The sequence below is a fragment of the Vibrio sp. FE10 genome, from assembly GCF_030297155.1.
Lineage (GTDB): Bacteria > Pseudomonadota > Gammaproteobacteria > Enterobacterales > Vibrionaceae > Vibrio > Vibrio apostichopi.
Genome location: NZ_AP028067.1, coordinates 922,744 through 980,414 on the forward strand (window position 1 = coordinate 922,744; position 57,671 = coordinate 980,414).

At 45.3% G+C, this 57,671-nt stretch carries 54 protein-coding genes (2 of these 54 only partly in view); 48 read left to right on the forward strand and 6 right to left on the reverse strand.

Annotated features, from left to right (window positions below; translation table 11 throughout):
- From QUF19_RS04220 to QUF19_RS04415, 40 genes are all read left to right on the forward strand, one after another.
- Nucleotides 1–1,114: the 3' portion of a sigma-54 dependent transcriptional regulator gene (locus tag QUF19_RS04220; protein WP_286296366.1), read on the forward strand. It extends 353 nt beyond the left edge of the window; the window shows 1,114 of its 1,467 coding nt (coding positions 354–1,467); the start codon falls outside the window, past its left edge; the stop codon is at nt 1,112–1,114.
- A 185-nt stretch (nt 1,115–1,299) separates the two neighbouring features.
- The gene (locus tag QUF19_RS04225) at nt 1,300–2,343 is read left to right on the forward strand and encodes a sensor histidine kinase (RefSeq protein ID WP_102436943.1); all 1,044 of its coding nucleotides are present in this window, start codon (nt 1,300–1,302) and stop codon (nt 2,341–2,343) included.
- A 30-nt stretch (nt 2,344–2,373) separates the two neighbouring features.
- Nucleotides 2,374–3,783 carry a sigma-54-dependent transcriptional regulator gene (locus QUF19_RS04230; RefSeq protein ID WP_286296367.1) on the forward strand — a complete coding sequence of 470 codons (1,410 nt, stop codon included), beginning with the start codon at nt 2,374–2,376 and terminating at the stop codon, nt 3,781–3,783.
- Between the two features lie 132 nt (nt 3,784–3,915).
- Nucleotides 3,916–4,227, forward strand: coding sequence for a flagellar hook-basal body complex protein FliE (fliE, locus tag QUF19_RS04235; RefSeq protein WP_010439327.1), 312 nt, complete (start codon nt 3,916–3,918; stop codon nt 4,225–4,227).
- 16 nt (nt 4,228–4,243) lie between these two features.
- Nucleotides 4,244–5,986, forward strand: coding sequence for a flagellar basal-body MS-ring/collar protein FliF (gene fliF / locus QUF19_RS04240; protein ID WP_286296377.1), 1,743 nt, complete (start codon nt 4,244–4,246; stop codon nt 5,984–5,986).
- Nucleotides 5,979–7,040 carry a flagellar motor switch protein FliG gene (gene fliG, locus QUF19_RS04245; RefSeq protein WP_102436949.1) on the forward strand — a complete coding sequence of 354 codons (1,062 nt, stop codon included), beginning with the start codon at nt 5,979–5,981 and terminating at the stop codon, nt 7,038–7,040. Before fliF ends, fliG begins: the two co-directional genes overlap by 8 nt.
- Before the next feature lie 123 nt (nt 7,041–7,163).
- Nucleotides 7,164–7,964: a flagellar assembly protein FliH gene (gene fliH, locus QUF19_RS04250; RefSeq protein ID WP_286296379.1), complete on the forward strand. Its 801-nt coding sequence runs from the start codon at nt 7,164–7,166 to the stop codon at nt 7,962–7,964.
- Nucleotides 7,964–9,283: a flagellar protein export ATPase FliI gene (gene fliI / locus QUF19_RS04255; protein ID WP_286296417.1), complete on the forward strand. Its 1,320-nt coding sequence runs from the start codon at nt 7,964–7,966 to the stop codon at nt 9,281–9,283. Before fliH ends, fliI begins: the two co-directional genes overlap by 1 nt.
- 22 nt (nt 9,284–9,305) lie before the next feature.
- Nucleotides 9,306–9,743: a flagellar export protein FliJ gene (gene fliJ / locus QUF19_RS04260; RefSeq protein ID WP_192853199.1), complete on the forward strand. Its 438-nt coding sequence runs from the start codon at nt 9,306–9,308 to the stop codon at nt 9,741–9,743.
- A gap of 182 nt (nt 9,744–9,925) precedes the next feature.
- Nucleotides 9,926–12,058 carry a flagellar hook-length control protein FliK gene (locus tag QUF19_RS04265; RefSeq protein ID WP_286296423.1) on the forward strand — a complete coding sequence of 711 codons (2,133 nt, stop codon included), beginning with the start codon at nt 9,926–9,928 and terminating at the stop codon, nt 12,056–12,058.
- 53 nt (nt 12,059–12,111) lie between these two features.
- On the forward strand, nt 12,112–12,600 hold the full coding sequence (fliL, locus tag QUF19_RS04270; RefSeq protein WP_065104900.1) for a flagellar basal body-associated protein FliL: 489 nt from the start codon (nt 12,112–12,114) through the stop codon (nt 12,598–12,600).
- A gap of 7 nt (nt 12,601–12,607) precedes the next feature.
- The gene (gene fliM, locus QUF19_RS04275) at nt 12,608–13,651 is read left to right on the forward strand and encodes a flagellar motor switch protein FliM (RefSeq protein ID WP_017110130.1); all 1,044 of its coding nucleotides are present in this window, start codon (nt 12,608–12,610) and stop codon (nt 13,649–13,651) included.
- Nucleotides 13,652–13,678: 27 nt separating this feature from the next.
- Entirely contained in the window at nt 13,679–14,089 is a 411-nt protein-coding gene (gene fliN, locus QUF19_RS04280; protein WP_004739851.1) for a flagellar motor switch protein FliN, read from the forward strand.
- The gene (gene fliO / locus QUF19_RS04285) at nt 14,089–14,547 is read left to right on the forward strand and encodes a flagellar biosynthetic protein FliO (protein WP_286296473.1); all 459 of its coding nucleotides are present in this window, start codon (nt 14,089–14,091) and stop codon (nt 14,545–14,547) included. The genes fliN and fliO overlap by 1 nt, the downstream gene beginning before the upstream one ends.
- Nucleotides 14,534–15,463 (forward strand): flagellar type III secretion system pore protein FliP, encoded by a 930-nt coding sequence (gene fliP / locus QUF19_RS04290; RefSeq protein WP_286296475.1) that lies wholly within the window; start codon nt 14,534–14,536, stop codon nt 15,461–15,463. The genes fliO and fliP overlap by 14 nt, the downstream gene beginning before the upstream one ends.
- 11 nt (nt 15,464–15,474) lie before the next feature.
- Nucleotides 15,475–15,744 carry a flagellar biosynthesis protein FliQ gene (gene fliQ, locus QUF19_RS04295; protein ID WP_029235191.1) on the forward strand — a complete coding sequence of 90 codons (270 nt, stop codon included), beginning with the start codon at nt 15,475–15,477 and terminating at the stop codon, nt 15,742–15,744.
- A 6-nt stretch (nt 15,745–15,750) separates the two neighbouring features.
- The gene (gene fliR, locus QUF19_RS04300; protein WP_286296481.1) at nt 15,751–16,533 is read left to right on the forward strand and encodes a flagellar biosynthetic protein FliR; all 783 of its coding nucleotides are present in this window, start codon (nt 15,751–15,753) and stop codon (nt 16,531–16,533) included.
- A gap of 9 nt (nt 16,534–16,542) precedes the next feature.
- The gene (flhB, locus tag QUF19_RS04305; protein ID WP_017110125.1) at nt 16,543–17,673 is read left to right on the forward strand and encodes a flagellar biosynthesis protein FlhB; all 1,131 of its coding nucleotides are present in this window, start codon (nt 16,543–16,545) and stop codon (nt 17,671–17,673) included.
- Between the two features lie 258 nt (nt 17,674–17,931).
- The gene (flhA, locus tag QUF19_RS04310) at nt 17,932–20,031 is read left to right on the forward strand and encodes a flagellar biosynthesis protein FlhA (protein WP_122053836.1); all 2,100 of its coding nucleotides are present in this window, start codon (nt 17,932–17,934) and stop codon (nt 20,029–20,031) included.
- A 27-nt stretch (nt 20,032–20,058) separates the two neighbouring features.
- Complete coding sequence (gene flhF / locus QUF19_RS04315; RefSeq protein WP_286296492.1) at nt 20,059–21,630, forward strand: flagellar biosynthesis GTPase FlhF; 1,572 nt, start codon at nt 20,059–20,061, stop codon at nt 21,628–21,630.
- Between the two features lie 13 nt (nt 21,631–21,643).
- Nucleotides 21,644–22,531, forward strand: a complete 888-nt coding sequence (locus QUF19_RS04320; RefSeq protein ID WP_102436967.1) for a MinD/ParA family protein — start codon at nt 21,644–21,646, stop codon at nt 22,529–22,531.
- Nucleotides 22,524–23,258 (forward strand): RNA polymerase sigma factor FliA, encoded by a 735-nt coding sequence (locus QUF19_RS04325; protein ID WP_017104840.1) that lies wholly within the window; start codon nt 22,524–22,526, stop codon nt 23,256–23,258. The genes QUF19_RS04320 and QUF19_RS04325 overlap by 8 nt, the downstream gene beginning before the upstream one ends.
- Before the next feature lie 42 nt (nt 23,259–23,300).
- Entirely contained in the window at nt 23,301–23,669 is a 369-nt protein-coding gene (gene cheY / locus QUF19_RS04330) for a chemotaxis response regulator CheY (RefSeq protein ID WP_017104841.1), read from the forward strand.
- Nucleotides 23,670–23,783: 114 nt separating this feature from the next.
- Nucleotides 23,784–24,515: a protein phosphatase CheZ gene (locus QUF19_RS04335; RefSeq protein ID WP_017104842.1), complete on the forward strand. Its 732-nt coding sequence runs from the start codon at nt 23,784–23,786 to the stop codon at nt 24,513–24,515.
- Nucleotides 24,516–24,524: 9 nt separating this feature from the next.
- Nucleotides 24,525–26,711, forward strand: a complete 2,187-nt coding sequence (locus QUF19_RS04340) for a chemotaxis protein CheA (RefSeq protein WP_286296505.1) — start codon at nt 24,525–24,527, stop codon at nt 26,709–26,711.
- Between the two features lie 13 nt (nt 26,712–26,724).
- Nucleotides 26,725–27,849, forward strand: a complete 1,125-nt coding sequence (locus QUF19_RS04345; RefSeq protein ID WP_286296508.1) for a protein-glutamate methylesterase/protein-glutamine glutaminase — start codon at nt 26,725–26,727, stop codon at nt 27,847–27,849.
- A 10-nt stretch (nt 27,850–27,859) separates the two neighbouring features.
- Entirely contained in the window at nt 27,860–28,642 is a 783-nt protein-coding gene (locus tag QUF19_RS04350; RefSeq protein ID WP_286296510.1) for a ParA family protein, read from the forward strand.
- Nucleotides 28,629–29,768 carry a chemotaxis protein CheW gene (locus QUF19_RS04355; protein ID WP_286296513.1) on the forward strand — a complete coding sequence of 380 codons (1,140 nt, stop codon included), beginning with the start codon at nt 28,629–28,631 and terminating at the stop codon, nt 29,766–29,768. Before QUF19_RS04350 ends, QUF19_RS04355 begins: the two co-directional genes overlap by 14 nt.
- Before the next feature lie 72 nt (nt 29,769–29,840).
- Complete coding sequence (locus tag QUF19_RS04360) at nt 29,841–30,335, forward strand: chemotaxis protein CheW (protein WP_004736225.1); 495 nt, start codon at nt 29,841–29,843, stop codon at nt 30,333–30,335.
- The gene (locus tag QUF19_RS04365; protein WP_286296529.1) at nt 30,335–30,844 is read left to right on the forward strand and encodes a DUF2802 domain-containing protein; all 510 of its coding nucleotides are present in this window, start codon (nt 30,335–30,337) and stop codon (nt 30,842–30,844) included. The genes QUF19_RS04360 and QUF19_RS04365 overlap by 1 nt, the downstream gene beginning before the upstream one ends.
- 280 nt (nt 30,845–31,124) lie before the next feature.
- Nucleotides 31,125–31,742, forward strand: a complete 618-nt coding sequence (gene ccmA / locus QUF19_RS04370; RefSeq protein WP_286296532.1) for a cytochrome c biogenesis heme-transporting ATPase CcmA — start codon at nt 31,125–31,127, stop codon at nt 31,740–31,742.
- Between the two features lies 1 nt (nt 31,743).
- On the forward strand, nt 31,744–32,412 hold the full coding sequence (gene ccmB, locus QUF19_RS04375; RefSeq protein WP_102435296.1) for a heme exporter protein CcmB: 669 nt from the start codon (nt 31,744–31,746) through the stop codon (nt 32,410–32,412).
- Between the two features lie 148 nt (nt 32,413–32,560).
- The gene (locus tag QUF19_RS04380; RefSeq protein ID WP_017104850.1) at nt 32,561–33,301 is read left to right on the forward strand and encodes a heme ABC transporter permease; all 741 of its coding nucleotides are present in this window, start codon (nt 32,561–32,563) and stop codon (nt 33,299–33,301) included.
- Nucleotides 33,302–33,315: 14 nt separating this feature from the next.
- Nucleotides 33,316–33,522 (forward strand): heme exporter protein CcmD, encoded by a 207-nt coding sequence (gene ccmD, locus QUF19_RS04385; RefSeq protein ID WP_102435298.1) that lies wholly within the window; start codon nt 33,316–33,318, stop codon nt 33,520–33,522.
- Nucleotides 33,519–34,001 (forward strand): cytochrome c maturation protein CcmE, encoded by a 483-nt coding sequence (ccmE, locus tag QUF19_RS04390; RefSeq protein WP_017076805.1) that lies wholly within the window; start codon nt 33,519–33,521, stop codon nt 33,999–34,001. The genes ccmD and ccmE overlap by 4 nt, the downstream gene beginning before the upstream one ends.
- Nucleotides 33,998–35,968: a heme lyase CcmF/NrfE family subunit gene (locus QUF19_RS04395; RefSeq protein WP_102435299.1), complete on the forward strand. Its 1,971-nt coding sequence runs from the start codon at nt 33,998–34,000 to the stop codon at nt 35,966–35,968. Before ccmE ends, QUF19_RS04395 begins: the two co-directional genes overlap by 4 nt.
- A 5-nt stretch (nt 35,969–35,973) precedes the next feature.
- On the forward strand, nt 35,974–36,525 hold the full coding sequence (locus QUF19_RS04400; RefSeq protein ID WP_286296549.1) for a DsbE family thiol:disulfide interchange protein: 552 nt from the start codon (nt 35,974–35,976) through the stop codon (nt 36,523–36,525).
- Nucleotides 36,522–37,010, forward strand: coding sequence for a cytochrome c-type biogenesis protein (locus QUF19_RS04405; RefSeq protein ID WP_065104891.1), 489 nt, complete (start codon nt 36,522–36,524; stop codon nt 37,008–37,010). Before QUF19_RS04400 ends, QUF19_RS04405 begins: the two co-directional genes overlap by 4 nt.
- Nucleotides 37,010–38,230, forward strand: coding sequence for a c-type cytochrome biogenesis protein CcmI (ccmI, locus tag QUF19_RS04410; RefSeq protein ID WP_286296556.1), 1,221 nt, complete (start codon nt 37,010–37,012; stop codon nt 38,228–38,230). The genes QUF19_RS04405 and ccmI overlap by 1 nt, the downstream gene beginning before the upstream one ends.
- 203 nt (nt 38,231–38,433) lie before the next feature.
- On the forward strand, nt 38,434–39,219 hold the full coding sequence (locus tag QUF19_RS04415; RefSeq protein WP_286296559.1) for an MlaA family lipoprotein: 786 nt from the start codon (nt 38,434–38,436) through the stop codon (nt 39,217–39,219).
- A gap of 91 nt (nt 39,220–39,310) precedes the next feature.
- Here QUF19_RS04415 and QUF19_RS04420 read toward each other — a convergent pair whose 3' ends face one another.
- From QUF19_RS04420 to QUF19_RS04435, 4 genes are all read right to left on the reverse strand, one after another.
- A complete protein-coding gene (locus QUF19_RS04420; RefSeq protein WP_286296560.1) occupies nt 39,311–40,606 on the reverse strand; it encodes an outer membrane protein transport protein in 1,296 nt (431 codons plus the stop codon).
- Nucleotides 40,607–40,902: 296 nt separating this feature from the next.
- Nucleotides 40,903–42,165, reverse strand: coding sequence for an outer membrane protein transport protein (locus QUF19_RS04425; protein ID WP_286296562.1), 1,263 nt, complete (start codon nt 42,163–42,165; stop codon nt 40,903–40,905).
- A 297-nt stretch (nt 42,166–42,462) separates the two neighbouring features.
- The gene (locus QUF19_RS04430; RefSeq protein ID WP_286296564.1) at nt 42,463–43,191 is read right to left on the reverse strand and encodes a DUF3379 domain-containing protein; all 729 of its coding nucleotides are present in this window, start codon (nt 43,189–43,191) and stop codon (nt 42,463–42,465) included.
- Nucleotides 43,184–43,732 (reverse strand): sigma-70 family RNA polymerase sigma factor, encoded by a 549-nt coding sequence (locus QUF19_RS04435; protein WP_004736042.1) that lies wholly within the window; start codon nt 43,730–43,732, stop codon nt 43,184–43,186. Before QUF19_RS04435 ends, QUF19_RS04430 begins: the two co-directional genes overlap by 8 nt.
- Nucleotides 43,733–44,303: 571 nt before the next feature.
- On the opposite strand from QUF19_RS04435, the gene fadI reads away from it, so the two are divergent.
- Both fadI and fadJ read left to right on the forward strand, forming a co-directional pair.
- The gene (fadI, locus tag QUF19_RS04440) at nt 44,304–45,611 is read left to right on the forward strand and encodes an acetyl-CoA C-acyltransferase FadI (protein ID WP_286296565.1); all 1,308 of its coding nucleotides are present in this window, start codon (nt 44,304–44,306) and stop codon (nt 45,609–45,611) included.
- A complete protein-coding gene (gene fadJ / locus QUF19_RS04445) occupies nt 45,611–47,857 on the forward strand; it encodes a fatty acid oxidation complex subunit alpha FadJ (RefSeq protein ID WP_286296568.1) in 2,247 nt (748 codons plus the stop codon). Before fadI ends, fadJ begins: the two co-directional genes overlap by 1 nt.
- 401 nt (nt 47,858–48,258) lie before the next feature.
- Here fadJ and QUF19_RS04450 read toward each other — a convergent pair whose 3' ends face one another.
- Nucleotides 48,259–51,036, reverse strand: coding sequence for an insulinase family protein (locus QUF19_RS04450; RefSeq protein ID WP_286296570.1), 2,778 nt, complete (start codon nt 51,034–51,036; stop codon nt 48,259–48,261).
- A gap of 315 nt (nt 51,037–51,351) precedes the next feature.
- Here QUF19_RS04450 and sixA point away from each other — a divergent pair, with 315 nt between their 5' ends.
- A complete protein-coding gene (gene sixA, locus QUF19_RS04455; RefSeq protein ID WP_017073606.1) occupies nt 51,352–51,816 on the forward strand; it encodes a phosphohistidine phosphatase SixA in 465 nt (154 codons plus the stop codon).
- Between the two features lie 135 nt (nt 51,817–51,951).
- Here the strand turns inward: sixA and smrB are convergent, their stop codons facing one another.
- Nucleotides 51,952–52,482 (reverse strand): endonuclease SmrB, encoded by a 531-nt coding sequence (gene smrB / locus QUF19_RS04460; RefSeq protein WP_076671161.1) that lies wholly within the window; start codon nt 52,480–52,482, stop codon nt 51,952–51,954.
- A gap of 63 nt (nt 52,483–52,545) precedes the next feature.
- Between smrB and prmB the strand changes: the two genes are divergently transcribed.
- The 5 genes from prmB to QUF19_RS04485 all read left to right on the forward strand — a co-directional run.
- Nucleotides 52,546–53,478, forward strand: a complete 933-nt coding sequence (gene prmB / locus QUF19_RS04465) for a 50S ribosomal protein L3 N(5)-glutamine methyltransferase (protein ID WP_017104863.1) — start codon at nt 52,546–52,548, stop codon at nt 53,476–53,478.
- A 261-nt stretch (nt 53,479–53,739) separates the two neighbouring features.
- Nucleotides 53,740–54,381: a LysE family translocator gene (locus tag QUF19_RS04470; protein ID WP_065104880.1), complete on the forward strand. Its 642-nt coding sequence runs from the start codon at nt 53,740–53,742 to the stop codon at nt 54,379–54,381.
- A 519-nt stretch (nt 54,382–54,900) separates the two neighbouring features.
- Nucleotides 54,901–56,358, forward strand: coding sequence for a protein adenylyltransferase SelO (locus tag QUF19_RS04475; protein ID WP_286296584.1), 1,458 nt, complete (start codon nt 54,901–54,903; stop codon nt 56,356–56,358).
- 157 nt (nt 56,359–56,515) lie between these two features.
- Nucleotides 56,516–57,244, forward strand: coding sequence for a response regulator (locus QUF19_RS04480; RefSeq protein WP_017110102.1), 729 nt, complete (start codon nt 56,516–56,518; stop codon nt 57,242–57,244).
- A gap of 71 nt (nt 57,245–57,315) precedes the next feature.
- Nucleotides 57,316–57,671 carry the 5' end (the start) of an ATP-binding protein gene (locus QUF19_RS04485; RefSeq protein WP_017110101.1) on the forward strand. The gene runs 1,090 nt beyond the window's last position, so the window shows 356 of its 1,446 coding nt (coding positions 1–356); it begins with the start codon at nt 57,316–57,318; the stop codon falls past the right edge of the window.

Sequence of the window (57,671 nt, forward strand, 5' to 3'; positions counted from 1 at the left end):
TCGTAAAGGTGTTCAAGTCGTCTCTTCAGCACGTAAGAACACTCTGTTTCGTAGCCTCGTTGGGCAAAGTGCTGGCATTCAAGAAGTTCGCCACTTAATTGAACAAGTTTCTTCAACGGACGCGAACGTACTGATTCTTGGTGAATCGGGCACGGGCAAAGAAGTGGTTGCGCGTAATATTCACTACCATTCTAAGCGTCGTAGCGGGCCTTTCGTGCCTGTAAACTGTGGCGCGATTCCGCCAGACTTATTGGAAAGTGAATTGTTTGGTCATGAGAAAGGCGCGTTTACCGGTGCGATTACCGCACGTAAAGGCCGCTTTGAATTGGCTGAAGGTGGTACGCTGTTTCTTGATGAAATTGGCGACATGCCAATGGCGATGCAAGTTAAGCTACTACGTGTATTACAAGAGCGATGCTTTGAACGCGTAGGCGGCAACAACACGATTCAAGTTGATGTTCGCGTGATCGCGGCAACACACCGCAATCTTGAAGACATGATCGACGACGATTCTTTCCGTGAAGATCTGTATTACCGATTGAATGTGTTTCCGATTGAAATGCCGGCTCTACAAGACCGTAAAGAGGATGTGCCTCTTTTACTGCAAGAGCTGATGACGAGAATGGAAGCGGAAGGCAGCATGCCTATTTGTTTCACGCCTCGTGCGATTAACTCATTAATGGAGCATGAATGGCCTGGCAACGTTCGTGAGCTAGCAAACTTAGTTGAGCGTATGGTTATCCTCTATCCAAACAGTTTGGTTGACGTTAATCATCTGCCAACAAAATATCGATACAGTGATATTCCTGAATTCCAACCAGAATTTAATAGTTTTGTATCAGAAGAAGAGCAAGAGCGTGATGCATTAGCTGACCTGTTCTCAGAAGATTTCAGTTTTGACCAACAAGACGAACTTGCTGATAACGCCAATGCGCCTCAAGAGTTGCCTCCTGAAGGGGTAAACTTGAAAGAGCTTCTCGCTGATATGGAAGTGAACATGATCAATCAAGCCTTGGAAGCTCAGGGTGGAATCGTTGCTCGTGCTGCCGATATGCTTGGAATGCGCAGAACCACTCTGGTTGAAAAAATGCGTAAGTATAATCTACAGCGCTAGAGCTCAGATTCGCGTTCAGCGATATCAAATTAAAACGGGTGTTGAGTTAAAACGTCGTTTTGATTGAGAGAATAGAGAGGACATAGTCGAGTTGTTGCTTGCTTAACTATGTGATAAATATAGCAAATAGCCTGACGCGTGTTTTACGTGTCAGGCTGTTTTAGTATTTGAGGCAAATTTTTGACATGCACGGATCTAACGAATCAGAAAATCAGTCACACCTAGATTCAGTTGAACAGCAGGTTGAGCGCTATAAGCAAGTGCTTGATGTGATGCCAGCAGGTGTCATCTTGTTAGATACTCATGGTGAAGTAAGAGAAGCGAACCCAGAAGCGCACCGAATTTTAGGTGTGGAACTGGTGGGCGAGAAGTGGTTTTCGGTTATTCAAAGTGCCTTCGACCCTAAAGACGATGATGGGCATGAGATCTCACTAAAGAACGGGCGTAAGGTTCGTCTGGCGATTTCAGCTTCTACCACAGGTCAGCTTATCTTGATTACCGACCTGACGGAAACTCGTCTTCTACAGTCTCGCGTGAGTGACCTTCAGCGTTTGTCGTCGTTAGGTCGAATGGTGGCCTCGTTAGCGCATCAGGTGCGTACACCGCTTTCTAGCGCGATGCTGTATGCATCAAACCTTGCCGCGCCAAACTTACCGCCGGCAACAAAGACACGTTTTCAATCTAAGCTTATGGATAGATTGCATGACTTAGAGAAGCAAGTGAATGACATGCTGTTGTTTGCCAAAGGTGGCGACAACAAGGTTGTGAAGCCATTTACCGTCGCTGAACTGATTACTGAATTTCACCCAATGGTGGAAGCGGCATTAAAATCGAACCAGATTGATTATTGCCAGGAAGTGGAAGGCGAAGAGACTCAGATGTTTGGCAATGCTAATGCGATAGCTTCTGCTCTGAGCAACCTCGTTTTGAACGCAGTGCAAATTGCTGGCAAGGAATCGCAGATTGATGTGTTCTTTAGGCCTGTAAACGGCGAACTTAAGATATCAGTACAAGACAGTGGCCCCGGCGTACCGAAAGAGCTTCAAGGTAAAATTATGGAACCCTTCTTTACCACTCGCTCGCAAGGTACGGGTTTGGGGCTAGCGGTTGTGCAAATGGTCTGTCGAGCACATGAAGGCCGATTGGAATTAATATCAGAAGAAGGGGACGGCGCCTGTTTTACAATGTGTTTGCCGTTAGAAAGAAGCACTTCTTCTGAAAATGAATAAGTTTTAACTGAATTTACACTGGAGAATTCTATGGCTCAAAGCAAAGTGTTAATCGTCGAAGATGATGAAGGTCTACGCGAAGCCCTTGTCGATACACTCGCGCTTGCTGGCTATGAATGGCTAGAAGCGGATTGTGCGGAAGATGCTCTGGTAAAATTGAAATCGAACTCCGTTGATATCGTTGTCTCTGATGTACAGATGGCAGGTATGGGCGGTTTAGCTCTGCTAAGAAACATCAAGCAGCATTGGCCAAATCTTCCGGTTTTATTGATGACGGCTTACGCCAACATTGAAGACGCGGTAGCGGCAATGAAAGAAGGCGCCATTGATTACATGGCAAAGCCATTTGCGCCTGAAGTTTTACTTAATATGGTGAGCCGTTACGCTCCCGTGAAATCGGATGATAATGGCGATGCCATTGTTGCCGATGAGAAAAGCATCAAGCTAATGATGTTGGCCGACAAGGTGGCTAAAACCGATGCCAACGTGATGGTGCTAGGGCCAAGTGGTTCAGGTAAAGAAGTTATGTCTCGCTATATTCACAACGCTTCGAGCCGCAAAGACGGTCCGTTCGTTGCGATTAACTGTGCCGCGATTCCAGATAACATGTTGGAAGCGACCCTGTTTGGCTACGACAAAGGCGCATTTACTGGCGCTATTCAAGCTTGCCCGGGTAAATTTGAGCAAGCGCAGGGCGGTACTATTTTGTTGGATGAGATCAGTGAAATGGATCTTAGCTTACAAGCGAAACTGCTGCGTGTGTTGCAAGAGCGCGAAGTGGAACGCCTTGGCAGTCGCAAGAGCATCAAACTGGATGTCCGTGTTTTGGCAACCAGTAACCGCGATCTAAAACAGTATGTTTCTGAAGGGAATTTCCGTGAAGATTTATACTACCGACTGAATGTATTCCCAATTACTTGGCCAGCTTTGTGTGAACGTAAAGGCGATATTGAGCCGCTTGCGAAGCATTTGGTTGAGCGTCATTGCACCAAACTTGGAATGCCTGTTCCTGTTCTGTCTGAGCAAGCCATCAGTAAACTCGTCAATTATCCGTGGCCGGGTAATGTGCGTGAGTTGGATAATGTCGTGCAGCGCGCCCTAATTCTGAGTGAGCAAGAAAATATTTCTGGTGAGCATATCTTACTTGAAGGCGTCGATTGGCAAGACGCTACTGGCCTACAACAAATTGTTGAAGGAAACAGTGTTGCAGCGCCTGAAATTAAGCCGATTGCTGAAGCGAATCCTGTCAGTAAAGTTGTGGCAAGCAGCGAAGGGCTTGGAAATGAGCTTCGAGATCAAGAGTATGCGATTATTCTTGAAACACTGATTGCTTGTAATGGCCGACGTAAAGATATGGCCGAAAAGTTAGGGATTAGTCCACGTACGCTGCGTTATAAGTTGGCAAAAATGCGTGATGCTGGAATAGATATCCCAAACTGAGGTTAGATTAGTGGTGCCAGCTTTCTGACTGTTGTAGTACGATGTCTAGTCAAATTAATGTGTGGCACGCTAATTGCTCTGTCAATAATACAGCTAAATAGATAGTCATAATTTTGACTCCTGAGGTAGTAGATGAGAATAGATGGTTTACAAGGCGAAATGCAGGCAATGATGGTTGAAGCTGCTAGCGCGCGTCCTGCTGCAACGGGGCAGGCGGTTGGTGCAGACTTTGGCAACATGTTGACGCAAGCCATCAATAATGTGAACTCACTACAAAAGACCTCTGGCGATCTTCAAGCTCGCTTTGATAGCGGCGACCAGAGTGTGTCTCTATCCGATGTGATGATCGCTCGGAATAAATCTAGTGTGGCCTTTGAGGCGACGATCCAAATTAGAAATAAATTGGTCGAGTCGTACAAAGAGCTTATGAATATGCCGGTATAAGTTAGGTAGTTGAATAGTGGCAGAAAATAGTCAAACAACAGATTTAGCCGTAAGCGATAGCAACGACCACGCACTTATTGCCGGTTCAGAGCTAGACGGAGAAGGGCAAAATCCCGATCTAGGTGAACGCAGTTCATCGAAGTTCGATATGGCCGTAGGTGATCTCGATTTACTTCGTCAGGTCGTCTTAGTCCTTTCTATCTCTATCTGTGTTGCGCTTATTGTGATGCTGTTTTTCTGGGTAAAAGAGCCAGAAATGCGTCCATTAGGGGCTTATGAAACAGAAGAGTTGATCCCAGTTCTTGATTACTTAGATCTACAGAAGATCGAGTATTCTCTTGATGGCAACACCATTTCAGTACCTGCTAGTGAGTACAACTCGCTGAAGCTTAATATGGTACGAGCAGGATTGAATCAAGAGAGAAACGCAGGCGATGACATCCTCATGCAAGACATGGGCTTTGGTGTATCACAACGTTTAGAACAAGAACGCCTCAAATTAAGTCGTGAAAGACAACTTGCGAAAGCCATTGAGCAGATGAAACAAGTGCGTAAAGCGCAGGTTTTACTGGCCTTGCCAAAGCAAAGTGTGTTTGTTCGACACAATCAAGAAGCGTCCGCTTCTGTATTCCTAACGGTGAAAACCGGCGCTAACCTAAAACAGCAAGAAGTGGATTCTGTTGTCGACATGGTGGCCAGTGCCGTGCCGGGAATGAAGACCTCGCGTATTACTGTGACCGATCAGCACGGTCGACTTCTGAGTTCAGGCTCTCAAGACCCGATGTCTACGGCTCGTCGTAAAGAGCACGAATTAGAACGTAACCAAGAACAAGCGTTGCGTGAGAAAATTGACTCTATTCTTATCCCTATTCTTGGTTTTGGTAACTACACCGCTCAGGTTGATATTCAACTCGACTTTAGCGCGGTAGAGCAAACAAGAAAGCGTTTTGACCCGAATACTCCAGCAACACGAAGTGAATACACGCTAGAAGATTACAACAACGGCAATACCGTGGCAGGTATTCCGGGTGCTTTGAGCAATCAACCACCTGCCGATGCTTCTATCCCTCAAGATGTTGCCCAGATGAAAGACGGTGCAATGACAGGGCAGGGCTCAGTTCACAAAGAAGCGACTCGAAACTTCGAGCTGGATACCACCATCAGCCATGAGCGTAAGCAGAGCGGCACGGTGAATCGCCAAACCGTTTCTGTCGCAATCAAAGATCGCCAGTCATTGAATCCAGATACAGGTGAAGTGGTACACACGCCAATCCCTGTTAGTGAAATTAATGCTATTCGTCAGGTTCTTATCGGTACCGTAGGTTTTGATGAAACTCGTGGTGACCTACTGAATGTATTGAGTATGCAGTTTGCGCCTCAAGTGACCGATATCGTTGCTGATGTGCCTATTTGGGAGCATCCAAACTTCAACGATTGGGTTCGTTGGTTTGCAAGTGCGTTGGTTATTATTGTGGTGGTGTTGGTTCTGGTTCGCCCAGCAATGAAGAAATTGCTTAACCCAGCTGCAGACAATGATGATCAGATGTACGGCCCTGATGGTATGCCAATCGGCGCCGACGGCGAAACCAGCCTAATTGGTGGCGATATTGAAGGTGGTGAGTTGTTCGAATTCGGTTCGAGTATTGATTTACCTAACCTTCATAAAGACGAAGATGTTCTGAAAGCAGTACGTGCTCTTGTAGCGAATGAACCAGAGCTAGCAGCTCAAGTAGTTAAGAATTGGATGGCAGATGGCTAACGAAATTGTTCCACAACAAGCTGAAGGCGGTGAAGTTCTTGATGTCGCTAATGTGGACATTGACTCTATATCGGGTGATGAACGCGCAGCGATCTTGTTATTGAGTCTCAATGAAGAAGATGCGGCCGGTATTATTCGTCACTTAGAGCCTAAGCAGGTACAACGTGTGGGTAGTGCGATGGCGCGTGCCACGGACTTGTCACAAGAGAAAGTCGGCGCAGTGCACCGTGCTTTCTTAGATGATATTCAGAAGTACACCAATATCGGTATGGGCAGTGAAGACTTCATGCGTAACGCATTGGTGGCTGCTCTGGGTGAAGATAAGGCGAATAACCTTGTTGACCAGATCCTTCTGGGTACCGGTTCGAAAGGCTTGGATTCTCTTAAATGGATGGATCCTCGTCAGGTGGCAAGTATCATCATCAACGAGCACCCTCAGATTCAAACGATTGTATTGTCTTACCTAGAAGCCGATCAGTCAGCCGAGATCTTGTCTCAGTTCCCTGAACGTGTACGTCTAGACTTAATGATGCGTATTGCTAACCTTGAAGAAGTTCAACCTTCGGCGCTTGCTGAACTGAACGAAATCATGGAGAAACAGTTTGCGGGTCAAGCTGGTGCTCAAGCAGCCAAAATTGGTGGCCTGAAAGCTGCGGCTGAAATCATGAACTACATGGATAACAACGTCGAAGGTGTCTTGATGGATCAAATCCGAGATCAAGACGAAGACATGGCAACGCAGATTCAAGATCTTATGTTTGTCTTTGAAAACCTTATCGAAGTTGATGATCAAGGCGTTCAACGATTACTACGTGATGTTCCACAAGATATTCTTCAGAAAGCACTTAAGGGTGCCGATGAAGGTCTACGTGAGAAGATCTTCAAGAACATGTCTAAACGTGCTGCAGATATGATGAGAGACGATATTGAGGCGATGCCGCCAGTGAAAGTCTCTGAAGTGGAAGCGGCTCAGAAAGAGATCTTGGGTATTGCGAGGAAAATGGCAGACAGTGGCGAGATTATGCTATCTGGCGGTGCCGACGAGTTCCTCTAAGACGAAATCTCAAAGCCCCACAGTGTTGGGGCTTTTCTTTATCCAATCTCGAAATCCCGATTATTTAAGTCTAACTCTCTGAATTTAAATAGCAGTTTGACTCACACATAGATAGGTACTGATATGTCAGGTGATAGAAAACGCGGCTTCCTTCGTCCCGATGAAGATAATACGGTTGCCCAGCCTCAAAAATGGGGGCTGCCTGATTACACTTCTGACGTGAGCAAAAATGCTAAAGAAACGGCGTTTAATTACGACCCTAGCTGGATGCCTACGGTTGAAGAAGCCATTGAAGATGAAGAGCTTGTTCTGACTGAAGAGCAGATTGAACTGATCAAGCAAGGCGCTTATCAGGAAGGCCTTCATCAAGGGCAAGAAGCCGGTTTTAAACAGGGCTACGAAAAAGGCAAAGAAGAAGGACTTGTTGCAGGTCATGCAGAGGGCAATGAAGCTGGTAAGCTTGAAGGTGTTACTGCTGGACAAGAATACATTCAACAACAAGTCGCGGTTTTCATGGGGCTTGCTAACCAATTCGCACAGCCGTTAGAGTTAATGAATGCTCAGGTAGAGAAGCAATTGGTCGACATGGTGTTAACCATGGTTAAAGAAGTCGTTCATGTTGAAGTTCAAACCAACCCGCAAATCATATTAGATACCGTGAAAGAATCGGTCGAGTCATTGCCGATCTCTGGTCACGCAATCACTTTAAAACTTAACCCTGAAGATGTCGCAATCATCCGTTCTGCACATGGCGAATCTGAGCTGGAATGTCGGAACTGGACTTTGGTTTCGGAGCCTGCACTCAACCGTGGTGATGTGCAAATCGAAGCCGGTGAGTCGAGTGTTAACTATCGCATGGAAGATCGCGTCAAAAACGTGATTCAAAACTTCTGTGGTGCTAATCGTCATCAAGGTCATGAGTAATGCTTGAACTCGCGAATCGCCTAAGCCAATACAAAGTCGAAGGGCTGAAATCACGACCAATTGCCTCCGGTAAGTTGGTGCGTGTGGTTGGCTTAACGCTTGAGGCGACTGGCTGTAAAGCACCCATCGGCAGCTTGTGTTTGGTTGAAACCATGTCTGGTCAGATGGAAGCTGAAGTGGTTGGCTTCTCCGGTGATAATCTATTTTTGATGCCGAGTGAGCAAATCACGGGGATCTTACCGGGCGCACGAGTTACTCCGGTGACCTCTGAAAGCGGCATTCCTGTCGGGATGGAACTGCTTGGCCGTGTGATTGATGGTGTGGGTAACCCGCTTGATGGGCTAGGTCCAATCTATACTGAGCAACGCGCTTCATTTAACGCGGAACCCATTAACCCTTTAGCTCGTAAACCTATCTCTGAGCCGCTTGATGTCGGCTTAAAGGCCATCAATGGTTTGCTCACGGTGGGTAAAGGCCAACGTATTGGCCTGTTTGCGGGTTCTGGTGTTGGTAAGTCGGTCACGCTTGGCATGATGACTCGAGGTACAACGGCACAAGTGGTTGTAGTGGGTTTGATTGGTGAACGTGGACGAGAAGTAAAAGAATTTATTGAAGAGATTCTTGGCGAAGATGGCCGTAAACGTTCGGTTGTTGTCGCTGCTCCTGCGGATTCATCGCCATTAATGCGTTTGAAAGGCTGCCAGACTGCGTTGGCTGTTGCCGAGTATTTCCGAGACCAAGGCTTAGATGTTCTGCTGTTGATGGATTCACTGACCCGTTTTGCTCAAGCACAACGTGAGATCGCTCTGTCGGTCGGTGAGCCGCCAGCTACTAAAGGTTATCCGCCATCGGTATTTGCCAAGCTTCCTGCGCTGGTGGAAAGAGCGGGTAACGGTAACGATGAACAAGGTTCGATCACCGCTTTCTTTACGGTTCTAACTGAAGGTGATGACTTACAAGATCCGATTGCTGATGCGTCGCGAGCCATTTTGGATGGACACATTGTATTGTCCCGCGAGATGGCCGATGCGGGTCATTACCCTGCAATTGATGTAGAGAAGTCGGTCAGTCGTGTTATGCCTCAAATCACCACTGAAGAACATGTTTTGATGTCGAAAGCGGTGCGTCAAGTGCTGTCTATCTGTCGTAAGAACCAAGACTTGGTGTCGATTGGTGCCTATAAACCTGGGACTGAGCCTGCCATTGATAGTGCCTTCACCTTGAAACCGAGATTGGACGAGTACTTACAACAGAAAATGAAAGAAACGGTTCCTTATGACATGTGCGTCAACATGTTGAAGCATGTGTTAGGGGGCTAGGTCGTGTTGAAAAAGGTCAATCATGGATAACGCGTTAGAATTTCTTCTCGATCAAGCGAAAGACCAAGAGAACCAAGCCGTATTGGCGCTAAACAAAGCGAATTCTGAGTTGCAAGGTTACTACGATCAGGTCTCGCAGATCGAAAAGTACCGACTGGATTATTGCCAGCAATTGGTCGACCGAGGTAAAGCGGGGCTTACAGCCAGCCAATATGGTCACTTGAATCGCTTTCTGACTCAGCTTGACGAAACGCTTTCCAAGCAAAGAGAAGCGGAACACCACTTCAAAAATCAGGTCGATAACTGCCAAGACTATTGGATGGAACTACGTAAAAAGCGTAAATCCTACGAGTGGTTGATGGAGAAAAAGCAGAAAGAGAAAGCCAAACTGCAAGACCAAAGAGAACAAAAACAAATGGATGAGTTCTCGACTCTGATGTATGGCCGAAAGAAGATGTGATCCTAAGCCACGAACGATACAGGTATTGTTCAGCAGATTGTAAAATCGAAACGTATAGGCATGTTTCTTGCTCCGTTTTATATAAAATTGCGTGTTATGCCCTACAACGGTATGAAAAACGCCCGACTTTCTTTTTGTTGCCTAGTTTGTGGCAGCAAAGCTAGTAGATAGAGCTTGTATATATGAATGTTAGTCTTTCCTCAAATTCAGCGACCAACAAAACGTCATCATTGTTGGACACCGGTTCTGCCTCTCCAAAGGTAGAAGAAACCGGCGACTCAAAAGGTTTCTTTGAGTCTTTCAAAGAAGCGCTAGGCTTTGAAGAAAGTGGCAGCAAAGCAACAACAAAAGATGCTGACAGCGCCTCTAAATCTGACGCTAAGCAAGCCTCTACTTCGGGTGATGACAGTGCATCGGTTAAATCGAGTTCAGCTGAAGGTGAAGCGTCTTCTGAGGTGACTAAAGGTGACAGTAGTGAGCCTAAGAGCACAGACGCTGTAAGTGAAGCTCAAACCAAGCAAGCTTCTGCAAAGTTGGAGTCTGAAAAAGTTTCTAATGAAAAAGCAGTCACTGAGAAAATGGCGTCTGAACAAGAATCGACACTGAAAGGCGCAAGCCCATCGAATCCAAGCGATGACAATACACTCACCGAGAAGTCACTATCCAAAGGGGAGCAACCTCAAGGTGCATCTCAAGCGAATGCTGCGATGAGTGAGGGTAATAAGTTACTTGGTCAGTTGGATGAGGCAAACAAAACGCTTAATCAGACACCGAACGGCAAAGGCTTGCCTCAGCAAGCACAGATAGACCAAGCTCAAGGTCATATCGCGGGTGCTTCTGCTGCAGGGGTTTCTGCTACAGGCGAAATGGACAAGGCAGGCGAAGCGGTACAACAAGCCAATGTCGCAAATCAAGAGAGTGGCTTGGACGTCGATTCTGAAATCGCAGTGCTTACCGGTGGTAAAGGCGTTTCTCAACTGACAGATGATGAAATTCGTCAATTGATGGACAAAGGCGTTACCTCCGAGCAAATCGAAGCGAGTATGAGCAGAGAGCTGAGCCAAAAAAATGCGGCCAATGATGTTGCGGCTATTCAAGGTCAAGCCATCTCGCCTGCAGATATTGAGCTCGCAAAGCAGGTTGAAGCTCATACCAAAGCGTTGAACCAATTGAATGGGCAAATCGACTCAGAACAGTCAATTGTCGATGGTCTGCTTCAAAAGCAACAAAGCGGCGCTAAGTTGTCGGTTGATGAGCAAACCGCTTTGGCGAAAGCAACGTCTAACCTCGAAATATTGAACCAGCAACTGACTAATGTTCAACAGCAAGCAAACGCTCTGTTAAGCCAAGCTCCGGACTTGAACGGTACATCAGGTCAACCAGCAGCGATTGATTGGGATAATACGGATTCTGCTGAAGCCAAAGCGTTAGCTGCAGTAGCATCGACAGCGGCTGTCGCGACGGCAGCGCAACAAGCGACATCACAGATGTCATCTCAAGCTGCAACTAATGCTGTGGCAGACAAGGCAACAATGTTACATGCCAATAATGCACACGCGGCTCAACAGGCTGCAGCTCAACAGTTAGCAGCTCAGCAGGGTAATGCCGCTTCTGCACAACAAGCCGCCTTGGACCCGAGTTTAACGGCGCAAAGCCTGGCAATGAATGCACCAGTAGCAGCAACGAAAGCGGGCTCAACGGATATGTTGCTCAAAGCTGGCGCTGGCACGGCCGCATTGTCTGGTCTTGGAAAAGCGGGTGCTAAAGAAGATTCCAAAGAGTCGACATTGGCTCAGCAGATAGCGTCTGCCGCGGGTGTTCAGGGTACTGCAACGACAGGTTCGGCTCCAACACGCGCTGAAATTCAAGCGGCTCAACAGGCTCCTTTGCAGCTCACTAAAGAACTGGCCAACGAGCAAGTTGCAGAAAAAGTACAAATGATGATGTCTAAGAATCTTAAGAACTTGGACATTCGTCTCGACCCGCCAGAATTGGGTCAGATGAAAATTCGCATGACCATGAATAATGACGTGGCGAACGTGCACTTTACAGTGAGCAATCAACAAGCCAGAGATATGATAGAGCAGACTTTGCCTCGCTTGAGAGAGATGCTTGCTCAACAAGGTATGCAACTGGCCGATTCGTCCGTTCAACAACAGAATTCTGGGCAAAGCCAAGATAGCTATAACAATGGTGAACAACAATCAGGCTCTAACCGCACAAATGATGGGCAAGGTGATGAAAACCTTGATAACGGCAGCAATCTTGAATTGAATGTCGCATCAAAGCGTGATGGAATTAGTTATTATGCCTAGTATCAGGTTTAGATCCGTTAGTCCGTGGAAATAACAGGAAGTTAGAGAAGAATATGTTTGCAGAACAAGCCCCAGGTCAAAAGAAAAGTAAGCTACTTATAATCATAATTGCTGTCGTTGTTTTACTGCTTGCTATCGGTGCTGCTGTGTTCTTTTTTATGGGCTCTAGTGACGATGCCTCTGAATCGAAATCTCAGTCTGCTACCGCTGTAGTCGCGGTTGAACCTGTGATGTATGTTAATATTCCACAACCTTTTTTGTTCAATGTCACCGGTGACAAAAAAGATCGTCTGGTACAGATCAAAGCGCAGCTTATGGTGCGAGGCAGCAAGAATGAAGACCTTGCTCGATACCACTCTCCACTCGTTGAAAGTACGTTATTGGCGACATTTGCCTCTGCAACGGTAGACCAATTGCGCTCTCCGATAGGGCGAGTAGAACTTCGTGACAAGGCAACAGAAGATATTAAAGCAAGTCTGGCTCAAGCAGTGGGTCAGCCTGTTATTGAAAAAGTGTTATTCACTGACTTCGTAATTCAATAGGTAATTTGTGACCGATTTATTAAGCCAAGACGAAATTGATGCGCTATTACATGGTGTCGACGATGTTGAAGAAGTTGAAGATGTCTTAGAGTCCGAAAACGAGAATGCGGTTAATTTCGACTTCTCATCTCAAGACCGAATCGTTCGTGGTCGAATGCCGACCCTTGAACTTATCAATGAGCGTTTCGCGCGTCATATGCGGATCAGTTTGTTTAATATGTTGCGAAAAACGGCTGAAGTGTCGATCAACGGCGTACAAATGATGAAATTTGGTGAGTACCAAAACACATTGTATGTACCCACCAGTTTAAACATGGTGCGTTTCCGTCCGCTAAAAGGTACGGCGCTGATCACCATGGAAGCTCGTCTTGTTTTCATCTTGGTAGAGAACTTCTTTGGTGGCGATGGACGTTTTCACGCCAAGATTGAAGGTCGTGAATTTACGCCAACGGAAAGACGAATTATTCAGCTACTGCTTAAAATTGTATTCGAAGACTACAAAGAAGCTTGGTCTCCCGTGATGGGCGTTGAGTTTGAATACTTGGATTCAGAAGTGAACCCGAGTATGGCGAATATTGTCAGCCCAACAGAAGTGATTGTTGTGAGTTCATTCCATATTGAGGTTGATGGCGGCGGCGGTGATTTCCACGTGGTTATGCCTTACTCAATGGTGGAGCCGATTCGTGAATTGCTTGATGCGGGTGTGCAATCAGACAAGATGGAAACCGACGTTCGTTGGAGTTCAGCATTGCGTGATGAAATCATGGATGTGCCAGTCAACTTCCGTGTCAATTTGCTCGAGCAAGATATCTCGCTGCGTGATTTGATGGAACTTCGTCCTGGGGATGTTATCCCGATGAATATGCCAGAACATGCCACGATGTTTGTTGAAGAACTACCAACCTATCGTGTGAAAATGGGCCGTTCAGGTGAAAAGCTGGCCGTACAGATTTCTGAAAAAATTCAAAGACCGCACGTGGTTAAAACCGATCTCGCTTTCCTAGGTAAAGATTTGATGTCTGAACTAGAAAATAGCGATGATAACGATTAGCAAAATATAAATGTATAGGAATTGGTAATGGAACCTAGTGAAGATCAAAAGCTAGCAGACGAATGGGCTGCAGCACTTGGTGAAGACCCTTCAGCACCGTCAATTGATGTTGATGATGTTCTCGCGGCACCACTGGACGAGCTAACGGATTCGTCATCGCCGATTTCTGAAGATGAGCGTCGTAAACTGGATACCATCATGGATATCCCAGTGACCATTTCAATGGAAGTGGGCCGCTCTCAGATCAGTATCCGTAACTTACTTCAATTGAACCAAGGTTCGGTTGTTGAGCTAGACAGAATTGCTGGTGAATCACTGGATGTGATGGTAAACGGCACTTTGATCGCTCACGGCGAAGTGGTTGTCGTGAATGACAAGTTTGGTATTCGTTTGACTGACGTGATTAGCCAAACAGAACGTATTAAGAAGCTACGTTAATGAGCTTTTCGTCTCAATGGCTGAAAGCTTTTTCTCAACGAGTGACAGGCATGTATCGAGGAATAGCGGGTTCTCGTGGAATATTAGGCATAGGCTTGTTCTCTATGCCTTCCATTGCCTTTGCTGCAACGCCGCCTTCTCTTGATTTAGCGACCACTTTTGGGTCGCTAATTTTCGTTATAGCCTTCATCTTGTTTATCGCTTGGCTGCTTAAGAGAATGCAAGTGCCAACAATGTCCAACCAACAAGGCTTGTCCATTGTGAGACAGATAGCGGTTGGGACAAAAGAACGTATTGCTATCGTTCAAGCGGGTGAGGATCAGTATCTAGTGGGTATCACTACCCAATCGATTCAGTTGATCTCTAAGCTTGATAAACCTCTTACTCAGGAGATGCTGGAAAAAAGCACATTCTCAAGTCAGCTTTCCCAGCTAATAAAAAAAGATGCAAACAAGTAACGGACTTTTGAACTCATCTTACTTTTACCAAAGCGGAGTTTTCCGAATGGTGAAAGTGTGGTTGGTTCCGCTCATTCTCCTCTGCTCTCTAGTCTTCAGTGTGTCGGTATTTGCACAAGCTGAAAATGGCACCGTAATTCCTGCGAATACGGCTGGTTCAGAGTCGGTCACCATCAGTACGATGGAGCAAGACCAAGCCAAATCGCAAACCATGACTACTGGTAGTCTAACGGGCAATGGTGGCGGGATTCCTGCCTTTACCATGACCACCAATGCTAACGGTGGCGAAGACTACTCGATTAATTTACAAATCTTAGCCTTAATGACCATGCTTGGCTTCTTGCCAGCGATGGTGATTTTGATGACGTCGTTCACCCGTATTGTGGTGGTGATGTCTATCTTGCGTCAGGCGATGGGTTTGCAACAAACACCTTCAAACCAAGTCATCATTGGTATCGCGATATTTTTGACCTTCTTCATCATGTCTCCGGTGATCAATCAGGTCAATGAGCAAGCGGTTCAACCTTATCTGAATGAACAGATATCGGCACGACAGGCATTTGATGTCGCCCAAGGCCCGATTAAGTCGTTTATGCTTAAACAGACTCGAATTAAAGATCTGGAAACCTTTGTTGAGATCTCGGGCGCGGAAGTGACCAACCCTGAAGATGTTTCAATGGCGGTTTTAATTCCTGCGTTTATCACGTCAGAGCTAAAAACGGCATTCCAAATCGGCTTTATGCTGTTCTTGCCGTTCCTAATTATTGATTTAGTCGTTGCCTCGGTGCTGATGGCCATGGGTATGATGATGCTGTCACCGATGATTGTATCCTTGCCATTTAAGTTGATGCTGTTTGTTCTGGTTGATGGTTGGAACTTGATACTCTCCACACTCGCCGGCAGTTTTGCCTTGTAGCTGGGGGAATAATGAATCCTGAAATATTCGTAGAGTTGTTCCGAGATGCATTGTGGATGGTACTGATAATGGTGTGCGCCATTATCATTCCTAGCCTGCTGATTGGTTTGGTCGTGGCGGTATTCCAAGCTGCAACCTCAATCAATGAACAAACCCTCAGCTTCTTGCCTCGTTTGATCGTAACTTTGTTGGCGTTAATGTTGTTTGCTCACTGGATGACGCAGATGATGATGGAGTTCTTTTTTGAACTCATTGAACGCTTACCACAAGTGTTGTATTAAACCGCAATGGAATACCCAACAAGCCTAGTACTCGAGTGGTTAGCCAATTACTTTTGGCCATACACTCGCATCTCAGCTATGTTAATGGTGATGACGGTAACCGGGGCGCGCTTTGTGTCGCCACGTATTCGTCTGTATCTAGGCTTAGCGATTACACTTGCCGTTATGCCAGCCATTCCTGCTGTCCCTAAAGACATTGAACTGTTGTCGTTTCAAGGCTTTCTCACGGTTTTTGAACAGATCGTGATTGGTGTTGCGATGGGGTTTGTCACTCAGTTTTTGATTCAAACCTTTGTTATGCTCGGTCAGATTCTGGGTATGCAATCGAGCTTGGGCTTCGCCTCAATGGTTGACCCAGCAAACGGTCAGAATACGCCAGTACTGGGTCAGCTGTTTATGTTGCTTGCGACCATGTTCTTTCTGGCGACAGACGGCCACTTAAAAATGCTGCAGCTGGTGGTGTTTAGCTTTACAACATTACCTATAGGTAGCGGTTCTTTAACCGCTGTTGATTTCAGAGAGTTAGCCTTGTGGTTGAGCATCATGTTCAAAACAGCGCTGGCGATGTCTTTATCTGGCATTATTGCGCTGCTCACGATTAACCTCTCTTTTGGTGTAATGACACGTGCTGCACCTCAGTTAAATATATTCTCTTTGGGTTTTGCGTTTGCGTTACTCGTGGGTCTGTTGCTTTGTTGGTACATCCTTGGCGGCTTATATAGCCACTATGAGCTGTATTGGTTACAAGGAGAGCAGCAGATATGTCGTCTCATCAGATTGGATTGCTAGGAGACTGAAATGGCAGAGTCAGACGGTCAAGAACGCACAGAAGACGCCACGCCCAAACGCTTGCAACAGGCCAAAGAGAAAGGGCAGGTTGCAAGGTCAAAAGAGTTAGCGTCAGCGTCGGTACTGATAGTCGGTGCGATTTCCTTAATGTGGTTTGGCGAATCGATGGCGAAAGCTCTATTCGAGGCCATGCAACGCCTATTTTCGCTCAGTCGTGACGAAATCTTTGATACCAATAAGCTGTTGGAAATCGCTGGTGGTGCCTTGGTCAACTTGTTGTTTCCACTGTTCTTGATTCTCATCACTTTGTTCGTGGCGGCTGTGATTGGCGCAGCTGGTGTCGGTGGTGTTAACTTCTCGATGCAAGCCGCTATGCCTAAAGCCTCTAAGCTCAATCCTTTAAGCGGTATTAAGCGTATGTTTGGCCTTCAAAGTTGGGTTGAGCTGCTGAAATCTATTTTGAAGGTCGCTCTGGTGTCGGGCATGGCTATCTATCTTATCCAAGCCTCTCAACATGACTTAATGCAATTGAGCATGGATGTGTATCCGCAAAATATCTTCCACGCCTTAGACATCTTGCTTAACTTTATTCTGCTTATCAGTTGTTCTTTGTTGATTGTGGTGGCGATTGATATTCCATTCCAGATTTGGCAACACGCCGATCAACTTAAGATGACCAAGCAAGAAGTGAAAGATGAGTTCAAAGACACCGAAGGTAAGCCCGAAGTGAAAGGGCGTATTCGTATGTTGCAGAGAGAAGCGGCTCAGCGACGTATGATGGCTGATGTTCCTCAGGCAGATGTGATCGTCACCAACCCGGAACACTTTTCGGTCGCTCTACGCTATAAACAGAATCAAGATAAAGCACCGATAGTCGTTGCCAAAGGTGTCGATCATATGGCGATGAAGATCCGTGAAATTGCACGTGCAAACGACATCTATATTATTCCAGCGCCTCCGTTAGCTAGGGCGCTTTATCATACTACTGAGCTCGAACAGCAAATTCCTGACGGTCTGTTTACGGCAGTTGCTCAAGTGCTTGCATATGTGTTCCAGCTGAAACAGTACAGAAAAAGAGGAGGGGAGAGGCCGAAATTGCAAGATTCTAATATGCCGATCCCACCTGATTTACGTCATTAGATCAATTGCTTGAGCTCAGCCCAATGAAACTGGATAATGGTTGTGTATCTGAGCGTCTTTATTTGTAAGCTGTGACGATAAATTGACGTTGAAATATTGGTACAGTGCTTGCTATATCAATGCCAAACATTATAAGTCCGATCATGATAAACCTGATCATCATAAACCTTATTGCTATAAATTTTGGCAATACAGCTTAGACCTGAGCCTCGATTCGCTTAGTGGAAGAGCTACAACATAGCGATACTACCCAGATTTATGAAATTTACCCTCCCTTTTGCGGACAAGCTACCTAAAATCCCTAACCGTGCCATGCCTGCGATTGGCGCGCCTGTTATGGTACTTGCCACGCTCGCTATGGTGGTGTTACCAATTCCAGCTTTCTTGTTGGATATGTTCTTCACCTTCAACATTGCACTGTCTATGGTTGTGCTATTGGTTTCGGTTTATACCCGTAGGCCTTTAGACTTCGCTGCATTCCCAACGGTACTTCTGATTGCAACGCTACTTCGTTTGGCTTTGAACGTTGCTTCGACACGTGTGGTACTGCTCCACGGTCACGAAGGGGGCGATGCTGCTGGTAACGTGATTGAAGCTTTCGGTAACGTGGTTATCGGTGGTAACTATGCGGTTGGTTTAGTGGTGTTTTTGATTCTGATGATCATCAACTTCATGGTTGTAACCAAAGGTGCGGGTCGTATCTCGGAAGTAAGTGCACGTTTCACGTTGGATGCCTTACCCGGTAAACAGATGGCAATCGATGCCGATTTGAATGCGGGTTTGATCGATCAAGATCAGGCTCGTACCCGCCGTTTTGAAGTCACCAAAGAAGCAGATTTCTACGGTTCGATGGATGGTGCGTCTAAGTTTGTTAAAGGCGATGCAATAGCCGGTATCTTGATCCTGTTCATCAACATCATTGGTGGCTTGAGTATCGGTATGGCTCAGTTCGACCTTGGTTTTGGCGAAGCAATCGAAATCTATACACTACTGACTATCGGTGATGGTCTGGTTGCACAAATTCCATCGTTATTACTTTCTATTGCTGCCGCGATGATGGTAACGCGTCAAAACACAGATGAAGACATGGGCGAGCAACTTGTCTTCCAAATGTTCGATAATCCGAAAGCCCTTATGATCACTGCCGCTATCCTTGGCATTATGGGTATTGTTCCTGGCATGCCGCATTTCTCATTCTTGAGTCTTGCCATCGTTGCAGGTGCGGGTGCGTATTACATAGATAAAAAGAACAAGAAGAAGGCTGAACAACCCAACCTTCCCGCTACGGTTGAAGCGAATGGAGAAACGGGCTCCCAGAAGGAGCTCTCTTGGGATGATGTTCAGCCTGTTGATATTATTGGTTTAGAAGTCGGTTATCGTTTGATCCCGTTGGTGGATAGAGATCAAGGTGGCGAACTGCTAGAGCGTGTGAAAGGGGTTCGTAAGAAACTGTCTCAAGATTTCGGTTTTCTGATCCCGGCGGTACATATTCGAGATAACCTAGAACTCACCCCAAATAGCTACCGAATCACTCTGATGGGTGTTGCCGTGGGCGAGGCTGAGATTAAGCCTGACATGGAACTGGCGATTAACCCGGGTCAAGTCTACGGAATGATCGATGGTGAGCCTACTATTGATCCTGCCTTTGGCCTTGAAGCCGTATGGATTCGAGAAGAGCAGCGTGAACACGCCCAAGCGTTAGGTTACACGGTTGTAGATTCATCTACTGTACTGGCAACGCACCTCAGCCAATTGCTAACCAATAATGCATCACAGCTTATTGGCCATGAAGAAGTACAAAACCTACTCGAGATGCTAAGTCGCTCGACACCTAAGCTGGTCGAAGGCTTTGTACCGGATCAGCTGCAACTTGGTGTGGTCGTGAAAGTACTGCAAAACCTACTGAATGAAGCCATTCCAATTCGAGATATCCGCACTATAGTCCAAACTTTGTCGGAGTATTCAAGTAAGAGTCAAGAACCTGACATACTTACTGCTGCGGTTCGTATCGCATTGAAACGATTAATTGTTCAAGAAATCAATGGTATAGAGCCTGAATTGCCAGTGATTACCTTAATTCCTGAGCTGGAACAAATCTTGCATCAAACCATGCAGGCATCCGGCGGAGAATCTGCTGGTATTGAACCTGGTTTAGCCGAACGTTTACAGACATCCCTCAGCCATGCAACACAAGAGCAAGAGCTAAAAGGTGAGCCAGCTGTGTTACTGACTTCTGGCGTGTTACGTTCCACTCTCGCGAAGTTCGTGAAAAACACGATCCCAAGCTTGAGAGTTTTATCTTACCAAGAGATACCAGACGAAAAGCAGATACGCATTGTACAAGCTGTTGGTAATTAAGCCGCCTAATTAGAACGGACGATCGAATTGAAAATTAAACGATTTTTTGCAAAAGATATGCGAACCGCGCTGCTCCAAGTTAAAGAAGAACTTGGCTCAGAAGCGGTGATCATGTCTAACAAAAAGGTCGCAGGTGGCGTTGAAATTGTGGCCGCTATTGATGGCGAATCTAACCCATCGACAGCCAGCCCAAAGCTCAATAAGCCTCAGCAGCCTACGCAAAGTCAATATACCCAAATGGCAGCGCCAGCCGCGTCATCTGGGCGTCGTCAGTTAGATGATGACAAAGTTAGCCTGCAGTCGAATGCTGAAGGCGGACGTTCAATGACTAAGCGCTTCGCGAACATGCTCAAGCAATATAGCCATGGCGCAGACGACGAACCGCAGCACCGAGCTGAAAATGAAGACTCGTTATCCGCGTTGCTTAACCGCCAGTCAGGTGGTAATCAATCGGCTCTTGGTAACCATCAGTCTCGCGGCAGCAGTCAGTCTCTAGGAAATCACCAATCTCTCGGTAATCAACAATCTCGCAGCGGTGGCAACGTAGATTCAGCTTTTGCTCGTGAGTCTGGCTTATCCAAATTGATTGCTGAAGATCGTAGAGTCGAGCGTCCAGCACCTCGCTTAGATCCTACTCGCTACGATCGCGGCCGTGATCCTGGTCAGTCGAAAGGTTCAGACACCGAAATGGAAACGATGCGCGAAGAGATGACCTCAATTCGCCGTCTATTAGAGCATCAAGTCTCTGGACTGATGTGGCAAGAAGTCGAACGTCGCGAACCTTTGAGAGCGATGCTTATCAAGCGCCTAGAACGTATGGGTGTTTCGGCAGAGCTCGCCGATCAAATGGCCTGCTACATTCCAGAAGACACAAAACCAGCACGAGCATGGAAAGCCTTGCTTGCTCTGGTCGCTGATCAAATATCAGTGACACAAAAAGATATTTTAAAACGCGGCGGTATTGTGGCCTTACTTGGTCCGACTGGCGTAGGTAAAACAACAACCGTTGCTAAGCTCGCAGCCCGTGCAGCAATGGAGTACGGCGCAGATAACGTCGCACTAGTGACAACAGACACATATCGCATAGGTGCACATGAGCAGTTATCGATTTATGGTCGAATTATGGGTTGTCCTGTAAGAGTTGCTAAAGATTCTAGTGAACTGGCCGATGTAATATATCAATTACGTAATCGTCGCCTGATTCTGGTTGATACTGCAGGTATGGGACAGCGAGATGTTCGTCTATCTGAGCAGTTAGACACATTGATGCAAGAGAGTGGTTCCGTTATCAATAGCTACCTTGTGTTGCCGGCAACCGCGCAACGTAAAGTGCTGCAAGAAACCATTGAACACTTTAGAAGAATCCCGTTGTCAGGATGTATCCTGACTAAGCTGGATGAATCGCTCAGTTTGGGTGAGTTCATCAGTGTGGTAATACAAAATGCATTACCAGTTGCTTACATAGCAAATGGTCAACGAGTTCCTGAGGATATCGTTATAGCTCAGCCAAAGTACATGATTGCTAAGGCGAATGAGTTATTAGAGAAATCTACAGAGAATGAACCTCATTACTGGAATAGCGATTCTGAAGGACTCTAGGCGGCGGATAAATATGAATGAAAATATGATACATGATCAAGCTAGCGGCCTCCGTCGCTTAACCAAGCCTTCAATCACGAAAGTTATCGCTGTAACTGGCGGTAAGGGTGGGGTAGGTAAATCTAATGTGACGTTAGGTATGGCTATTTGCATGGCTCGCCAAGGCAAAAAAGTCATGGTACTGGATGCCGATTTAGGATTGGCTAACGTCGATATCATGCTGGGTATTCGTTCTAAACGAAATCTAGGGCATGTTTTAGCGGGTGAGTGTGAACTTAAGGATGCGATTGTCGAAGGGCCGCACGGAATTAAGATAATTCCAGCGACATCGGGTACACAGAGCATGACTGAACTTTCACATGCTCAACATGCTGGTTTGATTCGAGCGTTCGGTTCTCTTGAAGACGAGATGGACATCTTGTTAGTCGATACGGCAGCAGGCATCTCAGACATGGTGATTAGCTTTTCAAGAGCGGCGCAAGATGTCGTGGTTGTGGTATGTGATGAACCAACTTCGATCACTGATGCTTATGCCTTGATTAAGCTGTTGAGCCGCGAGCACCAAGTTCAGCGATTCAAAATCGTTGCAAATATGGTCAGAAGCTATCGCGAAGGCCGAGAATTATTTGCAAAGTTGACTTTGGTCACAGAGCGTTTCTTGAATGTGAGCCTCGAACTCGTAGCATGTATTCCTTTAGATGATAAAGTACGTCAATCAGTCAAGAGACAGAAAATCGTAGTAGATGCGTTCCCTCGCTCTCCTGCGGCATTGGCAATCAGTTCATTAGCAAATAAAGCATTGACGTGGCCAATACCAAAAACGCCAAGCGGGCATTTGGAATTTTTTGTTGAAAGGCTGCTGAACCGTACTGAATTTGTAGAGGAACCATTTGGTGAATAAAGCGCTTACCTACGATCAGCATGCAAATCTCAATAGCCAGCAGGCTTTTTTTGAGAAGTACTCTGTGTTGGTTAAACGTATCGCTCATCACTTGTTGGGGCGATTGCCGCCTAATGTATTGGTTGATGACTTAATTCAAGCAGGCATGATTGGCTTGATTGAAGCACAACAAAACTATGATGGTACGAAAGGCGCAAGCTTTGAGACGTATGCTGGTATTCGAATTCGCGGGGCTATGTTGGATGACATTCGCCGTGGGGATTGGGTGCCAAGATCGGTTCACAAAAATAATCGAGAAATCAGCAGTGCGATTGCAGAACTGGAAAGTGTTCTGAATCGAGACCCAAGTGATGCCGAAGTGGCCAAACACATGGGGCTCAGTTTAGATCAGTACCACAGTGCATTGACCGATATTAACTGCTCAAGATTGGTCGGTATCGAAGATTTAGGCGTCTCAGATGATGTCATATCTCCGAATGAAGATTCTCAAGACAATACGCCCTTTCAAGGGGTTGCAGATGAGTCATTCCGCCAAGCTTTGATCGATTCGATAAAACAACTTCCGGAAAGGGAAGGCCTCGTGCTTTCACTTTATTACGACGAAGAACTCAATTTAAAAGAGATTGGGGAAGTGTTAGGTGTCAGCGAATCTCGTGTCAGCCAAATACTGAGCCAATCTATGCAGCGTCTACGCACTAAGTTAAGTGCTTGGACACAGAACGACTAACAACACTGGTTTTATTCAGTGGAGGCTAATTTGAACAAAAACATGAAAATTCTCATTGTTGACGACTTTTCAACGATGCGCCGAATTGTTAAAAACCTACTACGCGATTTAGGTTTCAACAACACTCAAGAAGCAGACGATGGCTTGACCGCGTTACCAATGCTGAAAAAAGGCGAATTTGATTTCGTGGTAACCGACTGGAACATGCCTGGTATGCAAGGTATTGACCTGTTAAAACACGTTCGTGCAGACGCAGAACTTAAGCACCTTCCTGTGCTTATGATCACGGCCGAAGCGAAACGTGAACAGATCATCGAAGCTGCTCAAGCAGGTGTTAATGGTTACATTGTGAAGCCTTTCACAGCGGCAACTCTGAAAGAGAAACTTGATAAGATTTTTGATCGCTTATAAGCGTCAATAATAACCTGTTTTTAGGCGCTTCTAGAGAAACACTCACGGTTAAGTGTGTTGTTTACCTCAATAGTCGAAGCGTCACAAAGTATGCGGAGTAAGGCCGAACTCAGGATGATTTCATTAGAACAAGCAAAAAAATTAGTAGAGCTGCTTGAAAACGATGAGCAGCAAGGTGCTGATTCTCTTGTTAGAAGCATTTATGAAGATAATTTTAGTCTTCAAGACAATCCAATGCTTCAAGAAATAGGTAGTCTGACTCGCGACCTCCATGACTCTTTGGCTCAATTCAATTTCGATGAACGCATCAGCGTTATCGCAAATGATGAAATCCCTGATGCTAGGGATCGCCTTCAATATGTCATTGATAAAACGGAAGTTGCAGCAAACAAGACGATGGACGCAGTCGATCGTTGTATGCCAATAGCAGACAACCTACACGAGTGTTTACTTCAAGTAAGGCCTCAATGGAATGAACTGATGCATGGCCGCATTGAGCTGGCACAATTTAAAGCTTTATGTCACCGCATTGATGGATTACTTGTCCAAGTAGAAGGCGATAGTACTGAACTACGTGGACAACTGACTGAAATCTTGATGGCTCAGGATTTCCAAGATTTAACTGGGCAGATCATTAGCAAAGTTATTACCTTGGTAAATGAGGTTGAAGGACGTTTGGTAGAGATTCTCACGGTATTCGGTGCGAATCAAATAGAGCCAACTCCAGAAAAAGAGAAGAAAGCATCTATTGCTCCTGAGGGTCCAATTATGAACCCAGAAGCGCGCGAAGACGCTGTGGCATCTCAAGATGAAGTCGACGATTTGTTATCCAGTCTTGGATTTTAAAGGTAACGTATGAGCTACGATTTAGACGAAGATATTCTTCAGGACTTTTTAGTCGAAGCAGGAGAGATCCTTGAACTCCTATCAGAACAATTGGTAGAGCTTGAGAATAACCCTGACGACAAAGACCTATTAAATGCTATTTTCCGTGGTTTCCATACAGTAAAAGGTGGTGCTGGTTTCCTAGCATTGACTGAGCTGGTGGATACTTGTCATGGTGCTGAGAATGTGTTCGACATTCTAAGAAACGGTCAACGCAGCGTAACATCAGGCTTGATGGACACGATGCTGCAGGCTCTCGATACAGTTAATGTACAGTTTCGAGCCGTGCAAGATCAGGAAGCTTTAGTACCCGCTGACCAATCTTTATTGGATGAGCTTCATCGTCTCTGTAAACCAGAGGCTGCAGATGAAGTCGCGCCAGCCCCTGTCATCCCTGAACCTATTGTTGCTGCGCCTGAGCCTGTTGTAGAAAGCTCTAGCATCAGTGCATCTTCAGTGGATGATATCTCTGAAGATGAGTTTGAACGCCTACTTGATGAACTTCATGGTAAAGGTGGTTCACCAACAGCCGCTTCTGCACCAACTCCGCCGCCAGCGCCCGCTGCTCCTCAGCCAGTTGCTGACAGTGGTGATATTACTGATGACGAATTTGAAAAGTTATTAGATGAACTGCACGGTGCGGGTAATAGCCCGACAGCGGCAAGTTCAACGCCACCACCGCCACCACCTCCTGTTGCTGCTCCAGTTTCGGCGATGTCTGAAGGCGATGACCTGATGACGGACGAAGAGTTTGAGAAGTTACTTGACCAGTTACATGGTTCAGGCAATGGCCCGTCGATTGAAGAGCTGGATGCTGCAACTAAGCCTGCTGATGTAACAGCGGCTCCTGTTGCACCTGCACCACAAGTCACGCCTAAGCCAGCAACCCCAGCTGTTGCGAAACCTGCTGCTAAAGCTGAACCTAAGCCGAATGTTCCAGCTAAGGCTGAAGTTAAAACGCCAGCGAAGAAGCAACAAGCGGAAGCAACGGTTCGTGTTGATACATCAACTCTCGATACCATTATGAACATGGTGGGTGAGTTGGTATTGGTTCGTAACCGACTGGTGAGTTTAGGCTTAAACAGCAACGACGAAGAAATGGCGAAAGCTGTTTCGAATTTAGACGTTGTTACCGCAGACCTTCAAGGTGCGGTAATGAAGACTCGTATGCAGCCGATCAAGAAAGTTTTTGGTCGTTTCCCACGAGTTGTCCGCGACCTTGCTCGTAGTTTGAAGAAAGATATTGTTCTTGAAATGCGCGGTGAAGAAACGGATCTTGATAAGAATTTAGTAGAAGCACTTGCCGATCCACTGATTCACTTAGTGAGAAACTCTGTGGACCACGGTATTGAGATGCCTGAAGCTCGTATTGCGGCTGGCAAATCACAAACAGGTAAAGTGATCCTATCTGCCTCGCAAGAAGGTGACCATATTGAATTGGCTATCGTTGATGACGGTGGCGGTATGGACCCTGATAAGCTTCGTGCTATTGCGGTTAAACGTGGCCTGATGGACGAAGACGCAGCGTCTCGCTTATCAAACAAAGAGTGTTTCAATCTTATTTTTGCACCTGGCTTCTCAAGCAAAGAGCAAATCTCAGATATCTCTGGCCGTGGCGTAGGCATGGACGTTGTGAAAACAGCGATTAATACACTGAATGGCTCGATCGATATCGATTCTGAAATGGGTCAAGGCACCAAGATTACGATCAAGGTTCCACTGACACTTGCGATTCTACCAACCTTGATGGTCGGTGTTGCGGGTCACCCATTCGCATTGCCATTGGCTTCTGTAAACGAGATTTTCCACTTAGACCTTAGCCGCACTAACGTGGTTGATGGCCAGTTGACTATCATCGTTCGTGACAAATCTATCCCGTTGTTCTACTTGCAAAATTGGCTGGCACCAAAAGCCGGTATTGTTGAACTACGTAAAGGACATGGCCACGTTGTTATTGTTCAGCTTGGCAGCCAAAGAGTTGGTTTTGTTGTTGATACGCTGATTGGCCAAGAAGAAGTCGTTATCAAGCCACTTGATAAGTTGTTGCAAGGTACGCCAGGTATGGCAGGCGCGACAATTACAAGTGATGGACACATTGCATTGATTCTGGATGTGCCTGACTTGTTGAAGCAGTACGCTGCAGCATCAAGAATTTAATTTAAGGATAAATATGGCGATTAAAGTATTAGTCGTTGATGATTCGAGCTTTTTCCGCCGTCGCGTAAGCGAGATCATCAACTCAGAGGCTCGCCTAGAAGTCATCGATGTAGCTGTAAATGGTAAAGAAGCGGTTGAAAAAGCAAAGAAGCTTAGACCTGACGTCATTACTATGGACATCGAAATGCCAGTCATGGACGGCATCACAGCCGTTCGTGAAATTATGGCCGCGTCTCCAACGCCTATTTTGATGTTTTCATCGTTAACGCATGATGGTGCTAGAGCAACATTGGACGCGTTGGATGCCGGAGCTCTGGATTTCTTACCTAAGAAGTTCGAAGACATCGCTCGAAACCGGGACGATGCAGTCGCTCTCCTTCAACAGCGTGTGATTCAAATTGCCGCTAAGCGCGCGTTCATGCGTCGTACACCTGTTGCTCCTCGAGCAACGGCAGCAGCAACTGCGTCAACAGCTTCATCGCTGCGTCAAACCACTTCAGCGGCAACACCTGCTGCGAAGCCTGTTGTCGCATCGACTGCAAAATTTAGAGCATCAGGTAAAAAGTATCAGTTAACTGCCATTGGTACGTCGACTGGCGGTCCTGTTGCACTACAAAAGATTTTGACTCGCATTCCAGCTCACTATCCACATCCGATCGTGTTAGTTCAGCACATGCCAGCAACCTTTACCGCTGCATTTGCAAGCCGACTGAATACCTTGTGTAAAATTGAAGTTCGCGAAGCGCAAGACGGAGATGTGTTGAAACCAGGAGTGGCTTACCTTGCTCCCGGCGGTAAACAGATGATGGTTGATGGCCGTGCAGGGTCTGCTCGCTTACGAATTATCGATGGTGGCGACCGAATGAACTACAAGCCTTGTGTGGATGTTACATTTGGTTCTGCTGCAAAGATTTACGGTGACAAAGTCTTGTCTATGATACTGACCGGTATGGGTGCTGATGGTCGAGAAGGTTCGCGTATGTTAAAAACTGCGGGCTCGACGATTTGGGCGCAAGACGAAGATAGCTGTGTTGTATATGGTATGCCTCAAGCTGTAGCAAAAGCTGGCATTTCTACTGAAGACCTACCTCTAGACCGTATTGCGGAAAGGATCCTGGTTGAAGTTGGCTTAGCTTAGGTAAATCGACATGATTGTTTGGAGTGTTGCAAACCAAAAAGGTGGTGTTGGTAAAACAACCACGACAGTGACTTTGGCAGGCTTGCTTGCCTTGAAAGGGCACCGTGTTCTGTTGGTTGATACCGATCCGCATGCATCACTGACCACTTATCTGGGTTACGACTCAGATACGGTGGAGTCGAGTTTGTTTGATCTGTTTCAGTTGCGAGAGTTTACTGCTCAGACGGTAAGACCTTTGACATTGCAAACTGAAGTTGAAGGCATTGATATTATCCCTGCACATATGTCGCTCGCGACATTAGACCGTGTGATGGGTAATCGCAGTGGAATGGGATTAATTTTAAAGCGTGCGCTTGCCGCTTTGAAAGATGACTATGATTATGTGTTGATCGATTGCCCGCCGATTCTTGGCGTGATGATGGTGAATGCATTGGCAGGCAGTGATCGTATTCTCATCCCAGTACAGACTGAGTTTCTGGCAATGAAAGGGTTAGAACGCATGATTCGCACTCTGACTATCATGCAAAAATCTCGTAAAACGCCGTTTAAAGTGACAGTAGTACCGACGATGTATGACAAGCGAACCAAGGCTTCATTACAGACGTTAACTCAGCTGAAAGAAGATTATCCAAATCAAGTTTGGACATCTGCTGTCCCTATTGACACTAAGTTTAGAGATGCAAGCCTAAAGCGCTTACCAGCATCTCATTTTGCATCGGGTAGTCGTGGTGTATTTGCTTACAAACAGTTGCTTATTTATCTCGAAAGGCTGGCGATAAATGAGCGCGAATAAAGAATCAACCATGGCGCGACCAAGTTTATCGAGTGAACAAGCACTTGATGATTACTTTACTGCGCTGTTAGGCGATGAAGTTCTGGATTCTGACGAATTTTTTGTTGACGAGTCTAACGATGAGTCATCATCTGCAGAGCCAGAGCCAGAGCCAGAGCCAGAGCCAGAGCCAGAGCCAGAGCCAGAGCCAGAGCCAGAGCCAGAGCCAGAGCCAAAACGTTCAAGTTACTCCACCTACGCCGAGTTGCGACAGGCGGAGTTTGAGGTTCCAAACCTTGAGGATGTACAAAAACTGCTGAGCCGCTTAGAAGCGACGAATGTGGTTGATGAACTGAATCTTGATGAATTAATGGATCAAAATACGCAGAAAATTGCTCAACACGCAGACATGCAAATCTATGATGCTGCCGTTGAATCCGTTCAGCTTTCTGTAGAGCCTGAAATTCAAGACTGGAATCTCCCTGAGCCTGATTTATCAATAGCTCTTGAGCTATATGTTGAACAAGCTGTTGAGCCGACAATTGAGTCACCAATAGCTGAAGATTCGCACGTTGAAGCTCAGCAAGACGAAACGAACATTGAAGAACCAGAGATTGAATCGGTCAGTGAACCTGAGGTTGAGCTTGAAACTCAATCTGGCGGCATTGAACGGTTTACATCATGGGAAAGCACAGCTCGAACAGAAGATTTTCAGGTACTGTATTTTGATGTCAACGGGGTAACTTTTGCGGTTCCTCTTGATGAACTTGGTGGTATTCATCGCCTTGAAGAGCTCAGCCATTTGATTGGTAAGCCTGCTTGGTATTTAGGTTTGCAAACAAACCGAGAGAGTCAGTTAGATGTTGTCGACACCGCAAAATGGGTGATGTCGGAGAAACTAACGAATGATGAATACAAAGAAAACTATCAATATATAGTTATGCTTGGAGAAAGCTTGTGGGGGCTTGCCGGCACTGAGCTGAAAGGCACTGAGCTTCTCAATACAGATAAAGTACGTTGGCGAGAAATGGCAGGGAAACGGCCTTGGCTCGCTGGTATGGTAAAAGAAAAAATGTGTGCTTTGATTCATGTCGAAGCATTGATCGCCATGCTAAACGCAGGGCTAGATGTAAAAGCATTAAGCTAGTAATAAGCATTAGGCTAACAACAAGCATCAAGTTAATAATAGTGGTCGGTAACGACGGCAAGAGGATTAAATATGTCTCATATGAGTGAAATTGAAGTAAGAAAAGACCCAACTAATGATGAAGTACTTCAATGGGTGACATTCCAGCTAGAAGAAGAAACTTACGGCATTAATGTTATGCAGGTACGTGAAGTACTTCGCTACAGCGAAATCGCTCCAGTACCAGGTGCTCCAGACTACGTTCTAGGTATTATCAACCTACGTGGTAACGTTGTGACTGTTATCGACACTCGTTCTCGCTTTGGTTTGATGCAAGGTGAAATCACAGACAACACTCGTATCATCGTTATCGAATCTGAGCGTCAAGTTATTGGTATCTTAGTAGATAGCGTTGCTGAAGTGGTTTACTTACGTTCTTCTGAGATCGACACGACTCCAAGTGTTGGTACTGACGAAAGTGCTAAGTTCATCCAAGGTGTAAGCAACCGTGATGGCAAGCTGCTTATCTTAGTAGATTTAAACAAACTACTAAGCGAAGACGAATGGGATGAGATGGCTCACCTGTAATGTTTGAAGCGCTTCCTTTGAGTCCTGCAGTGTTAATTGCAGGAGTCGGCGTGTTTACGTTGTTCATCTTGATTTTGCTTAGCAAAGTAAAAAGAGCTATTCAAAAACAGGTAGACCAATCACGCCTTCAAGTTCGTAACTTGGACAAAGAGCTGCAAAAATCGAGTAAGCAATTACTTGAGGTTCGCTCTGTTGTTCTTGGTCTTGGTCAAAAAGTGACTGAGCAACAAGATGTGATTAAGCATTTGAATGAGCGTATCGTTGAACTCGAACACGCTGATACTGATGGCCGTTTGTACACACGAGCGACCAAAATGGTTCAGCTTGGTGCTGGGATCAACGAACTGATTGAAGAATGCGAATTGCCGAAAGCGGAAGCTGAGCTAATGATGTCTCTGCAGAATAAGCTTGCAGGCAAAGAGAAGATTCCTTCATTAAGAAGTAATCCGTCATCTTTTGACGAACAACCCTCTTCTCACGATCGTAAGCCTCCACCTCGACGTCGTTAAATTGAGCGCTCAATCAGTATTAATAATCAGATGTTTATTATGTACTCCTCTTAAAAAGAAGCTTTGGCTTCTTTTTTTATGTCTGTCGATTTATTTATAGAACGATGTTTATAAGTGCTTGTATCTAGGGCAATATCTGCTTCAAGAATAAAAATGTGTAAATTGTGATGCGGTAGTAACAGTTTCTTACGGAGTTTGTTCCCTCGAAAACGCCTAGTCCTGTTTTGTGACCTTATTGGTGTGCTACTATAGCCCTCTCATTACTCGACTAAATTTACCTATGCTAGAAGTCTCTAATTTAACTGCTATTCGTGACGACAGGGTTCTCTTTGAATCGTTGTCTTTTCAGCTAAAACCAGGCGAACTGGTTCAAGTTGAAGGTCGTAACGGTACTGGGAAAACGACACTCCTGAGAATCATCACTGGCTTAGGTGACCGTGATGAAGGCTCTATATCTTGGGATGGTAACTCTATTGAGTCGAGTCGAGACATTTATCATCAGAACCTTCTGTTTCTTGGGCACCAAACGGGTGTGAAGCGCGAACTGAGCGCGTATGAGAACCTTAGTTTTTATCAATCGATTCATAATGCTGATACCACCAAGGAAGAGCTCTATCATGCCTTGACTCAAGTGGGTCTGGCTGGAAGAGAGGATGTGCTTGCAGGTCAACTTTCTGCAGGTCAGCAACGTCGTGTTGCGTTGGCGCGTCTTTGGTTGAGTAAGCAAATGTTATGGATTTTAGATGAACCACTGACTGCGATTGATAAGCAGGGCGTGAAAGTTCTTGAATCTCTTTTTTCTCAGCATGCTGATAATGGTGGCATTGTGTTATTGACTACTCACCAAGACATGTTTGCTGATAGCCCGAAACTAAGAAAAATAAAGTTGGGTGAGTAATATGATCTCTTCAATGACAATGATCATTCGACGTGAACTGCTTATCGCATTTCGTCGTCAAGCGGACATTTTTAACCCACTGTGGTTTTTCATCATTGTAATTACCCTTTTTCCATTAAGCATTGGGCCAGAGCCAAACTTACTTGCGCGCATTGCAGCAGGCATCGTTTGGGTAGCCGCTTTACTCTCTGCATTGCTCTCTTTAGAGCGCTTGTTTCGCGATGATTTTCAAGACGGCGCCCTTGAGCAGATGATGCTGATGCCCATCCCGTTGCAGTTGGTAGTCTTGTCCAAGGTCATAGCACACTGGGTATTGACCGGGTTACCATTAATTTTGATTAGTCCGCTATTGGCGGTATTGCTGTCTTTGGATTTCGATACCTGGCTGTCGGTTGTTTTAACGTTATTGGTCGGTACACCTGCATTGAGCTTTATCGGTGCGATTGGTGTGGCTTTAACGGTAGGGCTCCAGAAGGGCGGTGTGCTGTTAAGCCTGTTAATTCTGCCGCTTTACATCCCCATTTTGATATTCGCGACGTCAGCGATTGACGCTGCGGCATTGGGCGTTGCGTACAACGGCCAGTTGGCGGTGCTTGGGGCGATGTTAATGGGTGCCATGACTCTGACACCTTTTGCGATCAGCGCCGCACTTAGAGTGAGTGTGAACTGATTAGGGTTCCGTTATCGTATAGCTAATATGAACCAAATGTGTCGATTGGACTCATAGAGTCAGTAAAACTGAAAGCAAGACAAATAAAATTATTATAATTATAGCTTTAATAGCTGTAAGCAATATGAAGTAAGAGTGAGATTACAACATGTGGAAATGGCTCCATCCCTATGCCAAAGCAGAAACGTCTTACCAGCTCGCTGGTAAACTTTTGCCATGGTTCTCTATCCTAGCGCTATTGTGTCTATCCGTCGGTACGGTGTGGGGCTTAGCGTTCGCACCTTCAGATTACCAACAAGGTGATAGCTTCCGAATCATCTACATCCATGTTCCGTCTGCAATTTGGTCGATGGGCGTGTACATGTCGATGGCGATTGCTGCCTTTATCGGTTTGGTATGGCAAGTCAGATTGTCTGAAATGGCGGCACTGGCAATGGCTCCGATTGGTGCTGTGTTTACTTTTATCGCGCTTTTAACGGGTGCGGTTTGGGGTAAACCAATGTGGGGTGCTTGGTGGGTTTGGGATGCACGTTTAACCTCAGAGCTCATTCTACTATTCCTATATTTGGGTGTGATTGCATTACACCACGCCTTTGATGATCAAAAAACAGCGGCAAAAGCGGCGGGTATTTTGGCTATCGTAGGTGTTATCAACCTGCCGATTATTCACTTCTCTGTTGAGTGGTGGAACACCCTTCATCAGGGCGCGACGATTACTAAGTTTGATCAGCCTTCTATTTCAAATGACATGTTATGGCCGCTTCTTCTGAATATCTTCGGCTTCGCCTTCTTCTTTGGTGCCGTCACTATGGTTCGTTTTAGAAACGAAATCATCAGTAAAGAAAGTCACCGTCCGTGGGTTCGTAAACTCGCGGCTGATAAAGCGTAGTAGGGTAGGTAATTATGTATTTTGAATCTCTGAGTGATTTCTTTGCCATGGGTGGCTACGCCTCATATGTATGGAGTGCATTTGGAATCACATTCCTCGCGATGATCATCTTACTGGTAGTAAGTGTTCGTCGTAGTAAGCAATTACTAACTGAAGTACAAGCGAAGATTGATCGTCAAGCTCGTATCGATGCAGCAAAAAATATGGAGAACACTCTATGAACCCAAGACGTAAGAAGAGGCTGGGCATTGTCTTAGCGATCTTTTTTGGTATCAGTGCAACTGTTGGATTAATGGTTTATGCACTTAACCAGAACATGGATCTGTTCTACACACCAACTGAGCTTGTTAATGGCAAAGACGGTAAAAAACCTGAAGTTGGCCAACGCCTGCGTATTGGTGGCATGGTTGTAGTCGGTTCTGTAAGCCGTGACAACGAGTCACTACGTGTAAGCTTTGATTTGAAAGATGTCGGCCCTAAAGTAACAATTTTATACGATGGCATTCTTCCTGATCTTTTCCGTGAAGGACAAGGTATTGTTGCTCAAGGCGTTCTAAAAGATGCGACAACAATTGAAGCGTTCGAAGTATTAGCGAAACACGATGAAGAGTACATGCCTTCTGAAGTTGCTGAAGCAATGAAGAAAACCCATGAGCCAATGCAGTACTCGACAGAACAAAAAGAAGGAAGTGCTCAATGATAGCCGAGATCGGCCACTTTGCCATGATCCTGTCCTTAGGGCTGGGATTGCTATTGAGTGTGCTCCCACTGTATGGGGCCGCTCGAAACAACACATTATTGATGAATAGTGCACGACCGTTGTCGTGGGGTATGTTCGGATTCCTAGCGATTTCGTTTTTCATCTTGTGTTACGCGTTCTACACCAATGATTTTACGATTCAATACGTTGCAAGTAACTCAAACAGCCAACTCCCTTGGTACTACCGTATAACTGCGGTTTGGGGTGCGCACGAAGGCTCTTTACTACTTTGGGTTCTAATCCAAGCGGGTTGGACGGTTGCCGTTGCGACGTTTAGCCGTGGTATGCCTCAAGAGTCGGTTGCTCGCGTACTTGCGATCATGGGTTTGATTACTGTCGGCTTCTTGCTGTTCATTATCGTAACGTCTAACCCATTCTTACGTACGCTACCTTTCTTCCCTGTCGATGGCCGTGACTTAAACCCGCTATTGCAAGATCCGGGTTTGATTATTCACCCGCCAATGCTTTACATGGGTTACGTGGGTTTCTCGGTAGCGTTCTCTTTTGCTATTGCTTCTCTAATGAGTGGTCGTTTAGATACGGCATGGGCTCGTTGGTCTCGTCCTTGGACAATCGCGGCTTGGTTATTTCTAACAGTAGGTATCGCACTAGGCTCATGGTGGGCTTACTACGAACTTGGCTGGGGTGGCTGGTGGTTCTGGGATCCAGTAGAAAACGCTTCATTCATGCCTTGGTTGGCTGGTACTGCGTTAATGCACTCGCTTGCGGTAACAGAAAAGCGCGGCACGTTTAAAGCTTGGACCGTTTTACTTGCGATCTCTGCGTTCTCATTAAGCTTACTAGGTACGTTCCTCGTTCGTTCGGGCATCTTGGTTTCTGTTCACGCGTTCGCGTCGGATCCTGCTCGTGGTATGTTTATTCTAGGCTTCCTAGTATTTGTTATCGGTGGTTCACTGCTGTTGTTCGCTGTTAAAGGCGCATCGGTTCGTGTCCGTGGTAATTTTGATTTAGTGTCTCGTGAAAATGCGCTACTCGGCAACAACATCTTATTGATTGCTGCGTTAGTGGTTGTGTTAGTGGGTACATTGCTACCACTCGTTCATAAGCAGTTAGGTCTGGGATCGGTTTCAATCGGTGCACCATTCTTTGACATGTTGTTCTTCTGGTTAATGATCCCGTTCTCTTTCCTATTGGGTATCGGTCCACTTATCCGTTGGAAGCGTGACAACCTGTCTAAGCTTATTAAACCAATGTTAGTTTCGGGTATTTTCTCGCTAGGTTTAAGCGCGCTAATGGTAACCCTGCTGGCTGACCGCTTCAGTGGTACGGCTTACACTGGTTGGGTAATGGCGTTCTGGATCTTCTTCATGCATGGCTTTGAGCTGCATGAGCGTGCAACTCACCGCCATACTTTCATGAAAGGCCTAACTAAACTGCCTCGTAGCCACTGGGCGATGATCTGTGGTCATATTGGTTTAGCTGTAACAGTGATCGGTATTGCAATGGTGCAAAACTACAGTATTGAACGTGATGTTCGTCTGGCACCTGGCGAAAGCTACCAGCTTGAAGAGTACGACTTCCTATTTACAGGTGTTCGTGACAAAGATGGCCCTAACTACGATGGTTACATCGCTGACTTTGAAATTACCAAAGAAGGCAAATACATCAACACGCTTCACGCTGAAAAACGTTTCTACACCACTGCTAAGTCTATGATGACTGAAGCGGCGATTGATCGTGGCGTTACACGTGACTTATACATCGCAATGGGTGAGCGTTTAGACGACAACAAATCTTGGGCAGTTCGCATCTACTACAAACCGTTTGTACGTTGGATCTGGGCAGGTTCTTTGATCATGTCGATTGGTGGCGTAATTGCAATCAGTGACCGTCGTTACCGTTTCCGTAAGCCAACGAAAAAGTCGGCTGAAGAGCAGGAGGCATAATTCGAATGAACAAGAAGATTTTATTCATTCCATTGATTGCATTCATGGTTCTAGCTGGAATCTTTGCAACTCAATTGATGCGCAACCAGTCGGGTGATGACCCGACTAAACTGGAATCGGTATTGATTGGTAAGCCCGTTCCTGAGTTTGGTTTAGAAGACTTAGAGCAACCTGGTAAGTTCCATGACCAAGCTATCTTTAAAGGCGAGCCACTGCTGCTTAACGTTTGGGCGACTTGGTGCCCGACTTGTTATGCAGAGCACTCTTACTTGAATAAGCTGGCTGATCAAGGCGTTAAGATTATTGGTCTTAACTACAAAGATGATCGCAACAAAGCGGTAGGTTGGTTGAACGAGTTAGGTAATCCTTACCTAATTAGCTTGTTCGATGGAAATGGCATGCTGGGTCTAGACCTTGGCGTATATGGCGCACCAGAGACGTTCCTAATCGACGTTAACGGTGTTGTTCGTTACCGCCACGTTGGTGATGTTAACCCAACAAACTGGGCATCGACACTTCAGCCGATGTACCAAGAGTTATTGGAGGAGGCGAAATGATTAAACAAACACTTGTAGCATTGTTCGCCACGTTCGCTATCTCTGCGTCGGTAACGGCTGCACCTATCGAATTTCATGAGTTTGATACGGTCGATCAAGAGCAACAATTTAAAGATTTGAGCAATACGCTTCGTTGCCCAAAATGTCAGAACAACACGATTGGTGATTCGAACGCGGAACTTGCGGTCGACTTGCGTCAAAAAGTGTACGAGATGACAAAAGATGGCAAGTCTGAGCAAGAAATTATTGATTACATGATTGCTCGTTACGGTAACTTTGTAACGTACAACCCGCCATTGACCTTAGCGACATCGATCCTTTGGGTTGGCCCGTTTGCGGTTGTTGTATTAGGTTTTGGTTTGATTGTTTTACGAAGCAGAAAGTCAAAATCGAAAGCAGTAGAGTCCAATAAAGACTGGGATGCAGACAAAGAAGCACGTTTAAAAGCGTTACTCGACGAAGAGAACGACGGAGATAAACAGTAATGACTCTATTTTGGATTTCTACAATTGTCCTTTCGCTAGCCGCAGTTTTATTGATTGTTCTGCCTTTCTTGAACAAGAAGGAAAACAACGATGACGTGCTTCGCGATGAGTTGAATAAAGCCTTCTATAAAGATCGCTTAGTTGAATTAGAAGTAGAAGCGGAAGAAGGCCTTGTTGATAACCAACAAGAACTGATCGCTGACTTAAAACAGTCGCTACTTGATGATGTTCCAACACAAGAAAAAATCAAGAAGACACAAATCTCTACGCTTGGCGTAGTTGTACCATCAGTGATTCTTGTTTTGGTTGTTACCTACGGTATGTACTTTAAATTTGGTGCATTAGATAAGGTACAGCATTGGCAAGAAGTGAGCGCAAATCTTCCTGCATTGTCTAAAAAGCTAATGTCATCAGAAGGTGGCGCGCTAACCGATGATGAATTGGAAGATCTAACTTTGGCTCTTCGTACTCGTCTGCACTATCAACCAAAAGACTCTACAGGTTGGTTACTGCTAGGTCGTATCGCATTAGCAAATCGTGATGCTGAAACAGCGAAAGATTCAATGGAAAGAGCTTACAAGCTTGAACCTAAGAATGAAGATGTTCAGTTAGGTTTCGCTCAAGCGTTGATGCTTTCTCCGGATGAAGCCGATCAAAACCAAGCTCGTCTGATTTTGAGCCGCTTGATTCAAAATGATTACGTTGACCTTCGTGTGTTCTCGTTACTAGCGTTCGATTCGTTTGAACGTCAGGATTACCCTGGTGCGGTTAAGTACTGGAGTATCATGCAACAGATGATTGGTCCACAAGACAGTCGTTACGAAATGTTGTCACGCAGCATCGAAAGCGCACAGAAGAAAATGGGCGATACCATGGGCGTTGATCAAGGTAAGAGTGTTGCAGTAACACTTGAACTGGCTGGCGATGTCAATGTTGATCCTAAGTCTGTACTGGTTGTTTCAGTGCACAGAGCGGATGGTTCGCCGATGCCTGTTGCAGCAGCCCGTTACCCATTGGGCACTTTCCCTCGCACTGTTGTCCTTGATGACGGCAATAGCATGATGGAAGGCCAGAAACTGTCTAGCCTTGAAACATTAATGGTTCGAGCTAGGCTTGATACAGATGGCAACGTTTCTACACGTGACGGTGATTGGTACGGTGAGAGTGAAGTGGTTGAATTGGGGTCACCCGTTACCATTGATATCAATAAACAATATTAATCATCACTTTGCATAAGTGTTAGCTATTCCGATTTAGTGACAAACGGTATAGACTTACGCAAACAATTGAGGCCAGCGATTGCTGGCCTTTTTTATAACTATACCAATCACAGTTTCTAACGATGTTATCGAGCGTTTTAACAAGCTAGATCAAGCAGTTATTTACTACGGTTGGTGTTATTATTCCTTATGGAAAAGGTGATATGTCTGTCAGTGTTTTAAGACTCTCGAGTTTACTTTTTATCGCAAGCTTAACGGTGGGCTGTTCTAGCGCACCAGACGAAAGCACTAACGATGATAACCTCGAAACTTCTGAATACGTCGAAGAGTCCCACCCGAATGATCCTTTCGAAGGATTCAACCGAGCGATGTGGGATATCAATTACGAATATCTAGACCCTTATTTAGTTCGCCCTGTCTCTCTCGCTTATGTTGGTTACACTCCTGTACCCGTTCGATCGGGTATCTCCAATTTTTTGGCCAACTTAGACGAACCCGCAAGCATGGTGAACAACTTATTCATGGGTAATGGCGAGAAAGCACTCGATCATTTCAACCGTTTTTGGATTAACTCAACATTTGGTTTGTTGGGTTTGATTGATATTGCGAGTGAAGCGGGTATCACCAAGTATGACGATAAGTCGTTTTCTGATGCGATTGGTCACTACGGGGTAGGGAATGGTCCTTACTTTATGGTTCCGGGTTATGGTCCTATTACGACTCGTGAAGTGACCGAGCAAGTGGATAGCTTGTATGTACCTTTGTCATTGATTAGCTTTTGGGCGAGTTTAGGTAAGTGGGCATTCGAAGGTATGGAGACTCGTGCACAGTTAGTGTCGCAAGAAGCCTTGCTAGACGACTCGCCAGATCCGTATGCTTTAACGCGAGATGTTTATATTCAACGTCGTGACTTTAAAGCCGAGATTGAACCCGAAGAGGTCGATCTTGATGAAGAAGATTTCATCGATGGATACCTAGAAGATTACTAGATATAACACTTTGAATAGCTGATAAAAGAAAGGCTCGATGTTTATTTAACATCGAGCCTTTTTAATAATCTATGACTTTAGGTTAAGTCGATTAGAAACGGTAGTTAGCTTGGATACCTACTAGCCAAACGTTACCAGTTGTTGTACCAACAAATTGACCACCAACGACTTCTGCAGCGTCGTCAGATGCATAGCCACGTGATTCTGTGATTGGAGCATCTTTAGCAATGATGTATGTAAAGCCGGCATCTAATGACAGTTGCTCTGACCATTGGTAACCAGCACCAACACTTAGCCAAGTACGATCTGTTTCTGGGATTGTAATAGTACGATTCTTGTCGCTAACTGCCGAAGTATCATAAGCCACACCAGTACGTAGTGCTAGTTTTGGGTCAACTTGGTAAGTTGCACCTAAAGCAAGGCGGTAGTTATCTTCCCAATTTTCCACTTTAACTGTTTGGCTGCCGTATGTGTTTAATTCTGCTTGTAGTTTTTCGAAAGAACTCCAGTCAGTCCAGTTGAAGCTTGCATGAACAGCCAATGCTTCTGTTAGTTGATGGAAGCTTGCAAGCTCTGCTGTTGCAGGAAGTGCCAACATCATATGCCCGTTGTCACGTTGACCTGGTGCCATGCCAAAACCGATGCCCTCTGCGTGACCTTCTAGTTTCAGTTCAACTTCAGACTTGTAGGCAAAACCGATGCGGTGGTCTTCGTTGATCTGCCATGCCGTACCTACTTGCCAACCCCAAGCTGTGTCATCACCTTCCATGTATTTCAGTGTAGTGCCTTCTGAAACTCCGATTGCATTTTTTGCTGGTGTTGTTGCACCAAAGCTACCTTCACCCATAACATAGCGAATACCACCACCAAGACTTACTTGCTCAACAACTTGATAAGCAAAGTTCAGGTTAGCTTCTTTAGTGATTACGCTTGCTTCATTACCGAAGTGGGAAGCATTGAAATCATCGCTTAGGTTGGTTTCCATACCGTAGTTCGTGCCAAATGCAAAACCGATAGCAAATTTTTCGTTGTAACGGTGAGAAATGTAAAGGTTCGGGATAATAGCGTCATCTGCGAAATCGTTTGAAGATGCTTGGCTTGTACCTATAGCAGGGTGAGCGTGGTTTACTTCACCTTTAACATCAATGTTAGGGTTAACGTAGATACCACCAACAGAAACTTGTGTGCCTTCTAGGTAAGTCAGCATTGCAGGGTTACGCCATTGAGCATCCGCGCCGTCTGCCATTGCAGCTTCACCAGCGTACGCACGGCCAAGACCAGTTGCTGAGTATTCTGCTAATTGAAAACCTGCCGCTTGAGTCACGGTAGAAGTCGAAAGTAGTCCAACTGCCACTGCAGCAGATAGAAGAGTCTTATTCATTTTCATTATTATGTTCGCTGAATCATAAGTATTTAGTGGCGTGATTCTACGTTTAGAGTTATTACTTTAAAAATGAAATTCGAATAAAACAGTGTTTTAGGAATTTAATGATCAAATGTGACTGATTATTAGGTAAATAGTCTGAATGTTTCGGCTGTGTTGCGAAATTTGAGCGTACACCTGTAGGCGTATTTTGCCTCTGCAGGCTACAGCTGTAAGCCTAAATTGATGTCAGTCAGTGGTTTAGGTAACAAAAAAGGGTCGCGTAATGCGACCCTTTGGGATTGTTAACTTCGATTATATTAGAAGCTACGGCTGTACTGCAGACCCATTAGGATTGCATCAGCACGAGTTGTTGCTGAAATTGACGAAACAACAGAAGTTGATTCGTTGACTTTAACATCGTCGCCCATTAGGTATGTGAAACCAAAGTCTACGTTTGATGCTTCGTTGATGTGGTATGTGAAACCAGCTGAGAACCATTGGCGGTCTGAATCTGGCACTGAAACTGAAGTTACTTCATCTTGTGCGCTAGTGTCATACATGTAGCCGGCACGAAGTGTCCAATCACGATTCATGTAATATGTACCACCTAGAGAGTAGTGCATACCATTTTGCCATTCGTAATTATTTAGAACACCCGCTTTTTCTGCTTCTAGCTTGTCAAATGAGCTCCAACCAATCCATTGTACTGAATAGTGAACCGCGAATTTAGTATCTTCGATTTTGTGAAAGCCAGAGAACTCAACAATATCAGGTAGAGGCATATAAAGAGTATCATCTTTATATTCAGTGCCTTGGTAACTGATATCTCCTTCAGCTTCAAGCTTCGGAGAGTAGTGATAAGCCAAACCAAAACGGTTGCTTTCATTCAATTCGAAAACAGTACCAAGGTTAAAGCCAACAGCCCAGCCATCTGCTTCAGCGTCAAGAACGGTTTGTCCTGCTTGAGGTAGCAATGGGCTAGGTGGAGTACCAACTTCTGAACTCATTGTTCGTTTCAGCTCGCCTTTACCGTAAATAAGATCAAGGCCAGCGCCGAAGCTCCATTGATCGTTTAAACGGTACGAACCAGCTAGGCCAAAGTTAACACTTTTTACATCTGTAAGACCGCCGTATTCACCACCCACATAGCTATCGCTGAACTCAGTTTTTGTACCAAAGTTCGAATAAGCATTGAAGCCTACAGCAAACTTTTCGTTGATAGGAACAATAAGGTGAATATTTGGAGCTATAGAAGTATCACCAGCATCGTCATAATCAGCATTGCTGGAGGTGCTTCCCATGAAGCCTTTATAGGTAGCATCTTTAACTTCAATCATTGAAGTGATGCTTTCAAAACCAAGAGATAGCTCAGTTTTATCAAATAGTGCCATTGCTGCAGGGTTACGTGCCATTACTGACGCGTTATCTGCGATTACTGCATCACCAGCGAAAGCACGGCCGATGCCGGTTGCTGATTGTGCGTTAAGTTGGAAACCTGCTGCCATCGCTTGCGAAGACGCCAGTGTGATTGTTACTGCTAAAAGAGACTTTTTAAACAGACGCGTGTTGTTGGTAGTCATTCATTTATTCCTTTATATATCCGCCTCTACAGGGCGATTAATTTGAGCAATTGCTCAATGGTGGCTGATCCTATTCGGAAGTATACGATATACAAATCCGACCATTGGAAATTTTGAGGATAAAATTATGGAAATGACGCCTATCTGACACGAAAATGGTGGGAAATGCTTCTTTTTAGAGTTTTAACTCTAGATGTATTGGTTAGGTGAATGGTTTTTCTGTTTATTAATAAATAAAGCCCAGCAATATCAAGAATATAGTTGCTGGGCCTTTTGTGACGGGGCTTTGAGAGCGAATTAGCTCATCGGTTTGATCATTTTTGTTAGCTTTTCGGCGATTTTAGAAACGTCCTCGCCATTTTCACCCACAAGGATAAGGCTGCTGTTATCAATCGGTGTTACTGAACCAGACATACCTTCTTCGTCAAAATCGACGGGCTTTTCTGTCGGAATCCCAGTCAAAAACAGTGTGACTTTGCCTTTTTGACCTTGGAAGACCATATGTACAGCGTTGGACTTACCAAAACCACAATGGTTCAGGTAGTAAACGTGATAAGGAAACGCTTCATCAAACTGAAAAGCAAATGGGTTCATCTTGGCATTGATTTGTTGTGATGTGACTTGTTCGTCGATTGCGCTAACGAAGCTCTTTTCATCAACAACATGTTTCATTGCTGTATCAACCAAGCTTGCTTGAGCTGGAGAGACTAACGCATTTCCCCAGTTAACTTGGCCAACAAGTAAACCGGCAACGAATGCAACTGAGGCTGCCATCGCCATCGCTCGTCGAGCAAAAGTAGGCCTTACTACTTTGCTTTCTTCGCTTGAGGTCTGATTGAACAGAATACGATCTGCGAGATCGTCTGGCACATCCACGTTCATTGCTGAGTGGATCTGCTTATCAAGCGATAGTACATCGTCTAAAAAGTTACTATTGGCTTCGCTATTTGTAGCTGCATCAATAATATCTTGTGTACGTTGCTTAGGTTCCGACAATACACGACGACGAAATTCCAAATCATCCATTATGTTGCCCCCTCTCTGCCTCTTCTGTATCCAGCATCTCTTTCAACTGATTTCGAGCTCTGAATAAACGTGTCATTACCGTGTTTTTGTTGAGATCGAGAATGTCCGCGATCTCATCACCACTAAACCCACCAATGACTTGTAAGAAGAGCGGTTCACGGTAATCAATTTCAAGTTTCATGATCTGAGCTTGCAACCACAGATGTTGATGGTGTGGGTCATCACTGACACTAGCATCATTACCATGATCGTCGATATCAACCAGATCAAACTGTTTGCGTTCAAAACGTCGAGCGTTTTCGCGGCGCAAGATAGTAATCAGCCAAGACTTCGCGGCTTTTTCATCTTGTAGGCTATCGAGTGACTTCCATGCACGAAGGCAAGTCTCTTGTACTAAATCTTCGGCAATGCTTTTGTCTTTACATAACCAATAGGCGTAGCGAAAGAGGTCACGATGATAGGCACGCACGAGTGCTTCGTATTTTCTTTGTTTGTCCATATCAGAGTTGACCGGACGCTTGGCTGTTTTCTTTCCAAACATTTTTATTATTGACACACGAGCCTCCATAATTGCTCTGCGTATAGCTGTCCTCTATACGTCGTGCTTCGTTTTTATATTTTTAGAGCTAACGATCGGCAGGAAATCGTAAAATCACATTAAAATTGATCTACTTCAAAATCTAAGGCCTCGAACAAGCTATAGTACACCTTGTCGTCTAGTTAGTCATTCGTGGCTAGCATGTTGAGCAAGACGACACTTCCTTTTGAAGGCTGACTTTACTTTCTCCTAATCAGGAAACTGATTATTTCAATTGGCGTTAAGTTAATTGCTTTATATACATTCCGACCACACAGCTTTGTGTGGTTTTTTTTTGCCTTCAGAAAATACTCCGATACAAAACCATCGACTCTTTACCTACGCATAACAGTCTCTACTAGCAATAGTTTAGTCTCTTAGGACAACCTTTCCCCCAAAAAGGTTCGCCTGAATGCCCAGTTATATTTTCAAACAGTGAGATACTCGTATCACGTTTATTTAAACGCTCGTTTGATTTAATTAACAACTTCTTTACAATGCTTCAGGTCAGACCTCTTAACTTTAAGGAGAAACCATGGGCAAACAGGAAGTCAAAACGCGTTCTGGAGAACGTGTTGCCGTTGTCGCTGGACTACGAACCCCATTCGCTCGTCAGAGTACAGAATTTAGCCAAGTGCCTGCGGTTGACCTAGGCAAAATGGTCGTGAGTGAAATGCTTGCGCGAACAGATATCGATCCTGCGCTTATTGAACAAGTCGTGTTCGGTCAAGTAGTACAGATGCCAGAAGCGCCAAACATTGCACGTGAAATTGTGCTTGGTACTGGTATGGATATTAATACCGACGCGTACAGCGTGACACGAGCTTGTGCAACGAGCTTTCAAGCCGCTGTTAACGTGGCCGAGAGTATTATGGCTGGCACGATTGATGTTGGTATTGCTGGTGGGGCGGATTCTTCTTCTGTATTGCCAATCGGTGTTTCGAAAAAGTTAGCGGCAAACTTATTAGCGCTCAGCAAAACCAAGACAATGGGTCAAAAGCTTAAGATTCTTAAAACGCTTTCCGTTAAAGATCTTATGCCAGTACCGCCTGCTGTTGCTGAATACTCGACCGGTTTATCAATGGGTCAAACCGCTGAGCAGATGGCGAAAACTCATGGTATTACCCGTCAAGAACAAGACGCACTTGCTCACCGTTCTCACTCTTTGGCTTCTCAAGCTTGGAAAGAGGGCAAGATCCAAGGCGAAGTGATGACAGCCTTCCCAGCGCCTTATAAAAAGTATTTAGCAGAAGACAACAACATTCGTCATGACTCGACGGTTGAAGGCTACGCTAAATTACGCCCTGCATTCGACAGACAATACGGCAGTGTAACGGCAGCCAATGCCACGCCTCTTACCGATGGCGGTGCCGCGGTGATGTTGATGCGCGAAGGCAAAGCGAAAGAGCTAGGCTTAGAAGTGCTTGGTTACATTCGTGGTTACGCGTTCTCAGCGATTGGTGTTGAAACGGATATGTTGATGGGCCCGACTTACGCGACCTCTCAAGTTTTGAAGAACACCGGTCTAGAATTATCAGATCTAACACTTATCGAGATGCATGAAGCGTTTGCAGCGCAAGTTCTGGCTAACGTCAAAATGTTTGCGAGCGATGAGTTTGCTCAGAAGAATCTTGGCCGTGACAAAGCGATCGGTGAGATTGATATGGAGAAGTTCAACGTTCTGGGTAGCTCAATTGCTTACGGACACCCGTTTGCAGCGACTGGCGCACGAATGATGACTCAAACACTGCGTGAACTTAAACGCCGTGGTGGTGGCTTAGCATTGAACACAGCTTGTGCGGCTGGTGGATTAGGTGCAGCAATGATCTTGGAGGTGGAATAATGTCTACGACTCTTGATGTGAAAAAAGAAAAGAAAGCAGTCAAAAAAACGGATTCAACGCCAGTGGCTGCATCCAAAAGTGACAAGGCAGTTATAAACGATGAAGTCGTAAAACAGGCGACTGCGTTTTCTTTAACTATCGATGACCAAGATATTGCATGGCTTGCGATCGATGTGCCAAATGAAAAAATGAACACGCTACAAGCGGCATTTGCGGAAGAAATGAAAGCAATCTTCGAGCAGCTGAAAGAAAAGCAAAGCCGAGTTAAGGGCTTAATCGTTCATTCATTGAAGCCAGATAACTTCATTGCTGGTGCTGATGTTCGAATGCTGGATGCTTGTAAGACGGCTGATGAAGCACAGTCTCTGGCGCGTCAGGGACAAGAGATGTTCCAAGCGCTTTCTGATTTGCCTTATCCTGTTGTCGCAGCGATTCATGGCCCATGTTTAGGTGGTGGCCTAGAGCTCGCACTATCGTGTGATTACCGTGTGTGCACTGATTCAGACAAGACTCGCCTTGGCTTGCCAGAAGTGCAGCTCGGTCTGTTACCGGGATCTGGTGGTACGCAACGTCTTCCTCGTCTTATCGGTTTATTACCATCTCTTGACCTTATTCTTACGGGTAAGCAGCTGCGCGCTAAAAAAGCGAAATCACTCGGCGTTGTAGATGCTTGTGTGCCAGAAACTATCTTACTTGAAGTGGCTAAGAGCTTTGTTGAAAAGAACTCAGGCGGTAAAAAAGGCAAACGTCTTGCGTCTAAAAGCCAAGCTTCGACCAAAGAAAAACTGATTTCACGCACGGGTCTGGGTCGCAAGGTGATTTTTGAACAAGCTTCAAAGAAGACCAACCAGAAAACACGCGGTAATTATCCAGCCGCTGATGCGATTCTTGATGTGATTCGTTATGGCTTAGAGAACGGCTTTGATAAAGGTCTTCAATATGAAGCTAAGCGTTTCTCTGAGCTGGTGATGACAGCAGAATCTAAAGCTTTGCGTTCGATCTTCTTTGCCACGACTGAAATGAAAAAAGAGCACGGCGCAGACGCAGAACCCAAAGCGGTTAAGCGTGTTGGCGTGCTCGGCGGCGGTCTAATGGGCGCAGGTATCAGCCATGTGAGTGTTGCTAAAGCGAAAGTACCGGTTCGTATTAAAGATGTATCTAACGAAGGCGTATTGAACGCGCTTAACTACAACTACAAGTTGTTCGATAAGCAGCGTAAACGTCGTATTTTGAGCCGTTCTGGTCTTGAAAGTAAGATGCTTCAGCTTTCTGGTGGCATCGACTTTACCAGTTTCAACCACACCGATGTGGTGATTGAAGCGGTATTTGAAGATCTTGATCTTAAGCAGTCAATGGTTGCGGACATTGAAGCCAATGCCAAGCCTAGTACTATCTTTGCGACCAATACTTCTTCATTGCCAATCCATAAGATTGCAGAGAAGGCGCAACGACCAGAAAACGTGGTCGGTCTTCACTACTTCAGCCCAGCAGAAAAAATGCCACTGGTTGAAGTTATTCCTCATGAAACAACGTCAGAAGAAACTATTTCGACGGTTGTTGCATTAGCGAAGAAGCAAGGTAAAACCCCGATTGTTGTTAAAGACACGGCTGGCTTCTACGTGAACCGAATTCTTGCTCCATACATGAATGAAGCGGCGCATCTGTTACTGGCAAATGAGCCGATTGAAAAGCTCGACAGCACGTTATTGGACTTCGGTTTCCCGGTTGGTCCAATTACTTTGCTAGACGAGGTGGGTGTTGATATCGGTGCGAAGATCATCCCGATTCTGGTTAATGAATTGGGCGAACGTTTCCAAGGCCCTGATGTGTTCGACATTCTGTTGAATGACAACCGTAAAGGCCGTAAGAGTGGCAAAGGTTTCTACACTTACAAAGGTAAGAAGAAGGAAGTCGATAAGTCAGTTTACAAGCTGCTTAAGCTGCAACCTGAACCTAAGCTAAGCGATAACGACATCGCGATGCGTTGTGTGTTACCGATGCTTAACGAAGCGGTTCGTTGTCTCGATGACGGTATTATCCGTAGCCCGAGAGATGGCGATATCGGTGCTATTTTCGGTATCGGTTTCCCGCCATTCCTAGGTGGTCCGTTCCGTTATATGGATCAAGTGGGTATTAAGTCACTGGTAGAGATGATGAACGACTTCGCTAAGAAGTACGGTGATCGTTTCGCGCCGTGTGATGGCCTACTGACACGTGCTGGATTGGATGAGTCTTTCTACAAGTAATTCTCTCTAGAAGTAACTTTCTAGCACATTGATTATGAAGCCCGTATCAAGAAATTGATGCGGGCTTTTTTGTTTTAAGGGAGCACCGAAAGGAATCAGATTCCCGACTCGGTCGTTCCTCCCTCTCGGGAATGACAGGGGAGAGCGATGTGTTCTGTCAGGTAGTGTTGGTCGGTGTGGGAGATTCTCGATTCAGTTGTTCCTCTTTCTGAGAAGGACGATAGAGAGATAAAAAGTAAGCTATTGCGTTGATCAGAATGGTGGTCAAACACATCTCAATCAAAATTACCGTCATCTCCTAAAGCGACTAAGGAGCGTAATAGGAGATCTGCTTTTATGCTGAGCCCAATAAAAAAGGTTGATGTTTCCACATCAACCTTCTGTTTTTTTATTTAGAACTACTAACCAAGCTCGCAGTCTTTTGGTCGCAATTGAAACTCATCAATAGAGCCAATTTCCACTCCTGCTGATAGCTTCTCTTCTTCGTTATGAGCGTTACCTTGAGCATGCATAATCAATCGATTTGCAGTGCGCGGTTTAAGTTGGCTGACGACGAAACGCATCATGTCGGAGCGAGTCAGACCTTTGAGCTCTTCTAACACACGATCTCTCTGATTGAATTCCAAATCCTTATTGCCTATCGCAACCCATAAGCGCTGAGCGCGACCTCGCAAGGTGGTATCTGGCGTCGAAATCTGATTCCAAAGGCCGCGTTTACTGCTGTGCCATTGGTAGTCATTAAGCTCCAACAACACCATGTAAAAGGCATTGAGGAACTCATCTATAGAGGCCAACAAGTCTGCCGGAGCTGCATTCGGCGATTGCACGTACAACACAATACCAGGGTGGCGGTTGAGTGGCATATTACCCGTGCCTACCATGTAACCTAGCTGCTGCTTGGTTCGGATCTCATGAAAGAAAGTGGCCGACATCAAATGGTTAGCCAATGAATACAACGCAATGTTTTTAGGCGAAATATCAGGGCATTGGTAATAAACCACGATGGCTGAGTCATCTTGGTTACACACCACTTCACGTTGGAAACTGCCGTTTTCCCCCAACATGATTAACGGGCGCAGTGATTCTTCGTAAGCTTGGTCTTGAACACGCAGGGCATCTTTTAGCGTTTCAGCCATTTTGTGTGCATCGGCTTTTTTCCAATCGCCATACACAAACATCTCTACGTGCAGTTCCGCCAAGATAGCTTGAACAAAAGAAGATAGCTCATCGACCTCTATCGTTTCTAGTGCTTCAATTAACACAGAATAGGGCGGATTATTTGGCTGTAAGATTCCTGTCATTGCATTAAACAGCTGCGAAATAGGGCGGTCTTGCGACGCATTATTCCAGTTTCTTAGCAATTGATGCTTAATCGTTTCGAAGCGTGTTGGACTAAAGTCTCGTGCTTGAAAGCGTTCAAGGATCATATTGAGCAACTGTGGCTGCTTCTCGCTGAATCCAGAAAGCGTGAGCGTTACGCCGCCTTGATGGGTGTACATGTTGTAGCCCATACCAGCAATTTCAGCCTGATAAGTATCCTTTTCAAGCGAATCTAAGAACATCTCTACACACAAGCGTGTTTTGACGATGTTTCTAGGGCTAGCTACCGAATGCGGGCTATCGATGGCGATGTAAACCACACCTTTAGGCACTCGAAATTGATGATCTTGTAGGTGCCACAATTTAAAGCCGTCTAACTCTTCGAGCAACTGTGGAAACTCTGTTTGCTCTTCAAGCTCGGCAGGGTCTAAGTCATAACAAATAAATGGGTTTCTATCGGGTAATTCAAACTGCCAACCGGGGTTGATGCAAGTAAAGCACTGTTGTTGTTCGTTGCTAAACGGTGTGACGGAGTAGGGCGTAAAGTACCACTTCGCTTCCCGGTCGTATTCGAAACCTTGTGCGACGATGGTCGCTCGCATGTTGTCGACGGTTAAGTAAGGAAGCAGAGAGCGTTGTAATTCGTCATCGAAATGCGACATTTTGTAGTCGCCATACACCACATCCTGCTCTTGATAGTGCTGCATGTTGATCACGAGATGGCTAACGACATCAAGTGGTCTTGCTGGCTCTTGAAAGCGGAACGCAGATTCTAAAACCGCACGCTTTTCTAAGTAGCGCCACTCTTCAATACCTTGTTGTTCAATGAGTTTTATGTACTGAAATACGGCTTGAATGATGTTATCTGTTTTGGTCAAACCTTCGATGGTCAATGAGCAACTGACCGTGAAATCGCGATAGTTACTGCCACTTGCGCCACCACCGGCCGAGAGAGAGGTAATCCAGCCCTTTTCCTTCAGTTGCATCATCAGGCTGCCGTCACCCTCATAACCTAATAGGTGAGCAAAGAACGACAGTGGCTTAATACCATAGTGTTCATCCATGCTTGGCATTGGGAAGGTTAAAATTAGCTTTCGTACTTCTTTTATTGGATCTACGTGTACTTGTACGCCAGTGCTTAACTCGCCAACAATTGGAACCGCAACCTTCTTGCCTTGTAGGTTATGGTTGGTAATAGAACTGAAGCGCTCCTCAACCCAATTCTGCATATCATCAAGTGACTGGTTTCCAGATAACGTCAGTGTCATCAGATCGGCTGAATATTGTTGCTGGTGGAACGATAAGATCTCTTGGCGAATCGTCTCACCGTCTCTATCTCCCAACGTATCGATATTACCGACTGAAAACTTCGAGAATGGATGGTTGTGATTCACCAGTTCTTTGGTAACTTGGTACAAGCGTCGTGAATCGTCGTTGAGTTTCATTTTGTATTCTGAGTCAACGGCTTGGCGTTCTTTATCGAGAGCTTCTTCATTGAATAAAGGGGCGGTGAAAAATTGGCTAAAACGATCAAGTGCGGTTTCAAACGCATTTAATTCGACGTCAAAGAAGAAGCAGGTGTGTTCAGTTCCGGTCCAAGCGTTGTTACTACCACCGTGTTGGCTGATAAAACTTTGAAACTCTCCGACCTTTGGATACTTTTCAGTTCCCAAAAATAGCATATGCTCTAAGTAGTGAGCTAAACCCTCTCTGTCAGAAGGGTCATCGAAATGGCCAACATTGACGGCTAACGCAGCTGCTGCTTTTTGAGCATTTTGGTCCTGAACTAACAGTACGCGTAACCCGTTATTTAAGGTTATGTAACGGTATTGATGTTCATCGTTTGGGCTTAAGTGCAAAGGAGCATCTCCAGAGAAGGTGGTTTTTAAATTATGTACCCGATGATTCGGGGTGCAAACCTTGAGATCATATTTTGGGATATGAAGAGCTATTTGGCGATTTCTAAATCACTTTTATCGATTTTTATCGATTTTTATCAGTGATTTATTTTCTTTTAATAAGATTGTTAAGAAAGTCGAACTCTTTAGCAAGTGACTTGATATAATTATTTATATTGACTGAGGTTTCTCTAGGTTGAGAGCCAAACCTAAGTAGCGTATCGCTGATATATGGGATATATCGACGTTCGGCATGTTACATAGACAGGATTGAACATGAAAATATTCATTATGCGCCATGGTGAAGCAGAACATTTTGCGAACTCGGATGCAGAACGAGCGTTAACTAAGCGCGGAAAAATGGCTTCTCTTGCGGTGGCTCAAGCTGCAAATGAGCAAGGATTCAGCCAGTTCGATAAAGTGCTAGTTAGCCCATATTTAAGGGCACAAGAAACATGGTTGGAAATCTCTCAGGCGTTTTCTGGGAAGAAAGTCGAAACCTGTGATGATATAACGCCATATGGGATGTCTGACGATGTGTTTGATTTGACCTTAGCAATGGCTGAAGTAGAAAAACTAGAGACCATTTTATTTGTTTCTCATTTACCTCTAGTGGGTTATTTAACAGCGGAATTTGCAACGGGCATGGCACCGCCTATGTTCCCAACGTCAGGTCTAGCCTGTATTGAATTCGACCTTGAGACACAAAAAGGCGAGTTGCTTTGGAACATTAATCCGTAGCGATAGACAGCTTTTAAAGATAAATAAAAGGGCACCTCATGGTTATTGAGATGCCCTTTGTTGTTTCTAACGGACTATTTTTATCTAACGATAAGTTGTTGGGCTTACTTTTTAGAATAAACAACAAGTCGATGGCTATTTATCGGGGATAGACAGTAAAACCAGTAGCGCACCATGACCGCCAAACTCTAACGGTGCTTGGTGAAAGGCCATTACGTCTGGGTGCTGTGCTAACCACAGTGGCACTTTCTGCTTCAAGATGTGCTTGCCGATACCATGCTGAACACAGGCACATGCCACGCTTTCTTTAATACAGTGTGCAATCATAGCTCCAAGCTCACGTTTGGCTTCTTGCTGCGTCATACCATGCATATCGAGATACACGTCGGGTACATAAACCCCACGACGTAGGCGTTTCACTTCGTATTTAGAGACATCATCGCGCGCATAACGTGTTGGTCCTTCCTCACTAAGGTGCGGAATGAACTCGTCAGAGAAATAAAACTCGCTATCACTGGCTTGTCTGGCCGTTCGAGTAATTTCTTTTTGCTTGGTATTTCTTTTTGGCTGCTGGACTATGGTATCCTGTTGCAACTTTTTAACGCCCTTTACTGCATCGTTGAATAAGGCGAAATCGTCATCAAAGTCGGTGTCTTTTTTGCTCATCAGGTTATGAATTCTAAATTAGAAACGTAATTAGCAGTATTGTAGCGCTTTTCGGAGACAATTTTGGATAAGATTTTTGTAGAAGAAGCGGTATCAGAACTACACACGCTTCAAGATGTGATTCGTTGGACTGTTAGCCGCTTTAACGCAGCGGGCCTATTTTATGGTCACGGCACTGATAACGCGTGGGATGAGGCGGTACAACTTATTTTACCTACTCTGTATCTACCGATTGATGTTCCTCCGCATGTTTTGAACTCTCGTCTAACAAGCAGTGAGCGTCTACGTATTGTTGAGCGCGTGATCAAGCGTATCAATGATCGCACCCCAACAGCTTACCTGACCAACAAAGCTTGGTTCTGTGGTCTTGAGTTCTTTGTTGATGAGCGCGTTCTTGTGCCTCGTTCTCCAATTGGTGAGCTGATTGAAGCTCAATTCCAACCTTGGTTAACTGAAGAACCTGTTCGTATCATGGATATGTGTACGGGTAGTGGCTGTATTGCAATTGCATGTGCTCATGCTTTCCCTGATGCAGAAGTGGATGCGATTGATATCTCTACTGACGCACTGCAAGTTGCAGAGCAGAACGTTCAAGATCACGGCATGGAGCAACAAGTGTTCCCAATCCGTTCAGATCTTTTCCGTGATTTGCCAAAAGAAAAATACAACCTGATCGTATCGAACCCACCTTACGTGGACGAAGAAGATATGAACAGCCTGCCAGATGAGTTCACACACGAACCAGAACTTGGCCTAGCTGCAGGTACAGACGGACTGAAATTGGTTCGCCGTATCTTAGCAAACGCACCAGACTACCTAACTGATGATGGTATTCTGATCTGTGAAGTTGGCAACTCAATGGTTCATATGATGGATCAGTACCCAGAGCTTCCATTCACTTGGATTGAATTCTCAAACGGTGGTCACGGTGTATTCATGATCACTCGCGAGCAGCTAGTGGCTTGCGCAGACGAGTTCTCTATCTACAAAGACTAGGTTACTGTTCGTTGTTAGCTTAGGGATTTAGCTTAGAGATTAAGCTTGAAACTTAAGGTTAGAACCTTGTAAGACGCTCTATTTGAAACGTTTGAATTTAAACGCCATGCAGTGATGCATGGCGTTTTTTATTGCCGAAATTTAAGAGATAAGTAATCAGCACAGAGTGAACGTAGTCAATATTTAGTTGCTTAATATGAATAGCTATTACATATTGGTGCTTAATGTTTAGTCGTTTTAGTGAGTTAAGGAGAATTCGCGATGAGCTTTGATACATGGATTTATTATTTGTTGGCGGTGTTGATTTTAACAGCCTCGCCAGGGCCAAGTTCTTTGTTGTGCATGACTAAGGGTGTGCAATCTGGCTTTAAGTTATCGATATTTACCGCCTTGGGTAGCGTGACTGCCATTACCGGAATCCTAACGTTATCGTTTACCGGTTTAGGGGTGATTATTGCTTCATCAGAAGTGGTGTTTAATATCATTAAGTGGACGGGTGCTGCTTACCTTATTTATCTCGGTTGGAAGTCGCTACGGTCGAGTCAGCAAGATTATGACAAGCTATCGAATCAACAAGCAGGCTCTCAACCTGTTAAAGAAAGCGCTGCGCAGCATTATGTGAGTGGCTTTATTGTTGGCGCGAGTAATCCTAAAGCTATCCTGTTTTTTACCGCACTTTTCCCTCAGTTTATTGACCCATCGATAGCGCTATTTCCTCAATTTGTGGTGTTCGCTTTGACCTTCGTTGTCATGGAGTTGTCTTGGTTATTGGTCTATGCCTACCTAGGTGCAAAATCATCAACTTGGCTGTTTGCCAAGGGGCGAGCTAAGGTATTTAACCGCGTTACAGGGGGCGTGTTTATTGGTGCAGGAGCGCTACTTTCAACGACAAGCCGAGCATAACTTTTCGATTTATCAAAGGGCTGAATAGTTACAGAAAATTCTTAATGCTGTCATAAAAGGTTAATATTAATATGCTTGCTGCTTTTAGCGAAAAGCCGATATATTGTAGTTACACCATCACGTTCTCAAGGAGAGACATATGCAGCATCAAGAAATGATTCAACACAGTAATTTTGGCGTTATCAGCCGTACTTGGCTTTTCTCTACCCTGTCTCTAGTGGGTATTCTTGCTCTAATGTAGTCAGCTTTATGGCTCTATATTTTTAGTTTTTATTATGAACACACTTGTTAAAAAGTTTTCAAAGTTAGAACTCTTCTTCTCTTAAATGTGGCTCTTCTCATCAGGCTAGCCACTTAACCTTTTCTTAGCTGTACCTTTCTCTCAGTAACCTTTTTCTTTGAATAATCTCTTTGTCTGATTAACCTCTTTATCTGAAAAGACTTACTGCATAACCTGATCTGAAGTTGTTATCAAACTGTGATAATCTTAAGTTATCTTTTATCTACAGTGTATCTCTCATGTCTGTCTGGGATTCTATTTCATTTAACAATCGATTTACTGCATTACCTCGACTGTTCTATACCCCAATTCAACCTACACCGCTCAGCAATGTCCAATGGCTCGCATGGAACCATAACCTTGCGAATGAACTCGGCTTTCCGTTATTTGAAGATGCCTCAGAGGAATTGCTTGAGACACTGTCGGGCAATGTTGAACCTGAGCAATTCTCACCCGTAGCAATGAAATACGCAGGCCATCAGTTTGGCTCTTATAACCCTGATTTAGGTGATGGAAGAGGGCTGTTATTGGCTCAAGTTGTCGCAAAAAGTGGTGAAACGTTTGACTTACACCTTAAAGGTGCTGGTAAAACGCCATATTCTCGTATGGGCGATGGACGCGCTGTTATTCGATCAACCGTTCGTGAGTACTTATGTAGCGAAGCGATGGCAGGGCTCAATATCCCAACCACTCGCGCGTTGGCGATGATGACCAGCGACACACCGGTATATCGAGAGAAGCAAGAGTGGGGCGCATTGTTGGTGCGTGCTGCTGAGTCACACATCCGTTTCGGTCACTTTGAGCATCTGTTTTATACCAATCAGTTGGCTGAGCATAAGTTGCTAGCTGATAAAGTCATTGAGTGGCATTTCCCTGAGTGTCTCGATGAAGAAAAGCCCTACGCTGCAATGTTTAATCAGATTGTTGATCGCACTGCGGAAATGGTCGCGCTGTGGCAAGCGAATGGTTTTGCTCACGGAGTTATGAACACCGATAACATGTCGATCATCGGCCAAACCTTCGATTACGGCCCGTTCGCCTTTTTTGATGAATATGACCCGAGATTGATCTGTAATCATTCGGATTACCAAGGTCGTTACGCTTTCAATCAACAGCCTAGAATTGGATTGTGGAACCTATCTGCACTGGCTCATTCGCTTTCGCCGCTGGTGGATAAAGCCGATTTAGAGGCTGCGTTAGAGCAGTACGAGCCGCAAATGAATGGTTATTTCAGCCAGTTGATGCGTTGTAAGTTGGGGCTGCTTTCGAAACACGAAGGCGACAGTCGCTTGTTTGAATCGTTGTTCGAACTGATGTCGCAAAACAAAGTCGATTACCCAAGATTCTTTAGAACGCTGTCGAACCTAGATACATTGCCGCCGCAAGACGTGATTGATTTAGTTATCGACCGCGAAGCCGCGAAGCTATGGGTGGATAACTATTTGCAACGCTGTGAATTGGAAGAGAGTTCAGTGGCAGAGCGCTGTGAAAAAATGAGACAGGTAAACCCTAAATATATTCTTAGAAACTACCTTGCTCAGCTTGCAATAGATAAAGCCGAGCGTGGCGATAGCAGTGATATTGATGCGTTAATGGTGGTGTTGGCAGACCCTTATGCGGAACATCCTGACTACGAACACCTTGCCGCCTTGCCGCCTGAGTGGGGCAAAGCCATGGAAATCAGCTGCTCCTCTTAACCTTCTATGATTCTTTGAGTCGCTAAGTACAGATAGAGGTCACTAAGATGTGATCTTTATCTGTTTGTTCGTCTAACTTTACAAACATGTCAATAATCAAATAATCGGCCAGCCTATACACTATGTGAATAAGTTGTAAATTTAATAGGTTTGGGCGATGCCAACAAATACTCGAATTCTCGTGGTGGATGATGATCAAGAAATCCGCGAGCTGCTGGAAGAGTACCTCACAAAATCTGGTTTCGATGTTTCCTCCGTTGGAGACGGTATCGAACTCGATACCCACCTGCAAAATCAAGGTTATCCTGATCTAATTCTTCTTGATGTGATGCTACCCGGTGACGACGGTTTTACCTTGTGTCAGCGCGTCCGTAAGCAGTCGAATGTGCCTATCATTATGCTGACAGCAGTATCGGATGAAACCGACCAGATCATCGGTTTAGAAATTGGTGCTGATGATTACATTGCCAAGCCGTTTAGCCCTCGTCAGTTAATGGCTCGTATCAAAGCGTTGTTACGACGTGTTCAAGTGGTGGATGACAAGCCAAGTGATGCATTGCCAAAGCAGATCATTTTTGGTGATTGGACGCTCGATACTCTCGCGCATCGAATCTCGCACAATGAAAACTCAGAAGAGATGGACTTGTCGGGCAGTGACTTTTCTTTGTTAATGCTGTTCTTAACTCGCCCTAACGAAGTTCTTGACCGTGACACCATCTCTTTCGCGACCAGAGGCCGTGAAGCGCTGCCTTTTGAACGTGGCATTGATGTTCAGCTTAGCCGCCTGAGAAGCCGATTGGGCGACAGCGGTAAATACCCTCATTACATCAAAACTATGCGCGGCAACGGTTATATTCTTGCGGTGCCTGTTCAGTATGAACACTAAGCATGACCTGCTGTTAATCAAGTAATCTAATAAAGTATTTCCAATGAAGTATTCCGTATGAAGTATCTCGTATGAACTGGTTGAGTCGGTTAAAGCCAAACTCCTTGGTCGCAAGAACCTTGTTGTTAACCTTGCTAGCGGTCGTGATTGCTCAGGGTATCGCAACGTCTATTTGGTATAGCGAATCCAAACACAAAGAATTAGAGGGGATTCGTTCTGCCTCTTCGAGCATGGCAAACATGTTTGCCTCAACGGTGACTTTCTTCCAATCTCTACCCGTTAAATATCGCCATATCGTGCTGGATCAGATCCGCAACATGGGCGGTACGCGCTTCTTCGTTTCTTTCAATAAAGAGGCTTTGATCGTTGAACCGATTCCCGATACCCGCTTAAAAACCGCCTCAATTGAAGCCATAGAAAGCGTCTT

Bases quoted from the DNA above. Each gene is read 5' to 3' on its own strand.
- QUF19_RS04225 (WP_102436943.1), top strand. From the start codon at position 1,300: ATGCACGGATCTAACGAATCAGAAAATCAGTCACACCTAGATTCAGTT.
- QUF19_RS04475 (WP_286296584.1), top strand. From the start codon at position 54,901: ATGTCTGTCTGGGATTCTATTTCATTTAACAATCGATTTACTGCATTA.
- sixA (WP_017073606.1), top strand. From the start codon at position 51,352: ATGAAAATATTCATTATGCGCCATGGTGAAGCAGAACATTTTGCGAAC.
- fliI (WP_286296417.1), top strand. From the start codon at position 7,964: ATGCTTGAACTCGCGAATCGCCTAAGCCAATACAAAGTCGAAGGGCTG.
- QUF19_RS04400 (WP_286296549.1), top strand. From the start codon at position 35,974: ATGAACAAGAAGATTTTATTCATTCCATTGATTGCATTCATGGTTCTA.
- fliL (WP_065104900.1), top strand. From the start codon at position 12,112: ATGTTTGCAGAACAAGCCCCAGGTCAAAAGAAAAGTAAGCTACTTATA.
- QUF19_RS04395 (WP_102435299.1), top strand. From the start codon at position 33,998: ATGATAGCCGAGATCGGCCACTTTGCCATGATCCTGTCCTTAGGGCTG.
- QUF19_RS04380 (WP_017104850.1), top strand. From the start codon at position 32,561: ATGTGGAAATGGCTCCATCCCTATGCCAAAGCAGAAACGTCTTACCAG.
- QUF19_RS04480 (WP_017110102.1), top strand. From the start codon at position 56,516: ATGCCAACAAATACTCGAATTCTCGTGGTGGATGATGATCAAGAAATC.
- QUF19_RS04430 (WP_286296564.1), bottom strand. From the start codon at position 43,191: ATGGATGATTTGGAATTTCGTCGTCGTGTATTGTCGGAACCTAAGCAA.
- ccmB (WP_102435296.1), top strand. From the start codon at position 31,744: ATGATCTCTTCAATGACAATGATCATTCGACGTGAACTGCTTATCGCA.
- fliJ (WP_192853199.1), top strand. From the start codon at position 9,306: ATGGATAACGCGTTAGAATTTCTTCTCGATCAAGCGAAAGACCAAGAG.
- QUF19_RS04425 (WP_286296562.1), bottom strand. From the start codon at position 42,165: ATGACTACCAACAACACGCGTCTGTTTAAAAAGTCTCTTTTAGCAGTA.
- fadI (WP_286296565.1), top strand. From the start codon at position 44,304: ATGGGCAAACAGGAAGTCAAAACGCGTTCTGGAGAACGTGTTGCCGTT.
- flhB (WP_017110125.1), top strand. From the start codon at position 16,543: ATGGCAGAGTCAGACGGTCAAGAACGCACAGAAGACGCCACGCCCAAA.
- QUF19_RS04340 (WP_286296505.1), top strand. From the start codon at position 24,525: ATGAGCTACGATTTAGACGAAGATATTCTTCAGGACTTTTTAGTCGAA.
- QUF19_RS04420 (WP_286296560.1), bottom strand. From the start codon at position 40,606: ATGAAAATGAATAAGACTCTTCTATCTGCTGCAGTGGCAGTTGGACTA.
- fliE (WP_010439327.1), top strand. From the start codon at position 3,916: ATGAGAATAGATGGTTTACAAGGCGAAATGCAGGCAATGATGGTTGAA.
- ccmD (WP_102435298.1), top strand. From the start codon at position 33,316: ATGTATTTTGAATCTCTGAGTGATTTCTTTGCCATGGGTGGCTACGCC.
- cheY (WP_017104841.1), top strand. From the start codon at position 23,301: ATGAAAATTCTCATTGTTGACGACTTTTCAACGATGCGCCGAATTGTT.
- QUF19_RS04335 (WP_017104842.1), top strand. From the start codon at position 23,784: ATGATTTCATTAGAACAAGCAAAAAAATTAGTAGAGCTGCTTGAAAAC.
- fadJ (WP_286296568.1), top strand. From the start codon at position 45,611: ATGTCTACGACTCTTGATGTGAAAAAAGAAAAGAAAGCAGTCAAAAAA.
- QUF19_RS04350 (WP_286296510.1), top strand. From the start codon at position 27,860: ATGATTGTTTGGAGTGTTGCAAACCAAAAAGGTGGTGTTGGTAAAACA.
- QUF19_RS04435 (WP_004736042.1), bottom strand. From the start codon at position 43,732: ATGTTTGGAAAGAAAACAGCCAAGCGTCCGGTCAACTCTGATATGGAC.
- ccmA (WP_286296532.1), top strand. From the start codon at position 31,125: ATGCTAGAAGTCTCTAATTTAACTGCTATTCGTGACGACAGGGTTCTC.
- fliQ (WP_029235191.1), top strand. From the start codon at position 15,475: ATGAATCCTGAAATATTCGTAGAGTTGTTCCGAGATGCATTGTGGATG.
- QUF19_RS04415 (WP_286296559.1), top strand. From the start codon at position 38,434: ATGTCTGTCAGTGTTTTAAGACTCTCGAGTTTACTTTTTATCGCAAGC.
- smrB (WP_076671161.1), bottom strand. From the start codon at position 52,482: ATGAGCAAAAAAGACACCGACTTTGATGACGATTTCGCCTTATTCAAC.
- fliP (WP_286296475.1), top strand. From the start codon at position 14,534: ATGCAAACAAGTAACGGACTTTTGAACTCATCTTACTTTTACCAAAGC.
- QUF19_RS04230 (WP_286296367.1), top strand. From the start codon at position 2,374: ATGGCTCAAAGCAAAGTGTTAATCGTCGAAGATGATGAAGGTCTACGC.
- QUF19_RS04365 (WP_286296529.1), top strand. From the start codon at position 30,335: ATGTTTGAAGCGCTTCCTTTGAGTCCTGCAGTGTTAATTGCAGGAGTC.
- QUF19_RS04320 (WP_102436967.1), top strand. From the start codon at position 21,644: ATGAATGAAAATATGATACATGATCAAGCTAGCGGCCTCCGTCGCTTA.
- QUF19_RS04265 (WP_286296423.1), top strand. From the start codon at position 9,926: ATGAATGTTAGTCTTTCCTCAAATTCAGCGACCAACAAAACGTCATCA.
- QUF19_RS04345 (WP_286296508.1), top strand. From the start codon at position 26,725: ATGGCGATTAAAGTATTAGTCGTTGATGATTCGAGCTTTTTCCGCCGT.
- ccmE (WP_017076805.1), top strand. From the start codon at position 33,519: ATGAACCCAAGACGTAAGAAGAGGCTGGGCATTGTCTTAGCGATCTTT.
- QUF19_RS04355 (WP_286296513.1), top strand. From the start codon at position 28,629: ATGAGCGCGAATAAAGAATCAACCATGGCGCGACCAAGTTTATCGAGT.
- QUF19_RS04470 (WP_065104880.1), top strand. From the start codon at position 53,740: ATGAGCTTTGATACATGGATTTATTATTTGTTGGCGGTGTTGATTTTA.
- ccmI (WP_286296556.1), top strand. From the start codon at position 37,010: ATGACTCTATTTTGGATTTCTACAATTGTCCTTTCGCTAGCCGCAGTT.
- fliO (WP_286296473.1), top strand. From the start codon at position 14,089: ATGAGCTTTTCGTCTCAATGGCTGAAAGCTTTTTCTCAACGAGTGACA.
- QUF19_RS04405 (WP_065104891.1), top strand. From the start codon at position 36,522: ATGATTAAACAAACACTTGTAGCATTGTTCGCCACGTTCGCTATCTCT.
- fliH (WP_286296379.1), top strand. From the start codon at position 7,164: ATGTCAGGTGATAGAAAACGCGGCTTCCTTCGTCCCGATGAAGATAAT.
- flhA (WP_122053836.1), top strand. From the start codon at position 17,932: ATGAAATTTACCCTCCCTTTTGCGGACAAGCTACCTAAAATCCCTAAC.
- fliR (WP_286296481.1), top strand. From the start codon at position 15,751: ATGGAATACCCAACAAGCCTAGTACTCGAGTGGTTAGCCAATTACTTT.
- QUF19_RS04360 (WP_004736225.1), top strand. From the start codon at position 29,841: ATGTCTCATATGAGTGAAATTGAAGTAAGAAAAGACCCAACTAATGAT.
- fliG (WP_102436949.1), top strand. From the start codon at position 5,979: ATGGCTAACGAAATTGTTCCACAACAAGCTGAAGGCGGTGAAGTTCTT.
- fliN (WP_004739851.1), top strand. From the start codon at position 13,679: ATGGAACCTAGTGAAGATCAAAAGCTAGCAGACGAATGGGCTGCAGCA.